Below are 51,116 nucleotides of genomic sequence, written 5' to 3' on the forward strand. Positions count from 1 at the left end.
ACTAGCATATGTATATGATCCGGACAGCATTCCGCCTCGATAATTTCTACATTTTTTCTCTTACTTAAATCTCTTAGAATTTTACCTACATCAACTTTTATCCGACCATAAATTATTTGCCTTCTATACTTTGGAGCAAAAACAATATGATATTTATATCTCCATTTACTATGTGATAAACTTTTTACATCATTCATTGACATTGAACCTCCTATGTTAAAATGTTGTGGTTACCAGACCAACTTCATTTTATCACTAGGAGGTCCTTTCCTTTTCTCTAAGAAATTTGACTGACCCCCAGTTTAACTGGGGGTTTAATCATGCCTATTCGGCGTACAATTATATAAGCCACACTGTAACATAGTGTGGCTTATTTACTATATACATATTATATACTATTTTTGAACAATTACCCCCCCCGATTATGAAATTTAGTTATGTAGTTATAAAAATTATTTATTACTAGGTAACTAATATTGCTTCATGTAAGCGTAAACTATATAAATACGTTTCTTTTACGGTATAGGCCGTCAATTGTGCTAGTGCTTTTTTATAGATAGACACTTGTATTCCATAGAGATCCATGAGATCTTGTGCGCTTTGCACCTTATCAGTTTTATAATCGATGAGCACCCAGCCATCATCTTCTAAGAAGGCTGTATCAATGACACCTTGTAAAAATATCTGTTCCCCCGATTCCAATTGAGGATAGATAGTAGTACCATCAACTAATAGGCTAAACGGCCATTCTTTTTCAATGCGCTTTGCTTGTACTAATCGTTGTCCTAACGGGGATGTAAAGAAACGACTAATCGCCTGATCAGAAATCAACTGCCGCTCTTTGTCTGTAAAGTACCCTTTATGCTGTAATTCATCGAGTGCATCATGTACACTATCTAGCGTATAGGGTGCCACCGGGAGCCATTGCATGGCTTCATGCATCAACGTTCCCCAACTAGCACCACTTGCTTTTGTAACCCGCGTATCTAAGAGCGCCGGTGTATGAGAAAATACATCATCCATCGCAATATGTTTATCTGTAGGGTACATATCCTTAGAAGTAGACTTGATATCCATAGGCGCTAAGGCACTCGTATCAGGAGAATTTTCATGTTGACCCTCTTTACTATGGCACGGAGGAACCGACTTTTCTTCACCAAACGAGTGATACTTTTCTTTCTGAGATGTGTCCATTCCTATGTTAGGAAGAAGCAATGTTTCTAGCTCCGCTTCCTGTTCTAAAAAGCGTCGTTTCATTTCGCTAACAGACAGTTTAGCCGCCGTTTTTGTGGCTACTTGCTGAGGATATACAAAATTAAATCGTTCTATTAATGATTCTGGTAATCTCGCACTAGATACACTATCCAATCGGCTTAATCCCTTAATAAGACCTTCTTGTTTATCCGATGATGTATCCAATTGACCATACTCGTTACCATCATGAATGGTCAAAGATATGTGACATTCCTTATCGGGTAAATCTAACCGTCCCACCTCTTGTGCTTGTGCTTCTACACGAATACGATTACCGCCCGCCCAATGGCGAGCCACACTCATGAGTATCCAATCTAGATAGGAGTTACTTTGCCGAATCACATCGTCTGGTAAAGCTGGCGTAGTCGTCATCAAGGCTGATTGCACCATATCCTTTTCACAATATTTTTTTACATTTTTCACAAAGCTTGTTAAATAAAGTTTATCTCTTGCCCTTGTCATGGCAACATATAACAATCTTTCTTCTTCCGCCTTGGCAGCGCGTAATAATTTTTCATGACAATACATCCATGGTATGGACTGATACATAATGCGGTACTCAGAATAGTAACCTTTCATACCTAATCCGGCCTCTTTATGCATAAGCATGGGCGATTGTAAATCTTTCACATTGAATCGTTTTTGTAAATTACTAACAAATACAACAGGAAATTCTAAGCCCTTACTTTTATGGATGGTCATAATGCGAACCACATCATCTGCTTCACTAACCGTTTTAGCCATTCCTAAGTCTTGATTAGCAGCTTGTAGGTTTTCAATGAATCGTAAAAATCTGAAAATACCTCTAAAGGAACCTGCTTCATATTCCTTAGCTCGTTGATACAAAGCGAGTACATTTGCACGACGAAGAAGCCCATTCGGCATGGCGCTTACATAGTTGACATAGTCTAGTGTTTCATAGATGTGCCATAATAAATCGCTGATACTATGATGCCGCGAATAGGTGCGCCACGTATGCATATAGTCCACAAATTGTAATAATCCTTCATGTTGCATTTCATTGGCAAAATCTGGTAATAAGGACCACAATGAACCAGTCCCACTCATACGTAATCGGCCAAGTTCATTTGCATCAAGGCCCACCACGCCCGAATGTAATACGGCGGCGATCGGTAAATCTTGCTCTGGATTATCAATAATTTGTAAGAGCGATACAATCAATTTTACTTCCAACGAATCAAAGTACCCACTTTTTTCATCAGCATAGGCGGGAATACTGGCAAGGCGAAACATTTCTACCATACGGGTTGCCACATAGGATGTGGATCGCAATAAGATTACTATGTCTTTCCACATAAGTGGTCGAAAATGTCCATCCCCCTCTTCCACTGTTGTCCCATTGGCTTTTAACTCTTTAATTTTTTCGATGATAAAAGATACTTCTTTTTCAAAATTGTCTAACTCTTGTGTGCTATTTTCATCATCTTCATCGGAAGAGGGAGATTCACTGTCACATTCAATGAGATGAATCTCTACATCCCCACCGCACCATGAATCTGGGGGATCATTGACAGTCCGCCCCGCATAGAGGGCTTCATCATCGCCATAGTCAAGTTCTGCCCCCGCCTCTGTCATAATCTGTCGAAAGATAAAGTTAGTCACCGCCAATATATTATCATGGGACCTAAAATTCTTGGATAAATCAATGCGACGCTCGATGGCATCTGTATGGCGAGAAAATGATGTATATTTTCCCATAAATAAACTGGGATCTGCCATACGGAACCGATATATGGATTGCTTTACATCCCCCACATAGAATCGATTATCTTTCTTGGATACGAGATTTACAATGGCTTCTTGCACGCTACTTGTATCTTGGTATTCGTCAACCATCACCTCTTTGAATTGCCCTTGTAGTTCTAACGCCACCTCTGATGGTTGTGGATTCTCTTCTGTACCAGGGAGCACTAAGAGTTGTAAAGCTTTATGTTCTAAATCTGTAAAATCTAGTAAGCCCTTGTTTTTCTTTGCTTCGCTAAAAGCTTTATAAAAAGCTAATGTAATGTCAACAATGCCTTCTACTATAGGCAATTGTAATGCCATTTGGTGGGACCACTCTTCATCACTAACCAGGATGCCCACTTGTCCAACTCGTTGCAAGTCATTTTTATTTTGATCCCTAAGCGCTTTTACTTTTGTTAGTATCTCCGCATCCACCAACGGTTTAAGACTACTCGTAGGGAACCTCTCAAATTTCATAGATTGCAAGCGACTAATCATATCCCGATAGTCCGACCACGTAGTGCATGTATGTGCCTGATGTACCATATCGATGATGGCCCCTTCTAGGGCATCAAATTTTTTCCAAGCTTCTACCTCAACTAACAGGGATCGTATTTCTTTATATCGCGCCTCTACGCGATCAACTATTTCTACCACATCCGACAAAATTTGCTGTCCCCAAATCGTCTCCTCTAAGGGTAATTTACTATTTCTCTGATACGTGTCTTTAATCGATGTGAGCCATCCTACGGGGTAGCTAAGCCCCATAGAAAATGTATATAATTGTAACACTAATTCTTGAATTGTTCGATCCGATTGCATGTCGCTAAACATATCGGCTAGTTCATACATATGGCATGACCCATCTTCATAGGTCTTTTGTAGTACCCGATCTAATACGTCGAGTTCTAATAACCTAAGTTCTCCTTCATTACCTACTCGAAAGGATGGATCCATGTCAATGCGATAAAAATAGCTGCGAATTAACCACGTACAAAAAGAATGTAATGTAGAAATATGTGCCGATGGCAGTAGGCGCAATTGTTCTTCCAAATGGTCGGCTAAGGCGCTATCCTTTCTATCATAGGCCTCTTGAATCGCTTCATTTAATTTACGAGCAATACGTGCACTCATTTCTGCGGCTGCCGCTTTCGTAAAGGTAACCACTAATAAATCTGTAACCGACAAGGGTTTGTCTAAATTTTTAAGCCGCGAAATAATTCGTTCTACTAATACGGCCGTCTTACCCGATCCAGCAGCTGCAGCGACTAATATAGTTTGTGAGTCAAGTCCTGATGCGATAGGTGGCGCATCAATGACTGACTGTTGTGCCTCAGTCCACTTCATATAATTCGTCCCCTTTCTTCATGGCCTCTAATGCTTCTTGTTCTTGCTTTTTATGAATATATCGATAAGAATTGCGAGTGCCATCAAAGCGGCAAAGCGACCGATACTCACAATAGGAACAAGGTATTTTCTTATCTAATTGGTAGGGGCTAATAGGAAATATACCTTTCGTAATATGTGTACCAATACTCGCCATCATACGGCTTGCATAGTTCGTTAAGGTGTGAAATTCTGATACAGTTTTTAATTTAGGTAAAGACGTACTATATACATTCCCCTTCGTAGTCAATTTAACTGGCACATACGATGATGGTGTAAGCCGATAGGTGTCATCAATCGTATCCAGTACATCTAAGTCATGGATAAAATACCCTGTATTATGTAACGATGTATCATCCTTTGCCACTTTTTTCGCCTCTTTTTCTGTTAAAAATGGCTTGGATAAGCGCGGATTTCTCACATACGTATACAAAACGGCAGCAGGTATCATGCTATGGCCTTTTTCTAATTGTTCTAAAGCTAATAAATACGTAACAAGCTGTAACTTCAAGCCGTAATAAATATCAGAAGCACTCACTGAAGCGCCACCCGTCTTATAGTCAATAATCATCCCATATGTAGTGTGTCCATCATTATATTCATCGATACGATCAATTTGACCTTCTAAACGAATCGACGTATGTTCTGATACGTCAATATAGAGAGGTTTCCAACTCTGATAGTTACTACCAAAGCTTTGTTCTAAGTATTTAGTATTAAATCGACTTTTTCGTGACCAATCACACAAACGTTGTACCGTTTTCTGTAACGTTTTCAATAATCGAATTTGTAAATTATTTTGATAGGCATCGCTTTCATCACGTTGAAATGCTGGGGTATTCGCAATATTTGTTACGATTTTTTCACAAATTTCTTCTTGTTCTTCATTACTCATATCACGCCACTGCTGCTGTCGCTCTAATAATTCCATCCCTAACATGCGCAAACATTCATGTAAAAATATACCAATTTCAGGGGCCCCGAATGATTTAATGGGGCGTTCCTGTAAACGTAAACCGTATTCTGCATAAAATTTAAATGGACACGTTTGATATTTCTCCAATCGAGTGACTGAACCGACCATATCTTGATGACCTACGTGCTCTTTCAAAAATAAAGCACGAACTACATCACCATGAATGAGTGGTACTGTGTTAGAGTCCATAAGGCCTCGCACAGCTTGTGCCAATAGAGGTCGCTGCGAACTAGTCCGCAACCACTCGTAGAGGCCCCACCAGATAGGTGCTATCTCACACCCTTTCAATACATTCCCAAATTGGGCAGATAACAAGGAGATGCTTTGTGGTATACGCCATATGTAATTTTCTATATGGTCATCATCAATTGCTAACGGTGCTGAAAGGATGGTTTGAACAAATCCTTTTTTCATCAATCGATCAATCGATAAGGATTTTTCTAATCCTACGCCTTCCTCATCTGTAGCTGCCAACGATAGGTATACATGTTCAGAAGCCCTCGTACAGGCTAAATAGAATAAGAAATTTTCATGATATGTTTTACCCAAGGCACCTGCTGCTAAAGTAATACCAATTTGTGCGAGCTCCTGTCGGTCCGCGTCACGCAATAATCCTTCATCGCCCATTCGTTGTGGGAATACCCCTTCATTTAATCCCATAACAAATACAATCGGTCTTGATAGATTATATCCACGTTCAACGGTAGTAATCACTACGTGATCCAACGTAGGTGGTACTATGGAGTAATTAACATCACGCAACCCTTCTTGCATCAATAATGCCATTTCATCAAGAGATAGTATATCATCGGTGGCTAACAACATAATCTCATCTATCATGTCCATAACTCGTTTATACATCTGTTCATGAGCCGCCACAGTTTTTGTATCGCCTTCCTCCTGTGCTAATTGACACCATTGACGTAACTGATCCGGTATATCCATATGTACCAATAACTGATAAAATTGTTCTCCCCACTCACGCCCCGTATGTGATGCATTAGCAAACTGATACCATGGTTCTAAGATTTCCATAATATATTGCCGGTGCATATTCACTCGCTTTAAACGGGCTTCTTCTTGTGCTAATATTTCCTCATTATGGCCATTACTTTGGCGCGTATACTGCCATCTGTCACACTGCCACATATGTTCGCGAATACCAAATTCTAAGCAATAATTCTCCAATTCATCTACCGCTTCCCGTGAAAGGGGAAATAAATCTGTTTTCAACATGCGAAACATAGCATCATGATTAAACGGATACTGCACAACTTCCAATACAGCAAGCAAGAGTTCCGACACAGGATGTGTATCCATGGGATGTTGGCGATCTATAAAATAAGGGATTTCATAGCGACGTAATGTTTTTTCCAATATATCGCCATATGTTTCTGATTCTCTTAGTATAATCATCATATCTCGCCAACGCCGTGATGATCTATTTCTATTCTTCGATGCATTCTCTACATCTTTTCTCGTTGACCTAGTTGCTTGTGTATCATTAGTAATTCCGTCATCACCGTAAATATAGGAAACTATCTTACGACATACTGCATCTACTTCACGTTCGCGATGGTATCCTTCTAGCACCTCAATCGTTTCATGACTTGTATTATTCTTGGCAGGGCTTTGAAAGAAATCCGCTTCTAACGACGCTAATACAGGGTTTTTATAGCGATACATCTTAGTAAAATTACGAATCGTAACATGTGTGCCATATCTCTGGCACAACGTATCAAACACTTCCCACGGTCTATTAAATAATGTTCCCCTTTGCCTATATTTTTCCCGTTCCTTTGGATTCGTAGGCAATGTAATCGTTATAATCGATTCCTTAGCTCGATCGAATAGATTATATAAGAGTTCATATTGCACCGGTGTAAACCAGTGGAATCCGTCTACCACTATATGTGCTTGTTTCAATAATGGTGTATCATCTAATAGGCCAATTAACTCCTCTATCGGATCTACATCCACTTGTCCCTGCACTGCTAACGCCGCCTCATAGGATTCCATGATTTTCGCCAATTCCTGTAATTTTCGACTCAATACAATATTAGTCGATTCTATCTGACGAGCTCCCGTCACCAACTCTTGCGATGATACTTTAAATGCCTGACATTCTGAAAATATACTCTGCAACACATCTGAAAAATGAGGTTGCTTAGCTGCCTGTTGTAATATATCAAGCGATGCCCCCTCTCGTTTCATAATAAGACGTAATAATAAGTTGCGTCCCACTTTTGAAATACTGCTATTACGCACTTTTCCAATAGATTGAAACACTTGATACGCCAAGCGCCTAAACCCCACTACGCGAACCGTAGTAAATCCCCCTTGTGGCATATGCTCTGCCAATTCTCGTTCAACTTGATACGTTGCTGGCTCGGGCACTAGCAAAATAATCTGTTCTCCTGGACAAGTATCTATGATGTCTTTAATCTTTTCATAACAAGCATAGGTCTTACCCGTTCCTGCTCGTCCCATATATATTGAAAGTCCCATACATCCTCCTCTTGTATATGTAGTCATTTCCATACATAATCTATTCAGCTAAGAGTACATTACTAATTCATAGCAGCTTACATAAGAAACTACTATACGGTTATCAACCGACTTCACTATCTGCAGCCACTGTAGAATAAGTAGTAAATACCTAATACATACCTATCATATACGCTTCTCTTTATATCAATCAAATAGTCAATACACTATTCCTTTTGCACTCCAGTGAGTATCCCCTAGTCATGCCAATTCCTATCCCGTTAAGAATATATACTCTTATTGTATGATGATATATGAGAACTAACAAGATAGGAATACATATTTTTATAGCATCTATTCATGGACTCCATGTGTCTACTCTTGTAAAGGTACGTGATACTAATTTTTATAAGCACCATAAAAACTATAGCAAATAAAAGATACCATTTTTAGTATATGAAATTATCCTATGCATAATAAAATCCTGCTCTACATGTTCCCCTATTCATAAAACAAAATAAGGAATTCTCCACATGGCTTACATGCAAAGAATCCCTTATGCTAATTAACAGTTGTAAAAATTTACAGTAAAATATTGTGTCTTTCTTCCACTACATTATAGACTACGTTTTAAAGAATTACGATGTTCCTGATACACACATCATACATCATTCTTTTATAATGCCAATGCGTCTAAAAAATGATGCATACGCCGCTGCTTTCTTAGAAAGGCTCATTGGATACGCTCGTGATGTAGATGGCAATCGTGTTAAGCATATATGACGTTTTTCATAATCAAACTCAACGGTTTCATTCGTTTTTGGTATCTTCATAGGTTGTGGTAATAGACCGAGTAATACCTCCGTCGCTTTACCACCAGTAGTGCCAATATATTGACACTTTGGTATTTGTGCTAATACATGTTGTAAGTTAACCGGTTCCACAACCCGCAAAAATTTATCGGATGCATTGCCTTTTTCACGGATTGCTTTCGCCACTGTGGGGCAAGAGGCAATGCCACGGTGCAATAAAAACTCACGTATTCTATCTGCATCAAAGGCCTTCTCTTCACCCTTTTTAAAATAATCGATATCATCAAAAAAAATTAATCCATATACGCGCCACATATCATTTTGAAAGTTTGGATAATGAAATTCCATGCATCGCTTATCTGCAGTAGGAGGAAAGGTTCCCATCATCATCACCGTTGCCTGTGCTGGTAGAACAGGAGGAAATGGCAATGTTTCAACTACTAGTTTTTCTGATTTTTCTCCCATCATATGTATCACCTTCTCTAGTTACGATACCCTATTTCTATCATAATTCAATGCGATGCACGCGTCCCATAAGCACCACGTACGCCAAAATTCCTGCCAATGCTACACAAGATACATAGGCTAAGGCTATATGAAAGCCACCACCAAATTCTAGAATACACCCAATCACCAATGGTGATGTGGCACTACCTAGATTAGCCACAAAGTTCAATAATCCACCAGCAATACCAATTGCTTCTTTAGGGGCTATATCAGATAATAGAGCACCACTAACAGCTGATGCCATGGCTTGGCCGAAAAAGGACACCGCCATACAAATAATCACGCCCGTTATAGACTCTATATAGTTGGCTCCCATGATTAGCATGGATAATAAAAAGCCTACGATGATGGGCAATTTACGAGCCACCGTTTTAGAGTGACCGCGGCGCAATAAATAATCTGACCAAACGCCACCCAATAGAGAACCTACGATGGCCATCATGAATGGCAACATAGAATAGACGCCAGTTTTTAAAATCGTCAATCCTCGTTCGGCAATTAAATAAGAGGGAAACCACGTTAAAAAGAAAAATAAAGTGGTCATAATGGAAAATTGACCAATGCACATCCCTAGTAGCAACCGCTTCTTACATAATGAAAGTGCTATCCTAACTGATTGTATCGATTCTGCATTAGTAGATCTTACAGCACCGCCCCAGCGGATATAACGCAATTCTTTTTCATTCGCCTGTGTATCTTCCCATGGTTCTCGGTAATAGCGATACCAAATAATGGCCACTACTAATCCCAATAATCCAGTGATGATAAAAATCATATGCCAACTAAAAGTTACTAATATCCAAGATAATACGGGTGCCAATAACCCCAATGCTAAATACTCTGTCGCCGTATACGCACCTACTGCTTTTGCTCGTTCTTTATCAGGAAACCACGATGCTACACATTTAATATTCGACGGTATAATGGGGGCTTCGAATATGCCCAATAAAATCCTAGCTCCCATCAATGTAGATAGTTTAGATAAAAAGCCCATCAATAATGTGGAAAAAGACCATCCAATAATCGCTATGGTCATCAAAATACGAGGGCCCACTTTGTCTAATATCATACCTGCCAGGGGCAAACAAAATGCATAGGACCAAGCAAATGCGGAAAACAATAGGCCCATCATAGCATGATTAATACCTAATGATGTTTGCATAACGGGAGCGGCTACTGCTAAATTTCCTCGATCTAAATAGTTAATGCCTATAACGAGACATAGTAGTAGCAACATGAACCATCGTCGTTTTGTTATTTTTCTCATTCTATTCATCTCATCATTCTATCCATACTAGTATTCTATAAGATTATACTTTCGCATATTTTAATCGTATTGCATTGCTCACTACGGTGACAGAACTAAATGCCATGGCAGTACCTGCTATCATAGGATTTAATATACCGAATGCCGCTAAAGGAATACCAATACAATTAAAAATCAGTGCCCAAAACAAGTTTTCTTTAATATTCTTCATTGTTTTACGACTAATCTGTATAGCTTGTTCTAGGGCATGTAAATCATTACGCACTAGTACAATATCAGCTGCTTCTAAAGCAATATCCGTACCACTACCAATAGCAAAGCCTATATTTGCAGTCGCTAAGGCCGGTGCATCATTAATACCATCGCCGACCATACCAACTCGTTTCCCCTCTGTTTGTAGTGCTAGCACTTTACTTGCCTTATCCTGTGGCAAGACTTCGGCCATAACATGAGAAATACCTGCTTGATCAGCAATATACTTGGCTGTACGTCGATTATCCCCCGTCAACATCCATACTTCAACACCTGATGCTTCCAATCGCTCTATAACCTCACGTGCCTCTGGTCGTAATACATCTTCTACTACCCACAAAGCAATCATCACACCATCTATCGCCATCAAAGAAACAGATGATCCTTGCTTTTCATAGTCATAGACTGTATTTTCTATGTTGTTTAATTGATAGCCTTGCTCCTTCATCCATCGCATATGACCGATTTGTACTCGTTGATTATCAATCACTCCTTCTACACCCTTACCTGGTACATCTATAAAATGATTGACCCTAATAGTAGTCCTATCAAGCCTATGCCCTCTTTCTTTTCCAAAACGCACCATAGCATTCGCAATAGGATGCGAGGTTTGACTTTCTAAGGCCATCATATATGCCATTGTATCTACTGATGTTGACGATAGGAGCTCATAGTCCGTAACTTGTAATGAACCTTGTGTTAATGTACCCGTTTTATCAAGTATCATCGCATCTAAGGTACCTGCTGTTTCAAGAAATTCGGCACTTTTAATTAAAATGCCATGGGTAGCGCCTAATCCAGTACCTACCATGATAGAAGTAGGAGTAGCTAATCCCAATGCACAAGGACAAGCTATAACGAGAACTGATACAGCCGCAATGAGAGCAGTATTCACCGAACTACCTACGCCATAATACCAAATCAATCCTACAACAACTGAAATGCTAATAACGGCGGGCACAAAATACGAGGCTACGATATCGGCGATTCGTTGCACCGAGGCCTTCGACGTTTGTGCTTCCTCCACAATCTTAATAATTTGCGATAACATCGTATCAAGCCCAATTTTATTGGCCTTCATCGTGAAAGCTCCGGTTACATTTATCGTACCACCAATAACAGTATGGTCCCTCTCTTTTTCTACAGGCATACTTTCACCAGTTAACATAGATTCATCCACTGTTGAACGCCCCTCTGTTATCATTCCATCAACTGGTATTTTTTCACCTGCTCGCACCTGCAAAGTATCGCCTACAACAACTTGATTTGTCGGAATATCTACCCATTGGTTGTCTCGCCACACATGTGCTATGGCAGGCTGTAGGGCTACTAATTTTTGCAAAGCTTCTGATGTACGGCCTTTGGCTATTTCTTCTAATAATTTACCCAACAAAATAAAAGTAATCAACCATGCTGTTGTTTCAAAATATAATTGAGGTATATGACATAACCAATTATAAATACTATAAAAATAAGCTACTGATGTACCTAATACGACAAGTACATCCATCGTTAAAGAACCACTTTTAATAGCACTCCAAGCACCTTTAAAAAAGACAGATCCTGATCCCCACAATGCAATACTTGCCAAAATCCATTCTACCCAAGCTGGTAACATAGACGTACGAAATAGCATGTGTAATACCATTGAGCCCATTAACAAACTAGCACAACATGCAGCCACAACCAATCGAATGATTTGTGATCGATAATTGGTGGGCGTAATGTTATAACTTGAACTATCCGATTCAGAGGCCTCAAATCCAATCGCAGTAATAGCATGAATAACATCCTCTGGTTGTGTCATCGTATCATCTGAAAAAGTAACCGTTCCTTTTTTTGTTAATAAATTAACTGTTACATCTTCTATTCCATCTAATCGGCTAACCACCGTTTCTACCCGTTTTACACAGGCAGCACAGTGCATACCTATAATATTGAATTCTCGTTTCATGATTATATCCTCTCTATATATCATATATCTACTAGCATTTCATATATCTATAATACACATGACGCTAACTATACTATTCAAATAAGATTTATTCACTATATAGTAATGAACACTTAGTTTTATATACCTAATCATGCCCACTATATTGTGAATGAAAATCAATTAATGTACTACTAGCATATACTCTCTAAAAATAGTTGTCAATTATCATACGATGTCTACAAATCTGCCCTAGTCTATATCATCAACAGTCACTATACATGGTATAATACATGTAGATAAACGAGGAGGATGATAGTGAAAGCCATGTCAGTACAACAAACTACACACACTAATCACAAAACACAAGCAACGGATTATATTTCCATTGCTCACGAATATCAATATGAATATACCATAGAAAAATCTAGATTTATTGCCACCTTGGTCCCTTGTCAAACAGAAAAAGATGCACAAGTGGCTATCAAAAGACTTGCTAAACACTATTGGGATGCTCGTCATAACTGTAGTGCCTATGCAATTGGACCCTGTCAAGAACAACAGCGGTCATCTGACGATGGAGAACCTTCTGGCACAGCAGGTAAACCTATGTTAGAGGTACTAAAAAAAACAGAAATCACCAATGTAGCCGTCGTAGTGACACGCTATTTTGGCGGTATTAAATTAGGTGCTGGCGGTTTAATTCGGGCCTATTCTCATACGGTAGCAGAAGCGATTCGCCAAGCGCCTAAAGAATTGCATACAAAACGAGAAAAAATAGAGGCTTCTATTACGTATACATACTTAGGAACTACAGAACGCTATTTACAAGATCATGATTATACATACCATAAAGATTTTACAGATACCGTACAACTAACCATATATATCGCTCCCCATGACTATGAGAAAGTCACTGATGATCTTATGAATATCACAAATGGCACCGTTACAATAACTCATCTAGGCAATACAGAGGCTATAGTACCTATTAAGGACTGATGCACCATTATGTATATCATAACCATCCTCGCATCACTATATCGTCATATGACTCTCATTCTACTCTAGCCATATGACAATATAACGAATTTCTCTTAGACCATACTTGCATCGATGTATATAATTTGCAGTAAATACAGCTAAAAAGCACAGTATGCTTTCATAGTTCATATAATGCACATAATTATATGAAGTGGAACATATAGTGTTCAAGAATCAACGGTTCCACCCCATCTTATAGTTCGACACTGTCCATTAATATAACTTATCCAATACATCATCACTTATAGCAAAGGTATGTTCCACACCAGGATATTGACCTGTTTCTACTTGTTTTTTATATTCGATAAACGCATCCACCATCCTATCGCCTATATGGTCAAAGTATTTTACAAATTTAGGCGTAAATTCCGTAAACATACCTAATAAATCTTGATATACCAAAACTTGCCCATCTGTATCCGCTCCGGCACCAATACCAATAGTCGGTATTGTCAGTACTTCTGTAATTCGTTTTGCTAATAGGGCTAGTACACATTCTAATACAATTGCAGCAGCTCCTGCTTGCTCAATTGCCTTTGCATCATCAATCATCTTTTGCGCTGCTTTTACTGTTTTTCCTTGTACTTTAAATCCGCCTAGCATATGAATCGATTGAGGTGTTAAACCAATATGACCTACTACTGGAATAGAGGCTTTTGTAATCGCTTCTATTTGAGGACACATATGAGATCCGCCCTCTAATTTCACTGCATCACAATGACCTTCTTTCATTAGACGGCCCGCATTAACTACTGCATCATATACAGAAGATTGATAGGACATAAATGGCATATCTGCTACAATAAAAGCACTAGTAACGCCTCTTGTAACCGCCCTCGTATGATGAATCATATCTTCCATAGTAACCGATAAGGTATCATCATAGCCTAGTATAACCATGCCCAGTGAGTCTCCTACCAATATGGTCTGAATACCCGCTTTATCAACTAATTGTGCCGTAGAATAGTCATAAGCTGTTAGCATAGTGATTTTTTTACCCTCTCTCTTTTGTTGTTGTAGTGTTTGTACTGTGTGTTTCATCAAGTATACTCCTTAATTGTGAATAATCTCGAGTGATATGTTTCTTCTCTGCTATGGCAATCAAAATCTTGGATAAGGATTGATACATAGACAAACTATCATAAGCATGTGCAGTTTTTAGTGTATTTCTGCTAACATCATTAGAATCTCGTTTCTCCATACAGTCCTTAGGAAGCAAATGCAACTGTTGATCATAATGTCGTAGTGCTTCTATATGAGAAAGAATCGTCTTACTGTCATTTCTTTCAATCGGCCCTGTCATGGCTTCTATAGATCCATATTCAGCTATCCGTTGTGCATTATCTATAAATAACTGATGTAATGCTTGTTGCGCTGTTTCGGAACTAAAATGACAGGCTTCTAACAACTGTGTAGATACATAATATAAACTATTGACTAAGTTACTTCCTATCGTAGCAGCTGCATGATATAAACTTTTATCTGCCCTATCTATCCATTGATACGGATTTCCTAGCGTTTGTAATAACTGATCAATTGCATATTTTTGACTTACATCTCCTTCTACTGTAAAAAATGCATTGTTCAATCCTTGCCACGATGTTGCTTTATCACTCATCGCATATAAAGGATGTATCGAATAGGTATAAGCACCATATAAATGAGCATTAAAAAAAGCGGTCGATGGCATCGAACCGCTACAGTGGCATATATATTTATTTTTTATCGGTACATGTTGCATCAAATCCCATACATCAATAATACTATCATCAGGTACAGTTAGTACAAGTAAATCACAAGCATTCACTATATCTGAAAGCGAAGAAAAATAGGCACTCTTTGTAAAAACAGCTGCCCATTGTGCAGAAATTATATGCTGACTATAATATCCTACTACTGTAAGACCTTTCTCAGTCATATATTTCCCCAAAGAACAACCAACTTTTCCAGCGCCAATAAATCCAATATTCATAGGCAAGCCCCCTTTGTAGGACTTGTATCATCTACCGATATCTTCTCATAGAAGTGTAAAATAAATCATATATGGTACAGTTTCATTTCGAATACTATCCACTTTCATTATACGTATTTAACAAAATATTACAACTAAAAATCTAGTCTAGCAATCATAGTCCTTTCATAACTGCTCATATCTAATCGTATATAATAAACCATCTTCATCACAAAGAACATAGTGACGCCGGAAACTTAGCGTGAGCATTCCCCAATACAAAAAGGATCCTACATCAAGTAAGATCCTTCGTTCTGGTGACCCAGGAGGGATTCGAACCCCCGGCCTTCTGATTCGTAGTCAGACGCTATATCCAGCTTAGCTACTGAGTCATATGTCATATTTGGTACTTTCCTATAATATCATATATTATACCCCTAATGCAAGTATTTTTTACTCTTATTTCATGAATTATAAAGTCACAGTCATAGAATCTACCATCTAAAACTATTCAGTATAAAAAGTTCTTAGTAGATTACACTACTAAGAACTTTTTATACTAATACAATTACAAAAGCATATAGTTATATTTTACTCTATCGAGATTGCATTTACTTCTCCAAATCAGTAATATTCGGATCCTATATACGAATATTACTCTTTATGAGATCTACGATATTCACTAGGTTTAACACCCATCACTTGTGCAAAAGCTACAGAAAATTTACTACCATTTTCATAGCCAACCTGTCGTGCTATTTCAACAATATTATCATTGCTTTTTATTAATAAACTAGCTGCTCGTTGCATACGGTTTTGCTTAATAAATTGATACATCGTAATACCGTATACACCTTTAAAGCATTTTTTTAACGATGTCGATGGTATATGATATCGTAAGGCTATATCATCAATGGTTTCTTTATTCGTAATATGTTGCATTAATTCTTCATGAACTTGTTTTACAATATCTACTTGTTGTTTATTATAACAGGAGCGAATAATATTAATTTCTGGTGCTGCACTATGTAATAAAACTAATAATTCTATTGCCTTAACACGATAATAGGAAGGAGCCAACTCTTTCGGTGCATCATAAAATGATGCAAAAGCTTGACTTAAATGCGATTCTAAGCGACTCACAACGCCATAATCACCTTCATGACAAAATCGATTACATAAGGCTCTTAAATCAAGCTTACCGGCTCCTAATATAGCATCAACAGCTGCTTGCGCCTTAGGCACATACACGGCTAACGAAACGCCTTGGTACTTAGATGATGGAAAATAGGAGCTATGTTGATACCCCTGTTGTCGTTTCCAACAGATAGTAATATCATTGGGATTTAAATATAAATATTTTCCATTCGTAAAGTCACATTCAATTCTACCATCATGACAATAATAAATTTCAAACAACCCTTCCATAGGTTGTGCATGATGGGTAATTTCTTCTAATGATACATCTTGAAAAGTTAATTCAATTCCCTCAAACAATTGATAACAAATTCGTTTAGCGTGACCTGTATCATTAACAAATTCATACATGCGACATGATTTATTAATGTCGTTAATAGTCACTTGACTATCTTGCATAATATCTTTAATACGTCTTGGTCCCATTGTTTTAGGATTTTCCAATTGATCGATAGTTTCTAGATGATTCATAACTAACTTCCTTTACAAGTATTATTAGTTATATACTACCAACAAATGATAACTAGTGTCAATTTTTACTTTTTACAATCGGTACCGTGTACGCACCATGAGGCATTAAAATAATAGGTGCATCACATCCCATCTTTTCATTTGCTCGATGTAAGGCTTCTTCCATAGAATGAACTGGAGAAAAAAAGGCTTCCTTAGCATACCTATCTGTCAGATTTGAAAGAAGTAAAAATTCAGCTTGTTTCATCAATCTAGTAACAGCATACGCTTTATGTCTTCCTATCTGAAAGTCTGCTCTCACAGAATCTTCAATGGCTTGAATAGAATGAAACCGCTGTATTGTTTCATCAAAAATAGCAGATCCAGACCCTTCTCGACACTCTGCCAATAAAATGATACACCCTCCAGGTTGTACAGCTTTTACAGCATTATCCATAGTCTTTTGTGTTTGATATATGTTAATATCCTTTGGATAGCCTCCTGTGCTAGCAATAACAATGGGGGCCCGTTCTTTAATAACCACACCATTTTGTGCATCTACAAATTCACACGCCCGCTTATGAGCCGTTATATAATGGCCTGCAAAAATGCCTGTGAACTCATTATGTTCATTTAACACCACATTTAACAAAAACGTCGGCGGATGGAATGCAACGCCTTCTAGCTGATCTTCATAGATAGGATTTCCCTCTAACTGTCCTATAACAGCATTTTCGTGCAACATCAAACTATGATTTTTTCGTATTGTTTCATAAGAAGATATGCCTGGTAGAATAGCTTTTCTACCACCACCAAAACCAGCAAAAAAGTGATGTACCACTGAACCAGTACAAATAATATGATCCGCTTCTACTGCACATCTATGTAAATGAACTGGTGTGCCAAAGGAAGTAGTCCCAACGTATACAAAATCACTAGTCTTAGTCGCATTAGAATTTACTAATCGAATTCGTTCACCTATCGTTTCACCAACTTCATGAATCATTTCTTCACGACTCATCTCTCGATGTGTGCCCAAGGCAAATAAAATTGTAATATGCTCATCAGAAATACCTATTTCATGTAAATATTGAATCAATAGGGGCATAAAAACATGTGTATTGGCCACGCGAGTTGCATCATTAGCAATAATTGTAACCGTCTCATCTGGTCGTATTAATTCTTGTAACGGTTTCGCATCAATAGGATGATTAAGAGCCTTCAAAATTTCTTCTTCTGGATTGGTAATCACTGGTTGTTTCGTCATTTCTAGTTCTGCTACTACACGACTTTCATCCAACGCAAAATCTACATATGTACTACCATACGGAAATGAATAAGTTTTCATACTAGTAAACTCCCTTAACAGGCTAATGCATCTACATATTTAATTCTATATAGTCCCACAGAAAATCTCATAGATACTACACACTATTCTACATAACTGGTTGATTAAAAATAGTTGTAATACCACTAAATCCAGTAGGCATAGGTGATACTAAGTATAAACATATAACGGCTAATACTGCTATGGCTATCGCCAAATAAGAAAATGTACCTCGTTTTGGAAATTCATAGAGTCCTATGATTCGAATTGTTAGCGCTGCACCAATAGCAGCAGCAAAAGCCGGTAAAGAGAATTGCCCTTCATCAGCATAGACATAGATAATGCCCACAAATGAAGCTACTACCGTAACCAATGGCATCATTGTATCCATTGCTTGTGGTATATAACGACGTAATGCCTTTGGATAACGCGATGCTTCTACGCCAAATACGCCAAATAGTATATGACCGATTGACCAAATATAGGTCCACCATGTCTGGCACATAGATCGATGTTTACTGCTATACCAAGCAAACCAAGTAATAAGTAGTATAGCCACGCCTACTAATCCAAAATATACTGTATCTGGAATATACCTCACTAAAACGACGCCAAGTAATGTAGTGATAGCAGCTAACACACTATGAATGATGACTTGACTCTTGTCTGGTTGTTCCTGTATAGGTAAACGTTTATATAGAGCACCACCTAATTCAACAATAAAATAAGCTACAAATAAAACGATAGACAAAGCAGGAGAGAAAAAGGCTATCCCAATCATAATAAGAATAGGAATAATAAGCGCCCACCCTTTAAAAAACAATAACTGTTTAAAATCAAGTCGTACGTCTTGTGTTTCTACGGTGAAATTATTATACAACACAAACAAAAACATAAATGACACGACTTCAATCGGTGTAGCACCCAAACATAATATAGTTGGCACCAATACCATCGACATGGCTACCCCCGATAGTTTTGACAATAGAGCTGCTCCAATGCCAGCCAAAAAAAATGGTAATAATAGAACAAGTAACTCCATACTACTAACTCCTAACTACATAGATTACTATTATCCATACATCTAGTCATGATCTTGTAAAATCATGATATTGTACTTATTATATCATATCGTCAGAAGTATAATAGGATCTCCTATAATGAAAGCATTAAGCATCATATACTGAAAGTATAATTATTCTATATGTAACATATCACTTCTATGGCTACCATGTAACAACATGTTTATATTCTATCTAACACCAGGCAATCTCCGACGTACACCTTCCCGTTGTAGTAAATTTTTAATAGTATTAGGGCAACATCCATACGATGTTGCCAATTCTTGCAACGTACTGCCTTCTTCTTTATATTGATATACAATATGTTTCTTATGCTCTTGCCATGCCCGTTTAGGTATAGTCGCGCCTAACGCTATCGCCCGTTGTTTAATAGCTGTATAAGAGCACCCAATCAATCGTGCTATTGTACACAAACTATTTCCTGCTGCTAATAAAGACAACAAGCGCGCCTCTTCTATTTGTATGTGATTACCACGAATTGGTACATGCGCTTCTTTCAATCGTGCTGTAATGGTACACGATTTAACTTGAAAAAATTTTGCTATTTCTAGGGTAGATAATTTATCTTGTTCATACATTTGTTTAATAACTGCTATATCTAATGGCACCTGTTTATGACTCTGCCGAATAGGTATTCCTTCTTGCCTTAATATTTCTAGTACTTTCCATCTAGAAATACCTAATGTACTAGCAATAAAAGTAGCACTATTTCCACTTTTATAGGCACGAAGAATATCTATGGTCTTTATCGATGTAGGTGTATTCCTTTTTACTGGTTTTAATAACCCCAAGTCCCGCAAGCGATTAGAAATTGTAGTGTGAGAACAGTTATATCGCTTTGCTAATGTATACACACTATAACACTTAGTTTTATATAGCGCTGCTAATTCGTGAAGCGGAATTACAACATTTCTCCCTCTCTTTATAATGCCATACATGGCTAATCGTCTATGAATAGTATCTGGACTGCACCCAAAATACTTTGCAATATAGGCAATTGTTTTTTGTTCATAACTATACAATTCTCTTAATCGGTTTTCATCAATACTAATTGTCATGTTTCCCATTGTACCACCCCTGCATCATATTCTCTTATACCTATCTCAACTTACTACTGCTATTACTTTTAGTATAATTCTTTCATGTCTAATCACAAGACCATGGGAAACCGCATAAGTAGTATCATAGAATTTCTTTTTTGGAAACTCTTCTACTAGAATGACTTGCATCCTTGACAAAAACGATTTTTATAACTGTAGTTTTACAATTTTCATATAGTTTAATCATAATTTTTTATATCTTTTTATAAAATAGCTCGTCTACCGCAACAGTTAAAAAACAATCATAAAAATACACACCTTACCAAGAATATGCTCTTACTAAGGTGTGTATATTTTGTAATGCCTATTTTTTATGATACTTACAAGAAAAACGAACTGTATTAGGTACTCTAATCCCATTCCATATTTGATAAATCACATGTGATTTTTATATTTCATTCTCTGAAAGTATAGTAAACCTTTTGGTCTTTCTAATACGGTAGACCACACAACGCCACGTTTAGCAGTTTTAAGAGAAATGTCATAAGGCGAATCATTGCTATGTACTGCGGTATGTTGTTTTGATCGTGATTGTACATGATGAACCGTTGTAACTGATTGCGTAACCTGTAACTTAGTAGTTGGTGTAACAGAAATCTTATAAGATGGTCGTACAGATGTATACGTATCTGACTGTGTAGAAGTTGCTACTTCCCGTTCCATTCTATGTATATCTACAGTAGAAGAGGATGTATTATTTTTCTCTTCAATAGGTTCCTCATGATAGCTAGCAGGTACCTCATCTATACGTGCCGGAGTGATTTCTGTAGCTTCACCTAATGATTCATCCTCTCGTTCAATATGAATGCCATACTTTGCTTCCATCTCTTCCCAAGTAAGCGGCTCATGATCAATTTGTTGTTGGTCACTAGGTGTGGATGATGTATTTCCTTTTTTAGTAAATACCAAGGTCCCTATTATCATAATGATAATGCCAATAATAATATCCATATATCACCTATTGTTTAGATTCTGGCGGTGTCGTCAAATCAATCTCTTCTGTTTGTCCAATCGCCTCTCTCATTTTAGTATCAGCTAATACATTATTCATAGTATAATAATCCATAACGCCTAACCGACCTTCACGTAAGGCTTGTGACAATGCTTGAGGTACTTCAGCTTGTGCTTCCACAACTTTTGCTTGCATTTCTTGTGTATATGCACGCATTTCTTGTTCTTTTGCTACCGCCATAGCACGACGTTCTTCTGCACGAGCTTGCGCAATGGTTTTATCTGCCTCCGCTTGATCCGTCATAAGTTGAGCTCCAATGTTACGCCCCACATCTACGTCAGCAATATCAATGGATAAAATTTCAAAAGCCGTACCTGAATCAAGGCCTTTACTCAACACTGTACGCGAAATATGATCTGGATTTTCCAACACATTACTATGTTCTTCCGAGGAACCTACAGTCGTAACAATCCCTTCTCCTACACGAGCAATAATAGTGGCTTCACCTGCACCACCTACTAAACGGTCAATATTCGCACGAACAGTCACTCTAGCACGTACTTTTAATTCAATACCATTTTTGGCCACTGCAGAAATACTAGGCGTTTCAATAACTTTTGGGTTAACACTCATTTGTACCGCTTCAAGTACATCACGACCAGCTAAATCAATTGCTGCGGATCGTTCAAAGGTTAATGGAATCGATGCTCGTTCTGCCGCAATTAAAGCATCTACTACACGGTCTACATCACCACCTGCTAAATAATGAGCCTCTAGTTGATTAACATTAACATTTAGTCCTGCTTTATTAGCTTTTACTAAAGGTAACACAATTTGCGATGGATTAACGCGACGTAACCGCATTCCTACAAGTGTAAAAATACCTACATTAACCCCTGCTGCCAATGCGGAAATCCATAAACCTAATGGCACGAAATGCAAAAATAATGATATTGCTATAATAGCAAGAAAAATAATAAATACAAATCCAAATTCTACAAACATACATACCCTCCTTAATAACAATTCTCTATGCACTAATCTTCTCAATACGATTTACTTCAGCAACTTATATACGCACCTATTATCTATGAACATTTGTATCCATTCTAACAATAATTCTACTTCCTGACACTTTATATACTACAATAGGCGTCCCGGCGGAAATAAAATCTCCTTCTGTTACTACGTCAACTAACATATCATCAATACGAGCTGTGCCAGAAGGGCGAAGCACTGTATGGGCTACTCCTTTTTTACCAACTAAATCAAACATTCTTTCATTGGATGTATACCCTGTATCCGAAGTAAATCGTAAATTAAGTGTAAAATGCCGACCAAACCATGTTTGAGGAAAGTAATTAACTACTATCAATAGTACTATACTTAACACTAAAGATATACCTAGTAATATAAGTACTGTTTCCATCGTATGACCAAGTAAATCATAGAGTCCCCACATAATACATAAATATCCAATGATACCTAAGATGCCACCTGGTACAAATAGTTCTAAGGTCAATAAACAAATTCCCACTATAAAATAATATAAAATATCCACTCATTCACCTCCCTAGATACTGCACTCATAGATAATAACTTTCATAATACTATTATAACATACTACAATTCTTATCGTCACATAGTGACGTGTAGACAAACTCTAACCTTTATTTTCCTATGTACATGTATACCTCATTATATCTAAGTACATTAATTATTATCGGATATTCTTACATACTAACATAGTGGATGCTCTTATAATTCAAATCACATCCTAATCAAGATTCGTAGAATTGCGTTCCATATGCCTATAGTGCGACGTATGTATCTTTCTATTAACTATTTTAACTAATTCTATCCACCCTACATAGTCCATGATGAATTATTTCGAATTGTCCCAAAATCTCAACGCCTCAAAGATATAAAAAAACTAGTAGGCATTGTCATCCTACTAGTTTTGTAATTACTATTTCACAACAGAGCGTCTACCTCTATCATAATTATTTATAAAAATCCTTACCTAAGTTCACTGTTGCCGATTCCAGTTTTTTTCAATATAACAAATACTAAACTAATCACCATAGCCACTACGGTAGCTAATCCCATTCCCCGTAGGGTAACAGGGCCTAGTGTAACACTGGCACCACTAACACCGACAATTAATGTAACTGCAGTTAGCATTAAATTTGTTGATTTTGTATAATCTACCTTTCTTTCTACCAACATGCGAAGTCCAGAAGAGGCAATAATACCAAATAATAAAATGCTAACACCACCCATAACTGGTACTGGAATCGCATGGATTAACGCAGAAATCTTACCTACGAAAGATACCAAAATGGCTAAAATGGCGGCCCCAGCAATTACATATACACTGTATACACGAGTAATTGCCATAACTCCAATATTTTCACCGTATGTTGTATTAGGCGTAGCCCCAAAGCAACCAGATAAAATATTAGCCAGCCCATCACCTAATAATGAGCGTTGCAAGCCGGGATCTTTCATTAAATCGCGACCCACAATATTACTAGTTACGACCAAATGTCCTACATGTTCAGCAAATACGACGAATAATGCAGGCATAATCATAGCAATGGCATTAATATTGAATACAGGCATTTCATAAAATGTAGGAAGAGCAATCCAAGGAGCCGTAGCAATACTGTTTACATCTACTACACCCATAAAGGCGGCTAGTATATAACCTGCTATAACCCCGATTAATACAGGAATCACAACCATAAATCCTCTGAATACAACTGTTCCTAATAAGGTTACAATCAAGCTAAACATAGATAAGGTCAACGCTTGTGCCTGTGTCATGCCAAGATTTTCCCAAGAATGCCCTGTAATAGCTGCCATATCCATCGCTACTGGTGCTAATTCTAATCCAATAACAGCGATAATGGCGCCCATAGCTGCTGGTGGAAATAGAACATCAATCCACTTTACACCTATATAGCGAACTAAAATTGATAAAATGACAAAAGATGCCCCAAATACAATGAATGCACCTTTCGCTGCTCCATACCCTAGTCCACTAGCCAATACGGCGCTAACTGGTGCAATAAAAGCGAAACTAGACCCTAAATAAGCGGGGATTTTTCCTTTACAAATTAACAAATAGAGTAAGGTACCAATGCCATTCATAAACAATGCTGTAGATGGATCTACTTTCAATAAAAATGGTACCAATACAGTTGATCCAAACATAGCAAATAAATGTTGTAAACTCAATGGCAACATACGACCTAGTGCTGGTCTTTCTGATACATCAATAAAATTATTCATGTGACTCTCCCTTACTAGAATGAATTTTAAAACGACTTTGTGTTTCTTCGCGCAATGACGGCATCGCAGCATGTGTCCCTATTGATTTTACACCTGCTTCATTACGTCTAGCAATATTCGCTAATATACCAACAGCCACTAGATTTAATAGCATAGACGATCCGCCATAGCTAATAAATGGTAATGGAACACCTGTAACAGGAAGACATCCACATACCATAAACATGTTGAACACTGCTTGAAATCCTATCAACAACGTAATGCCTGTCGCCAACAATGATCCAAAATAATCCCGTGATTGTTTGGCAATATGAAATCCAATCCGAAAGAACATATACACACAGAAAACAACCACCAATGACCCTATAAATCCAGTTTCTTGTGCCCATACAGCAAAAGCAAAATCCGTATGTGCTTCAGGCAAGTAAAAATATTGTGAAGTCCCATGAGTAAAGCCTTGCCCCCATAGTCCCCCTGAACCAATAGCCAATAAACCTTGAACCGTTTGATAACCACCTTCCTGTGCATACGACCAAGGATCAAATAGTGATCGCAGACGATCAAGACGATACGGTTGTATAATCGCTAGTAGAAAAGCACCTACTGCCCCCATACCAAATAAGGAAAGGGTAACGGTTCGATTAAGTCCTGCTATAACAATCAGCACGAAAGGGAAAAATAAAATTAATACTGCCGTACCCATATCTGGTTGCAATAATGTGGCTACAAAAAACACCATCGGCACCGACATTAAGGGAGCTAAGTAGGTGACTGTATGCCATATATATTGGAATAGTCGCTGAATACCATTCCCCATACTAGGGCTACGCCTACCTGTAACGGTTCTTTTCTTTCGTACTGGTAAATCCTTCCATTTATACTTTAATAATCCTGTGGCAGTCCAAATAATAGCACCAAGTTTTGCAAATTCTGATGGTTGTATAGACATATACATAGACCTAATCGAAATCCATCGCCTAGCTCCATTAACAACGTCACCTATAAGGAATACGGCTACCAGCAAAAACAATATAATCCCCATGACTATATAGTTAAACCGTTGACTTTGAAGCCGACGGTAATCTATATGATAGGCCCCAATACCTGCTAATCCACAAGCGATTAAGATTCCTAGATGCTTACCGAAAAATCCTCCCATGGAACTACCCGATAGAGTCGCTTCTACAAAAGTAGCACTATACACATTAATACTGCCAATAATAATTAATAGCACTATAAAAGTAAGCATTCCTTGTGCATCATTTTTAAAAATACTACGCCACCATACGTTATGTCGTCGTTTTTTGCGTTTCATACATTAAACCTCCTTTGGTTTAATGGCCTCTAATCTGAAAATAGGTTGTCCTTTTCCACTAAATTTTTCTTCATACTCAGTTCGTATATTAGGCATATCAGTAGCATGCAAATCATAAGTAACATTCTTCAGTGTCCAACCACAGGTCTTAAATTCTTCAAGAGAAAACATAAACAACCCTTCATTATCAGTTTTAAAATGAATTTCTCCATCATCCTTTAACAAACGAGCATATCGTTCTAAAAAAGTATGATACGTTAATCGTCGTTTAGCATGCTTTGCCTTTGGCCAAGGATCACAAAAGTTAATATAAAATCGATCCACTTCATTAGGTGCTACAACATCCTCAATACCGGCAATATCAAATAATGAAACTTTAGCATTGTCGATATGTTGTTCAAATAATTTTTGAGCCGCATAATACATAACACCTAATTGCACTTCAAAACCAATAAAGTTAGATTCCGAGTGTGCCTGTGCCATGCCCGCAATAAATCGTCCCTTGCCAGTACCCAACTCCATATACAAAGGTTTTGATGGATCCTTAAATAAATCACGCCAATGCCCCTTATGTATTTCATGGTTTTCCATAATGGTATACGGTGCATATTCCAAAATAGCCTCATCAATCCAAGGTTTTCTTCGTAATCTCATATACTCTCCTAATCTATATTATATAATAACTCATCTTATCTATTATAAGAAGATTATCTACGACCGTCAATCATAAGAGATTGAGTCACTGTAATTCTCTAACTAGTTACAGAATATACATAGCTATTACAGTCACTCATAACTATGATGTATCAATACGGATAAACCTATCCAAATAATGAGCATCGTCTTGTCCTATAACTCATAAACTGCCGATAGAGCTAAGTATTTCCTAGTTCCATCGGTATTCAAAATAACAGGTTTTGTCCTATACCTCCAAAAGAGGAAAATAATCGCATGTTTCTTTAACTCTATTAATGTAGCGAAAGAACCCAGTAACCATGGTAGTTACTGGGCTCTTGATTTGTAATTAATTATTCAGCTGTAAATGGCAATAAAGCGATTGCTCTTGCACGTTTGATAGCTAATGTTAATTTGCGTTGATGTTTTGCGCAAGTACCAGAAATACGACGTGGAAGAATTTTGCCGCGTTCAGTCGTAAACCGACGAAGTTTAGCTACATCTTTATAGTCGATTTGGTCCAAATGATCTGCGCAGAAATTGCAAACTTTTCTTCTTGGCTTTCTGCCTCTATCTCTTCTCATTGCGAAACCTCCTTTTAGAATTAGTAGGAGTCTTGACTCTCACTATTAGAATGGGATATTTTCATCCCCACTCGGTGTACTGAAACTATCGAAATTAGAGCTTCCTTCAAAGGAACCTGCATTCGCATCTAATGCTTGACCAACAAAGTTAGCCACTACTTCAGTTACATAGCGTTTTTGACCATCCTGAGTTTCATAAGAACGAGTTTGCAAGCGGCCTTCTACAAAGCAACGACTGCCTTTGCGAAGATTGCCTGCTGCTTCACCCAATTTACCCCAAGCAACGCAATTAATAAAAGCAGTTTGTTCTTTCACTTCATTTGTATTGGAGTCAACATATGTGTTAGTAGCTGCTACTGTAAATGTAGCAACGGCTCTACCATTTTTAGTAAAGCGAACTTCAGGATCACGAGCTAAATTACCTAGGATTTGTACAGAATTCATAATCTTTACCTCCTGGTTGAGTGATTAAGCTTCGCGCTTAACGATCAAATGTTTCAAGATCTCATCGTTGATTTTTATAACACGATCAATTTCTTTAATTTCAGCAGGATCTGCTTCAAAATTAATCAATACATAAAAACCATCAGTGAATTTTTTCACTGCATATGCAAGACGACGCTTGCCCCAACGATCAACCTTTTCTACTGTGCCGCCTACACGAGCGATTAAAGCCTCAACTTTTTCAACTGTTACATTGATAACTTCTTCTTCGGCTGGTTTCACAATAAACATGACTTCGTATTTATTCATACAAAATCACCTCCTCTTTCGGACTAATGCCCCTATCTTTCATAGGGGTAGGAAGTGCTTACCATCAATAAGCTTTTTAATTATACAGCATTTACCCCTTATCGTCAAGAAAAAGCCTATTAGTAGCTAGTTATCTATCTGTAGTCGTCAATCATTTCTAATAAGACCACGCTAAACAATACGTATAAAACAACTAGTCATTCCACAGTAATAAACAAGACATTTTCAAGCGTTCTCTCATGTTATAGCATTTCTTAGGAGAATGCTAAAATAGGCGATATAATTAGTAAAATACCCGTAGCAATAATTAAATATAAGGATACACCTTTTAATTCCTGTAAAATAGGTACGCGATATACTAAATACGCGGGAATCAAACATCCTACCAATCCAAAAATAGGACTACAAATTGAGGTAAAGCTTAATACTGGTGCATTCAAAATGATAGCGCCCCAGGACATTAATACAGAAAACACAAGAATACCAAAAGATACAATCCGTGTAGATATTTTATCTTCTGCAATCACTCGCTTTAATGCATTCATAGCCAATCCTTGGCATGCTTCACGGAACCCTAAAAATACGCCAAAGAATGCTGTAACTACTGCAAATATATTTAAAATTAAGCTCATAATCTTAACAGATTCGCCAGGAATCCCCTTTGCAGCTAATGCCAAAGCAGATATATTGTTTTCATACGCCATAACCGCTTGATCATGCCCCATCGCTAGGGTAAAAGATATAGCATAAAAGAATACGACAACAAACAAAATACCAAATGCAATATTCATAGCTCGCAACGCCTTATGACGGGCTACTTCGATTGACTTATTATGAGATCGATACGATATTACCATAGGGCTAAGACTTTGTAAAAACAAAATCGAAGTCAATGTGAATGGCAACATAATAATTGTTTCACGAATCAAATAGGAAATATCCGGTAAAGCGCTAATATTTGAAAAGTCCCAATGTTGAATCATTAAAAATCCCAATACAGCCACAACACCCAACTTGGTCAATACCATAAACGTTGATATCTTAAAAAGTGCTTTTTCACCGCTTGATGCTAAGGCTACCAATAGACAAATAATAACTAATCCATATAAAGGATTATGTGCTAGTGACTGTTGTGTAATACCAAAGGTTACTAAAAATGATGCACTATCATTATTAATCGCTGTGGAATACACAAAAATCCAAATGATTAACATTAAGAAATATAGTATACCTAAGAAAAATCCCCAATTTTTACCTAAGTAATTTCCAATCACACTTGGATAGTCCTCACATCGTGGCGACTTAGCCAAAGTGTTGATAAATAATCGTTGAAACAAATATATGGCTGGATATCCAATAATAGACGATAGCAAAAACACCCACATACCAGCTAACCCCACTTTCACTGGTAAAAATACAATGCCTGCACCAATTGCCATACCAATACTGAGAATAACCCATCCCCAGTCCATACCGTCAAAAGCAATCGCTTTCTTCCATTCAGCCTCTGACATACCTGCCTTTTCCCAAGGCAACTCCTTCTGTTTTGTTCTTAACCTACTTAGTGTTTCCATCTCTTTTTTCTCCTTCCAATTAATAAACATATATTTGATTGGTATGTCTATCATATCATTATTACTTTCATTTATAGAAGAAAAATATACAAAAGAACTATATATAATACGCATATATATCATACAAAAATTATATAGATTAAAAATTTTACTTTGATAAAAATTCTGATGCTTCTGTTTTTATCTTGTAGTCCCTCCAAGTCCATAGTATAATGTTATCGATTATACAGTAATTACTTATAATAATAGATACAAAGGAGTTTTATTATGGCATATGTAAATGAAAATTATCTAAATTTGCAAGGGTCTTATTTATTTGCAAATATTGCTCGCAAAGTAAGCGACTATAGCGAAAAACATCCTGATGCGGATATTATTCGACTTGGCATTGGAGATGTGACACTACCTCTAGTTCCTGCTGTGATTCAAGCCATGCATAAAGCTGTTGATGAAATGGCTAATGCCGATACATTCCGTGGTTATGGCCCAGAACAAGGTTATGAGTTTTTACGCCAAGCCATCGTAAATGGTGATTATGCACCATTAGGATTAGATATTTCCATAGATGAAATATTTGTGTCCGATGGGGCTAAAACAGATGTAGGAAATATTCAAGAACTATTTAGTGAAGACAATATTATCGCTATCACTGACCCCGTATATCCTGTCTACTTAGATTCTAATGTAATGGCTGGTCGTACTGGCAAAGCTGTAGATGGTATTTTTGAAAACGTTGTGTATTTACCAACACATGCAGAGAATAATTTTTCTCCTGACTTTCCTACCTCCCATGTAGATATCGTCTACTTATGTTCTCCTAATAATCCAACTGGCACAGTATTATCTCGCCAACGATTAGCTGAATGGATTGCTTACTGTAAAGAGAATGATACAATTTTAATGTTTGATTCTGCTTATGAAGCATTTATTAGCACCGAAGATACAGTGAAATCCATTTACGAAATTCCTGGTGCTAAGGATGTAGCTATTGAATTTCGTTCATTCTCTAAAACAGCTGGTTTTACAGGAACTCGTTGTGCCTATGCAGTAGTACCTAAAGAAGTAACAGCACGCACAAAAGATGGTAAACGCCAAGCATTACAACCTCTATGGAATCGTCGTCAATGTACTAAATTCAATGGCGTTCCTTATATTATTCAACGCGGCGCCGAAGCAGTGTATACACCAGAAGGTCAAAAACAAACACGTGCTAATATCGCCTACTACAAAGAAAATGCCCGTATTATCAAAGAAGGCTTGGAATCGATTGGCTTAACTGTATATGGTGGTGTTGATGCTCCATATATTTGGTTAAAAACACCAGGTACCATGACTAGTTGGGAATTATTTGATGTATTATTAGAAAAAGTGCATATCGTATCTACTCCAGGATCTGGTTTCGGTCCATGTGGTGAAGGATATTTACGATTAACAGCTTTCGGCAGCCGTGAAAATACTGTTCGTGCCGTCGAACGTATTAAAACATTGCGATTTTAATATTGATTACTCCCCCTATAACACCAAATAAAAAATAAGTTACAACTTTTAACAATGTAATCCCTTACCGACAAAGTACTTTCCTAATACAATGTATAGCATTACTAGGAAAGTACTTTGTCATATCTACCTTTCCTAACTATATCCTTCATATACTTCTTTCCAGTAATTTTGTATAATAAAAGTATTCACTAAGCATTGAAGACTAAAGGAGTGATATTATGAGTATTAAGATTGGTATTGTCGGATATGGCAATTTAGCACGCGGCGTTGAAACTTCACTACATTTACAGAAAGATATGGAGTTAGTCGCTATTTTCTCCCGTCGTAGTGGTATTACAAGTGTGAGTGGCGTACCTGTTTATGGTATGGATGAGCTACTTACTTTCAAAGGGAAAATTGATGTAATGATACTATGCGGTGGTTCAGCAACTGATTTAATGGAACAAACACCAATGGTTGCAAAACATTTTAACTGTATCGATAGTTTTGATACACATGCTAAGATTCCTGAACATTTTGCAAACGTTGACAAAGTAGCAAAAGCTAATGGCCATACAGCCATCATTTCCTGTGGATGGGATCCAGGTATGTTCTCTCTAAACCGCGTATATGCAGAAAGTATTTTACCGCAAGGAACGTCTTATACATTTTGGGGACGTGGTGTAAGTCAAGGCCACTCTGATGCGATTCGTCGTATAGATGGTGTGCTTGATGCCCGTCAATATACTTGTCCAAAAGAAAATTTATTAGATGAAATTCGTCATGGACAAACACCAACTGTTGACGCGTATACAGGGCACACTCGTGAATGTTATGTAGTTGCCGCAGATGGTGCTGATAAACAGAAAATTGAACAATCTATCAAAACAATGAAAAATTATTTTGTTGGCTATGAAACAACTGTGCACTTTATTTCACAAGAAGAGTTAGATACCCATCACAAAGGAATTCCTCATGGTGGCTTCGTCCTTCGTTCAGGGGAAACAAAAAAAGGTACTCGTCACGTAATTGAATACTCGTTAACATTAGACTCAAATCCAGAATTTACTGGTGCTGTACTCGTTGCTTATAGTCGTGGTTTATATCGTTTAGCTAACCATGGCGGAAAAGGAGCTTACACTGTATTTGATATTGCTCCTGCTTGGCTATCACCACATAGTGCTGAGGAATTGCGAGCTCACTCCTTATAAACAATGAATGATTCATCTAGTGAGGTACTGTCCTATGATAGTGCCTCACTATTATTGTATATACTAAGTCCCAATCGATTCATTTTTTCTTACAATGATTCATACCATGAATATCCATGTAGTCATTTCTTAAAATCGCTATGCTACAGTATATAAGCATTACCAATTGTAGTTTATTAAAACATCGATGTCTACCGCTTTCTAATGGTTTCATCTTGTTCATGTCCTGATAAAATTCTTTGACATACTAGCTAGCATACATACAATAATCATAGTAACGCCACAACACTACAAGCAATGTTTAGTATATCTATATATCATTAAAACACCATCTGTACATGCTTAAAAACACTAACTCACAGACTCTATCTAAATAATCACGATAAAGATATATATTTACACACAATATATGATATAATATATGTTCGTAAACAAATCTAATAAACAAATACTAATTTATTCTTTCATAATACTAGTCACTCTAGTCATTTACAATAACAAAGGTGGTAAAACATGAGTACAAATCTTGAAGTAGGTATTGTAGGTCTTCCTAATGTCGGTAAAAGTACATTATTCAATGCCATTACAAAAGCTGGTGCAGAAGCAGCTAATTATCCTTTCTGTACTATTGAGCCTAATGTAGGTGTAGTTGATGTGCCCGATGCACGATTACAAGTATTAGCCACTATGTACGCATCCAAAAAAATCATTCCTGCTGCCATGCGTTTTGTTGATATAGCAGGTCTTGTAGCTGGTGCTTCTAAAGGCGAAGGACTCGGTAATAAATTTTTAAGCCATATCCGTCAAGTTGATGCCATTGCCCAAGTCATTCGTTGTTTTGATGACCCTAACATTACCCATGTAGCTGGTTCTATTGATCCATTACGAGATATTGAAATCATTAACATTGAACTATGCTTAGCCGATTTAGATACTGTAGAAAAACGTAAACAACGCATTGAAAAAATTGCTAAATCTGGCGACAAAAATGCGCGCGCTGAAATGCCTGTCCTAGAACGTGTTATAGATAATTTAACAAACTCTACTCCAGTTCGTGCCATAGGCCTTACTGAAGAAGAACTAGATATGCTAAAAGAATTAAATCTATTAACAGCTAAGCCTTCTTTATTCGTGGCTAATGTAGCTGAAGACGAAGTAGCTGATTACTCGCAAAACGACTATGTAAAACGCGTACAAGACTATGCTGCTAAAGAAGGCTCTACTTGTGTTGTCGTGTCTGCTCGCATTGAAGCTGAAATTGCAGAATTGTCCGATGAAGAAGCGGCTATGTTCTTAGAAGAAATTGGCCTCACTGAAAGCGGACTCGATAAATTAATCAAAGCTAGCTATTCCCTACTTGGACTCATCAACTATTTCACTGCAGGGCCTCAGGAAACCCATGCTTGGACAATTGTAAAGGGCACTAAAGCACCACAAGCTGCTGGTAAAATTCATTCCGATATTGAAAAGGGATTTATTCGTGCTGAAATCGTTTCTTTCGACGAATTAGCCGCTTGTGGCAGTGAAAAAGTAGCTAAAGAAAAAGGTCTTGCTCGCCTAGAAGGCAAAGAGTATATCATGCAAGATGGTGATGTAACCTACTTTAGATTTAATGTGTAATAACTACATCTCCTCTTACGTAAACGAAACTGTAATAAAATAGCACAAAATAACCAGAGGCAAGTTGATGAAAAAATATCAACTTGCCTCTGGTTTTATAGTTTAATAGAAAAAATTCCGCAAGAATCTTTTCATTAATATGTGATTATAAACAAAGCTACTTCCCATATATTAATAGCGAATTGGCAGAATCTCGCCAACTAGTTTTACTATTGAAATATCATTTTGTGCAAAGAAACAATCTCTTCTCGTTCCATCCTTTATTAACTATCTTTTTCTAATATACCATATCCATAAGATACGCTAACTACGGTGACATAAGATAGCTTTCATTAAGCACTAATTTTGCTAGCAAACTATAGCAGCATCATCAAAACTATCTCTTGTCGTATCAACTGTTACGCCATATCTGTAACACCGTGTATAGACATCATGTCAATCCTACATGCCTCATGTTGTATTCACAAATAAGAACTGATATCTACACTCTTATTACATACTCCGCCTATATAATGCAAGTACATCACTAGTAATAAAAGATAGTGTCATCCTAAGGGAGCCCCTATAGGGAATCATTGTTAATGCACATGAAAAATCACTGGCATATAGATCTATGGAACTATACCTTATAAATTAGCTTACTTTCACCACCATAAAGGTAATAGCAATTTCTATGCGATGACACAACTAGAAAATGATAAGCCTTAAATTTTAATTTTAGTAGCCAACCAAGCAGCGATAATACATTTCACAATATCTGTAGGAATAAATGGCGCAGACACAAGAAGGAATGCTGCCCATAGCTGATGAAGTCCCATGCCAGTGAATAACATATATCCTGCAATACCACCAATATGTACTAAAGGAATCGTAATGACAATCGAACGCCATGTGTATTGCCAGAAACTAGAAGTATGTCCCTTTAACAAGCTCAATACAGTATAGGCAATAGGCCAACTCAAAATATAGCCACCAGTAGGTCCAAAAATATTAGCAATACGACCACCCACATAGACAGGCACAAACGAGGCTAATATAACATACCCGGCTAATACAATAAATGCTTGTTTAGGTTGTAACATAAAACCTACTAAGCACATAATCAACGTTAACAATGTTGTCATCATGCCTGGTGTCAACGGATTCGGAAATGATAAAAATGCAGAAATACACATTAATGCTAATAATAATGCCATTTTCGTTAATGTTCGTACATCGATCATAGTTACCTCTTTCTATTAGGCATGTCATTCACATACCCTTCATCACAGTAATAAAAGTAATTAATTTGTCTCTCTTACCTATAGGATTATAACGATTATGATGTATAATCTATCGCTACAATTTTTCTAGGCCCCACACTGCCAATCATAGACGATGCGCGCCCTCTAATCAGAAACGGTTCTCCTGCACATAACGCATGATAAAAGCGCAACTTCCAGCGTCTAACCGTCGGTAATGCTTTATGTAAACGCTCTAATATAAGACAGCCTGGCACAATATACGGCACTTGTCGATGAATGGGATTAGTATCACCTACATCATGAACGAAATCAATAATTTCATCTTTGGTGATTACCATTTGCTTCTCTATGAAAGTCTCCATTCTATGAGTATCATCAGTCACCTTACGAACGTATTCTTTCCTATTCAGTTGACTTGTTTGACTTTGATGCTTCATCATTTGCACGATTAGCGTACCTTCATGATTAACAAGTTGAACTGAAATGAGTCTAGATGACTGTTGTAATATATCCCTTTGCAATTCATTGGAATCATGAAGAGATGTCCACTCTAATCTCGTAATTACAATAGGATTATAAAAAGGTACCTCACATGTGGTTAATGCTTTAAACAAGGCACGCATGATATCACCTCTCTGTATGATTATAAATGACATGAATTATATAGTCAACTAATTTCCCATTCATTTCGTTAACAATAGGCTCCACGCATTCTCTATGTCTGCACTATAGGGTATATCAAAAAAGAGAGCTATGTGAGCACCCCTATGAACTCGATGAATCATTAGCAATAGTCTAGTATACCTACAATGAAAGTTTACCAAGAGTCCTCTTCATTTACGCCTATGATGTAACAGATATAACTAGTGCCTGACTGCTGTATAGCAGTCAGGCACTAGTAATGAAAGTATTCTAAATAACAATTCTATGGTTTCTATACACTTTCATTCATACATTGAAACCTATTTCTATCTACTATCAATCATGCTAACATGACAGAATTAAAAAGCACTTTATCCTTGAAAAATTAGTGCTTATAATCGCCAACTTACATTGGTAGCATTCATCGCCTTATCACGAAGTGTTTCTAAACGATTTAATGCACTATATAAGGTAGCATCTTCCTTAGCGAAATGGAACCGTACTAAGTGATGTACATCTTCATGAAAGAAACTAGAACCAGGTACAGTAGCAACGCCAACTTCTTGTGTCATCCACTCGGCAAAAGCCACATCGTCTGTAACGCCATATTCAGATACGTCCATCATGACATAATATGCACCTTGTGGCTCTGTATATTTCATACCAAGATTGTGTAGACCTCCTACGAATACATCTTTCATATGAGTATAATGATTTTGTAATTCTTCATAATAATCATCTTTAAAGTTAAGGCCTACTACAGCTGCCTCCATCAATGGTGCTGCAGCACCTACCGTTAAGAAATCATGTACTTTTTTAACGCGATCTATAATTTCTGGAGAAGCGATTACGTACCCTAGGCGCCAACCAGTAATCGAATATGTTTTTGACAAGGAGTTACAAATAATAGTACGTTCCCGCATACCTGGCAATGTGGACATATATACATGTGTATTAGGTTTATATAAAATATGTTCATACACTTCATCAGTAATTACATAGGCATCATATTTAATGGATAATTCAGCAATTACTTGTAATTCTTCAGCGGTAAATACTTTACCACACGGATTTGAAGGATTGCATAACACAAGCGCCTTAGCACCATCTTTAAATGCTTGTTCTAATAAATCCGCATCAAAATGAAAGCTCGGTGGTACTAAAGGAATATAAATTGGTTCTGCCCCAGATAAAATAGTATCAGCCCCATAATTTTCATAAAATGGAGAAAAAACAACTACTTTATCCCCTGGATTAGCAATCGTCATCATCGCTGCCATCATCGCTTCCGTACTACCACAAGTGACTACTATTTCACGATTAGGGTCAACCGTCATCCCCGAAAAATGAGCATGTTTTTTCGCTAATGCTTCTCTAAAATTTTGAGCGCCCCAGGTAATTGCATATTGGTGCGGACCTTCTAGGGCGACTTCTGCCAATCGATTGGTAATTTCTTTAGGTGGATCAAAATCTGGAAACCCTTGGGATAAATTAACAGCTCCATATTGATTAGCAATTCTTGTCATGCGACGAATAACTGAATCGGTAAAAGTGGCTGTACGTCTACTTAATTCTTTCATAATATCTCTTCTTTCTCTTTATTTATAACATGATATGATAAGAATACAATAATAATCACTATGCTATTCATAGATAAACAATATAGTATTATACACCATCACATACTAAAAGTGAATCCTATCGACATTAACTATACTCGAAATAACCACTCTTTTTATATATGTAACACTTCATGCCAAATATGTAGATATCTGAAGCTGGTAAAGCAATATCATCAATGTATCCATAGCCCATTACAATCTAACCTACCCATTAAAAATAGAGATTAGCTAATTATGTATAATCAACTAATCTCTATATTGTATTATGAAAAGAACTGTAGTTTCCTCGCCGTATATAATTTGCCTATAGAATTATATACGATAAGGCCTACTAGAAAGGTACCAAACATAACAATTCATATTACCATGACATGTAGCATCATAATGAAATATAGTTATCACTGTAAGAGCTTTACACATCCACATCAATGTCATTCATAAAAACTAACATTTTCTCATAAATTCTTAGAAATCATTATCATCTATGACTATTTTAATTAGATTCATTCAATGACTAACCATATAGCGCTGTATACATTATTCAATATTACAAATTTCTCTATCACAATCTTCGCATTGAATGGCCTCTTTTAAATAGGATAAATTTTTAATAAAAATTAAATGGCCTCGATACTCAATCACATCTTGTTTTCTAAGTTCCGTAAGCATGCGATTCGTGCTTTCACGAGCGGTAGCCGAATAGTTTGCCAACTCTTGATTCGTTAACGGTACAGAAATCAAAATCCCCCCTGCTTCTTGCTTTCCATAGCTATTCGCCAATCGAATTAAGGTTGAATATAAAGCTCCCTTTTTACCATATAATAATAAATCCCTAAATTTAGAATGTTGTTTTCTCATATGCTTACTAAAAATTTTTAATAACGCAATCGCTAACTTAGGATGTTTTTCCAAATGACGTTCTAAACAAGCAATTTCAATGGCATATACTTCTGATGGGCTTTGCGCTACACCATTAAACAAATATCCACCTGTACCGTCATATAATTTTAATTCTCCAACAATACTGCCAGCTTGTGCTAACCGTAGTGACAATGTTCTACCGGTACCTGAGTTTTTAGTAATAAAAATCTGCCCAGACCGAACGATATAAAAATAGCGTGCTTCTTCACCTTCTGTAAACAAATATTCATTTGTATGTAATTTGATAATTCTCCCAGGCAATTCATATAATTGTCGAACTAATGAATCCATACCTACCTCCTTACCTTATAGTATTATCATATCATAAAAGCTAATGTTCTGTATGTACCATTCTTGTTATTTATATAGAATTAATAGTAATGTGATATTTATTACATTGAATTGGACTAGAGTACTATATAATATTCCTAGAGCCATTCATAGATATAACATATAAAATCACGGTAATATGTATATAGTAAATAAGTAGGAGGAGTTGCTATGAGTGATACAAATGTAATGAATATATTAGGGAGTCACCCTACACGAAAGGAAATATTAGCGCATTGGGAACCGGAAAACCCTGAGTTTTGGGAAAAATTTGGCAAAAAAATTGCTACACAAAATCTATGGACATCCACTTGGTCCTTATTAATTGCCTTCGTTGCATGGACGTTATGGGCCACCATTGCCGCCAATCTCAATAAGGTAGGTTTTCATTTTACCGATGCAGAAATTTTTTCATTAGCTGCCTTACCTGGTTTAGTAGGTGCTACATTTCGTTTTGTCTATACCTATATGCCTGGATTATTAGGCGGTAAAACATGGACATTTATCTCAACAGCTATCCTATTAATTCCTGTCATCTGGCTTGGTCAAGCTTTGGGCGATACTAGCACATCCTATGACACATTCTTTTACATTGTATCTCTATTAGGTTTAGCTGGTGCCAACTTTGCTTCTTCTATGGCCAATATTGGATTCTTCTTTCCGAAAGCAAAAAAAGGCACTGCCGCTGGTATTAATGGTGGTCTTGGTAATTTAGGTGTCTCAGTCATCTTCTTAGCCAGTCCTATCGTAACTGGTTTAAGCTTTGGTGGATTATTAGGTAATGGTCTCGTAACTACCAATGGCAATATTTTATATTTGCAAAATCTTTCCTATTTTGGTGTAGCATCTATTATCATCACATTATTATTAATTGCTCTATTTATGGATGATCTTCCTACACCAAAACCAAATCCAAAAGCGATTCTTTCTATTATAAGCAACAAGCACACTTGGCTATTAACCTGGTTATATACTTGTGGTTTTGGTTCTTTCATCGGTTACTCTGCCGCATTAGCTATCTTAGTAGCCAAAGAATTTCCAGAAGTATCCTTTAGCTTTGCCGCCTTCTTGGGACCATTTATCGGCGCTAGTCTTCGATCTGTTGGCGGTTGGCTTGCTGATAAAGTGAATAGTGGCGCCTCTGTTACATTCTGGAGTCTATTACTATTATTAGTAACAGCCATTGGTGTATTAACAGGTATTCAAGTTCATAACTTTATCTTGTTCTTTATATCGTTTATGATACTATTTTTATCCACTGGATTTGCCAATGGTGCTATTTTCCGCATGATTCCCTTTGTATTCCCTGATAATCTACAAGCATCGTTAGTTACTGGATTCACTGCTTCTGTAGCAGCCTATGGAGCATTCTTTATTCCTAAATTATTCGGCATTGCTTATAGTAATTTTGGAGAAGTAGCACCTGCATTCTATGTATTAATCGCCTTTACGCTTATTTCAACTATCATCACTTGGATATATTATGCTCGTAAAGGTGCTAGCATCAAAGCCTAATACCCATAACTTTATAGTAATAGTTACTACCTATTTGATATAGAAAAGCATACAAGGCTATGACATAATTGTCATAGCCTTGTATGCTTTTCTTAGATTTTCTATTGCTATAATCTATCAAATTCTTATGTAAGATATGTTTTATAGGTCCATATTAAATTTTCTAGTAGGATATACCCTACACTATCATGTTATCTCTACAATACCGTCCCGTCGTCGTTACTATTTATTTTTCCTGTATACGATAGGACTACGACGTAAATAGGTAAAAGGAAAACTCAAACAATGGACTAAACGAGTAAAAGGAAACACAATCGCTAACAATTGCCACGATACCATGTGAATCTTAAATATCATAGGAATATGTTCCATCAGTTCTATATCTGGTGATAACATCCACAACGATCTAAACCATGGAGAAATAAATTGACGATAATCAAAATGATTAACCGTATTGTACAAGGTAGAACTACAACCGGTAAGTAATGTAATTCCTAATAGAATATATAATACTATATCCATGCGACTCGTATTTGCTCGAAGATAGGGATTGGTAAATCTCCGTTTCATGAGTAATATATAGCCAATAATAATCAATATTGCCGCTGGTAATCCTCCTGCTAACGATACGAAATGATACACCTCATTAGTCATACCTATCGATAACGTCCAACTTTCAGGAATACATAATCCGATTACATGACCACCAAAAGCCATAATAAGCCCGGCATGAAAAATATTATTTGAATAGCGAATATCTGATTTAGATAAGAATTCACTGGACTTGGTCGTCCAATTTCTTTCAAAGTATACATAGCGAAGAATAGTACCTGCCAAAAATACTGTTAGAGCAATATATGGTAATATGCCATAGATAAATAGTTTCATCTTACTGTTCCTCCAATCGCGTCATAACAGTTAATACGACATCTAGCAAAAATACATGCGGTAATTTAGCTTTGATTAATCGATTGCGCAATAACTCAATTTTCTGCTTTGCAAATGCTAATACAGTAAAAGCTTCACGTCTATCTAATGTACTGGCTAATTCTAGAATAGCAGGTAAATAATCTGGTAGTTCATTGGTAATATCAAATCCATGATCCAAAAACATTTGTTTAAATACAACCATTTCATTCGCTTGCTTTCCAAAATCAGTACGATCATGCATAGTTAAATATAAGTTAGTATTTTGTGAAAAATCAAAACTCCGTACATATTCTTCTTCATATGCAGCAAATCCTTGTTCTTCTACATAATCAAAAAACTCTGCCAATGCATCGCGATTTTGAGGGACACTAACCTCACCAAGCATCTGACGATAAAGAGAAAACTCCTCACGCCACTCTGCATCTGGATATTCTAATAAATACGAAATTATCTGTAACGTTTTGCTATGGTCTATCATACTTAGCACCCCCCTGGGCAATGATAGCCACAACTACCTTGCAATTCTTTCAATTTTTCCTGTGATTGTTCATGCATACCAGCTGGAATATGAAAACGATCCTTATATTTAGCAATTGCCATTAATCGATACATAGCTTCATAAGTAGCCTCATCATATTCTAACTGAGCTGGTAATGCTTCATGCACCTCTTTAGCACGCATAACGGCACGCATATCCAATAACCGTTGTAATGTATTCGCCACTACTTCTACATTGCCAGCACTAAATAGCTCTGCTAAATAGGCTAATGGAATCCGCATCTCTTTTGAGTCTGGCAAGTATACATTTGACTCTACAGCACGCGTAATAGGACTCAATGGTGGCACATACCATACCATTGGTAATGTACGATATTCGGGATGCAATGGTAATGATACTTTCCATTCCTTAATCAGTTTATACACTGGCGAATTTTGTGCTGCTTCTATCCACGCTACTGGAATACCTTCTTGCCGAGCCGCTTCAATAATTATTGGATCATGAGGATCTAAAATAACGTCTAATAAATGATCGTAAATATCTTGTGGATTAGTGACGGATGCTGCCGCTTCTACTTTGTCCATATCGTAGAGTAGTACCCCTTGATAACGAATACGCCCTACGCAGGTATCTGCACAAATAGACGACAATCCATTTTCCAAGCGAGGAAAACAGAATGTGCATTTCTCCGCTTTATTAGTTTTCCAATTATAATATACTTTTTTATACGGGCATGCCGGCACACAATGGCGCCACCCACGACATACATCTTGCGATACAAGAACAACCCCATCTTCATCGCGCTTATAAATAGCCCCTGATGGACACGCCGCTACGCAAGCTGGATTCAAGCAATGATTACAATTACGCGGTAAATATTTCATGAATAGATCTTTGAATTCCATCGTAATAGACTCGGCAAGGTTCTTTAAATTCACATCTTGTCGTGCTGTTTCTCCATTAGCCAAATCGTCTTCCCAGTTAGGACCCCAGTTAATTTCCATACGTTCCTGTGTAATAAGCGAGCGAGGACGCGCAATGGGTTGATGATTTTTTCGTTTAGAATGAATCAATGTTTCATAGTCATAGGTCCACGGTTCATAATAATCATGTAATTCTGGTTGTTCTGGATGAAAGAAAAGTTTAGCTAATCGCAATCCTTTAGAGCCAGATTTTAATGCTAATTTTCCATCCTTTAATTCCCAGCCACCTTTCCATTGCTCTTGGTCTTCCCAATTTTTAGGATATCCAATACCTGGTTTTGTTTCTACATTATTAAAATACATGTATTCCGCACCTTCGCGGTTAGTCCATACATTCTTACAAGTAATGGAGCAAGTATGACAACCGATACACTTGTCAAGATTCATTACCATGGACACTTGTGCCTTAATCTTCAAGCCAATCAACCTCCTCCATTTTACGAGCAATTACATACATATCACGCTGATTTCCTGTAGGTCCATAATAGTTAAATCCATAGCTTAATTGACCATAACCACCAATCATATGTGTCGGTTTCATATGAATACGAGTTGGTGAATTATGCGTACCACCACGAGTACCGGATAGTTGAGAGCCAGGCACATTAATATGGCGATCCTGTGCATGGTGCATAAATACAACGCCTTCTGGAATACGAGGAGACACCGCCACTCGTGATGTGACAACACCATTATGATTGTACAATTCTACCCAATCGTTATCTTTAATATCAATTTTAGCGGCATCGATTTCACTCATCCATACAGTTTGACCACCACGGAATAATGTCAATAATTGTTGACTATCAAAGTACATACTATGCGTACTCCACTTATTATGCGGTGTTAAATATTTCAATGTAATTTCTTTAGTGCCACCAATAGCATGTTTCATAGGTGCATAATCTAAAATTGGTCGGAAAACTGCTTGTGCTTCTCCATATTCACGCATCATTTCATGATCTAAATAGAAACACTGACGACCAGTAATTGTGCGGAACGGAATCAATTCTTCGACATTATTTGTAAACGGTGTATAGCGACGATTCTGATTACTTCCAGTAAAAATAGCAGACGTAATTGTTTCTCTCGGTTGTACGGCCACCATTTCAAAGGTAAACCGCTCACTTTCACGGTCAGCAGAAAGTCGTGTTAAATTAGAAAGGCCTGTATGTTTTTCCATTTCACGCCATTGTTTAACGGCTACCTTACCATTCGTCGTACTGGATACTCCCATCACAGCATCCGCCGCCTGTTTCGCAGTGAAAATAGATGGACATCCATACGATACATAGTCCTTATTATCAATATATCCATTACGTCGTCCTACTTCTTCGTAGAATTCTTGAGAATCCCACGTCATCGTTTCAAAACTCATCTGCTTAGAAATATTGGGTCCCAAACCAATCCATTTTTCGTAAATCTGTTTAAAATCACGTTCTACTGTTACTAGTTTAGGCATTGTTTTTCCTGGAATCGGTTCACAATCACCTTTACTCCAATCTTTAACTTGACCATTCGGTTGTGCAATTTCTCCTTCACTATCATGACCTAATGGCACTGCTACTACATCTTTGTAAACTGGTAAATCCGATTCTTTTGCCACCTTAGAAACAGCTTGTGCTAAGGTTTTGAAAATTTCCCAATCTGTTTTCGACTCCCATAAAGGATCCACTGCGGCCTGGAAAGGATGTACAAACGGATGCATATCGGTGGAAGACAAATCATCTTTTTCATACCAAGTTGCCGTTGGCAAAACTACATCAGAATATAACGCTGTACTAGCCATACGAAAATCTAAATCAATTAATAAATCAAGTTTACCTTCACCAGCGCCACCAGGTACATTAATTTCTTCTTCACTACGCCACTTAATTTCTTTCGGTTTCACTCGGCTTTCTTCTTCTGCAAAAGCACCATGTTTAGTACCTAACAAATATTTCATAAAGAATTCATTCCCCTTAGAGGACGAACCTACTAAATTAGATCGCCAAACAAATAAATTGCGTGGGAAGTTTTCTGGCGCATCAGGATCTTCTACTGAAAATTGCAACGTTTTATCCTGTAAACTCTTGACAATATAGTCAGCTACACTCATATTCTGAGACATGGCTTCATCAGTTAATTGTTGACCGCCCTTATTGAAAGTCGGATACGATGGCAACCAACCTAATCGTGCGGCCAACACATTATAGTCACCAGGGTTTCTATAGCGTAAGGAGTTGCTTTCTACAGGAGATACTAAATCTTGCATATCCATTTCATCATTACGCCATTGTCCTGTAGCAAAGTAATAGAATGATGTGGAGTTTTGTAACCGCGGTGGTTTTTGCCAATCTCCAGCTTTCATAATGGCGCCCCAACCTTCTTGAGGGCGAAGTTTTTCTTGCCCTACATAGTGAGCCCATCCACCACCGTTACGGCCTTCGCAACCGCAAAATAGTAATAAGTTTAAGATGGTTCTATAAATAACATCTGCATGGAACCAATGATTGATACCTGCGCCCATAATAACCATGGTACGTCCATTAGTCTTAATCGCATTATCAGCAAATTCACGAGCTGTATGAATCACAGTTTCTGCTGGCACACCAGTATATTTTTCCTGCCAAGATGGTGTATATGGTATATCATCTTCATAGCTGCGAGCTACATCACCGCCAATGCCACGGTCCACTGCATAATTAGCCATAGTTAAGTCAAACACAGTGGTAACTAACCGTTCTCCATTAACTGTTTGAATTCGTTTTACTGGTACAGGCCGTTGCAATACGCGGCTTTCACGTTCATTACCAAAGTAGGGTAAATTAATCGTCACTACTGCATCCCGATGGTCTAAGATAGATAACAATGGTTTAATCGCTTCGCCTGTATCGGAATTTTCTTCACGAAGATTCCATTTTTCTTTACGGTCCCAACGATCGCCCATGGTGCCATTAGGAATTACTAATTCTTCAGTCAACTCATCTATTACATAATACTTAAATTCTGCATTTTTATCGTCACGGCCTAAATCATTAGCATTTAAGAAACGACCTGGTTTAAAATAATCTCCATCTACATCGAGTTGTACTAAAAATGGAAAATCTGTAAAGTTGCGAGTATAGGTAGTGAAAAATTCACTTGGTTGTCCCCAATAATATTCATTTAATATAACATGACCCATAGCCATGGCCATGGCACCGTCACTGCCCACATTGAGTGGTATCCATGTATCCGCAACAGTAGTAGATTCTGCATAATCCGGCGCAATGGATACTATTTTAGTCCCTTTATAACGAGCTTCTACTAAAAAATGTGCATCCGGTGTCCGTGTAAGTGGTACATTTGATCCCCAAGTAATAATATATCCTGCATTAAACCAATCTGATGATTCTGGTACATCTGTTTGATCGCCCCATACCTGTGGGCTTGCTGGTGGCAAATCCGCATACCAATCGTAGAATGATAAACCAACACCGCCCATTAATTGTAGGAATCGAAGTCCTCCAGCATAACTTAACATAGATTTAGCAGGAATAACGGAAAATCCAAAATTACGATCTGGCCCATAGGTGATTGCTGTATGCAATAACGAGCAGGCTACTAACTCAGACACTTCATCCCATGTAGAACGAACAAATCCCCCCATACCACGAGCTTGCTTATACTTTTTCTTTTTACCTGGATCGTTAGCAATACTTTGCCAAGCCGCAAGTGCCGTACTATGATTTTTTTTAGCCTCACGCCACAACTCAGCCAGTTCTCCTCTTAAATAAGGGTATTTAATACGATGCGGACTATATAAATACCAGGAAAACGACGCCCCTCTTGGGCATCCACGAGGTTCAAAATCAGGCATAGATTCATCTGTTTCTGGATAATCATGAATTTGATTTTCCCAAGCCACTAATCCATTTTTAACATAAATATTCCACGCACACGATCCTGTACAATTAACACCATGCGTAGAATGAACAACTTTATCAAATGACCAACGATCACGATACATTTGTTCCCAATCACGACCACCTTCATGTAATTGTTGATGCCCATCTTTGGATGTATGAATTGGTACTAAATACTTAAACTTTTGAAAAAGATTACTCATATATATACCCTCCTACTTACTTTTAGTGTACTGAAAATCTCTGATTATGAATGTAACAAATCTCACAAGTATAATATATATCACATTCCATTTAGTAATATCTGCTACTAGTATCGTTACTAATATGCATACATCCTATAGGTCTTGTATTGATTCTCTCGTACAATCTATAACGGGGAAAAATTAGTGATATATGTCACTATCTAACTATACGTAATGTGTATGATGATTCTACTATTGATAGCAACGGTTATTATCTCTATTCTCCCCATATGTATATGACCTACACAAAATAGTAGTAATAAAGCTAAAGAAATCACTAAATTTACATGTATCTATCCCCATCATAGTCTATCCTATTTACTGTGTAATATCATCATGGAGCCACACTACATAACCTAGCTGCACTCCCTAAAAATATCTAAGAAACAAAAATGTAGCCTATATATTCTATACGGATACACATAAGATGCGTATCTAGCTAAGAAATATATAAGCTACATACTGTAGTAACTGTTTTCTATTTAAGTAATACTAATTATTGTACAGGACCTCGATCAGCCTATATACGGTAAAATAAACCGAATCCAAGGAATCCCTACAATGATAAAAATTGCTAAGTAAATAAATCCAAAAATAAATCCAAGTTTCCAAAATTCAGGACCCTTGATAAAGCCACTGGCAAACCAAACTGGACTATGACCAGTACCATAAGGAGTTAATACACCCATTATCCCCATTGGTAATAATAATATGGTCATTACTTCTGTAGCATTAACACCAGGAATTTCTAGTACTAATGCAACAAATAAACCTACCATAGCCGTTACATAGGCGGTTGCTGATGCAAAGAAATACCGCAATACACAAAAGGCAATTAACAAACCTAACATAGCTATTGTCGGATCTAATGATACAAGTGTCCCTCCAGCCATATGGGCTAACCAATTTAAAAATCCCACATTTTTTAAACCACTTGCCATCGGTACCAATGTAGCAAACCAAGTCAAAACATTCCAAGCTGGTTTGTTAGCTAAAAAATCTTGCCATGTAATAATTTTTGTAAGAACCATCAAAATGATAACAATTAATGCAGTAGTGGTTGAATTAATACCAAAATAACTAGAACCAATCCACAATACCAACGCTAATACAGAAATACATGCCATGGCTATTTCGCCAAAACTCATAGCTCCTAATGTACGAAACTCCGTACGAGCCCATTTCGCAATTTCTGAAGAACCTTTGACTTCAGGCTTACATAAAATATAGGCTAATAATGGTGTAATAACAAATAAAATAATACTTACTGGCAATAGAGCCAAGAACCAAGACGTCCAACTCATAGTGACAACACCCGATTTAGCTGCTAATTCGACAGCTAATGGATTAGGTGCTTGCCCTGTTAAAAATATAGAACTAGATACACACGTAGTAGCCAAACTAACCCAGGTCAAATAAGACCCTATTTTTCTAGGATTTTTATCTGGATAACTATCAAACATAGGACAGATACTACTAACAACAGGGTAAATTGTGCCACCACTACGAGCCGCATTACTCGGTATAAATGGGGCTAATATCAAATCCGTTAAAGCGATGGCATATCCTAATCCCAATGAAGATGTTCCTAATTTTTGTACTAAAAACAATGCAATACGACGGCCTAATCCACTATTTTGATAGCCGATGCCAATCATAAATGCTGCAAAAATTAACCACACAATAGTGTTGGAAAAGCCGCTAAGTCCCCAACTAATAGCCGCCGCACTAGTAATAGGAAATGCATTTCCTGTTAATGCATCAATTTTTACCGCTGGCCCTACTCTAAATAATATAGATACGGTGATAGCAATAAGACCTACAAATGCTGGTGGCATTGGTTCTAAAATAAGACCTACTACTAACCCTGCAAAAATGCTAACATACAGCCACGCACCTGCGCCAAGACCTGTAGGAGCACCAATTAGCCAAACAATAACAGCTACCACAACTGGTGCTAACAATTTCCAAAGTGGTACAACTTTCTTTTCACTCATATTTCATATCTCCTTAGAAAAACAGTACTTTCCTAGTATATCAAACTATGAATTGAAAACAAGTTAATTATAATGATAGACTTAACAAAATAATTGCTATCAGTTAGTAATCACATGAATACTTATCGATATTTATTAAATAAAAATAAAGAAATGATAATTAATGCACCACCAATAAAAAATCCCCTATTAGGGAATTCGCCTAACAATGCCCAGCTCATACCAGTAACAATAACAGGTGATAAAAACATAAAACATGTTACATCTGCTGTTTTTTCTGCTAATTCCAATGCATATGCCCATGTAATAAATGCTACAGCACTAGATAAAGCTCCTAAAAAGAAAATCATACCGCCCTCAATCATCGTCACATGCGCTAACTCTTCTATCATAGATGGTATCCATGGTATCCCCATAAAAGAAGCTACAACCATACCCCAAGTAGCAATTGTCAATGGTGTGTATCCTTTCATTGATAATTCACGGCTTAGTATAGTGTAGCCAGCAAAGAGTAACATGCCTAATAAGGTCCATATAGCACCCATTTGTATATATAACATGCCGTCCCATAACAATACAATCCCCACTCCTATGAAAGCTGTTATAATACATAGCCAGCCCATAATATGTAATCGTTCTTTGTAAATACCATAGGCCATACTGGCTACAGTAAGTGGTGTTAAAGCCATAATAATACTAGAAGTAGCTGCTGGAATGGATAGTATGCCGAGACTAAAGACAATTTGATAACCAATATTACCAGCTATCGCTATTCCAATAAATAGTATCCAGTCCTTTCGCCTAGGAAACGACAGGCCTTGTTTACTAGTAACTAGCAATAATACAAGAGCGCCAATAATCATGCGCGCTTCTGCAAGCGAAGTAGCACTTACACTATATATAACATATTTTGTAAAAGGAAATGCTGATGCCCAGAATAAAATTGTTATAAATGCCCATAGTACTACTTGTACTCGTTTTCCCATAATTTTCTCCTTTTTCTATCACACATGTTCATTGCACATCATATCTTATTTAGTTTCTGACGAAGTATGACCATGATTTTTATCTAGTATAATAGCTTCTACACCATTTTTAGAAACAGCACTACCATGTGTATATCCAACTACATTAAAATCTTCTGCTAATCGATGAGCAATGGCCTCGTAATTTTCATTTTTACCACGTGTACATGTCGATAAATGAACAACGTCTACCCCTTTTTTGAGCAATGTGGCAATTTTCTTTTCTAAATCACCACCACTATGCGTCATCGACACCAATTGAATTGGTTCATCCCCATATCGTGCAAAAGCATCTTTTTTATCAAATAATGCGCCTAAACATCCACCACATGAACAACGTTGCATAGTTTCTTCATTGACTAAAATTGCTACTTTTTTCATATAACCTCCTTAATATAACCTGCACGTCTAACAACAGTCTTCCTAGTAACTAGTAATTCCTCTATTCATCACTAGCATCTATATAACAATATAAAAGTACCACATAGTCCTATAGTGTATAGATCAGTACTGTCCTTTTCATTTGTATATTCCAATGTAAATCACATCTAGTAACAAAGGCTCACCATAAACACTCATCTTTCTAACATATAATACAATATAAATACCTCTAATATATATACATTAGGTGATATATTATCAAATCCTTATCTTTTTCGCATAGAAAGTAGTGTATAGTCTTCTATCAATAAAATGTCTCACTCTAACAGTATATAACAATCATAACCACCCGTAGAACGGGTGGTTTGCTCTGACCCTATAAGGGTCTTTCTCTAGTGGTAGCCCTCTAAAGAGGGCATTGAATGATCTGACAACCACTCTATTACCACTGGCTGCCCCCTACTCGGGGGCTTTTCTTTTGCCTATTTTACTGGCTCACCCGTAAACGGGTCGGTATACTCTTTAAAGTTTAATGTATCTTGTGCTATATCTTCTTGTAGTTGATTGCGAATATACTCTTTTATTGCTCCTTCATATCGTCCTACCGTATCCACATAATATCCTCTACACCAGAAATGTCTATTTCCATACTTATATTTTAAAT

The 51,116-nt window shown here is 37.2% G+C and carries 39 protein-coding genes and 1 tRNA gene; 5 read left to right on the forward strand and 35 right to left on the reverse strand.

Going from position 1 to position 51,116, the window contains the following annotated elements:
• The 6 genes from tnpA to K357_RS0104970 all read right to left on the reverse strand — a co-directional run.
• The coding region (gene tnpA / locus K357_RS0104945; RefSeq protein ID WP_028257726.1) for an IS200/IS605 family transposase at window positions 1-197 on the reverse strand (197 nt) is incomplete at its 3' end.
• Window positions 198-462: 265 nt separating this feature from the next.
• Window positions 463-4,347, reverse strand: a complete 3,885-nt coding sequence (gene addA, locus K357_RS0104950; RefSeq protein ID WP_028257727.1) for a helicase-exonuclease AddAB subunit AddA — start codon at window positions 4,345-4,347, stop codon at window positions 463-465.
• Complete coding sequence (locus K357_RS0104955; RefSeq protein ID WP_028257728.1) at window positions 4,334-7,870, reverse strand: PD-(D/E)XK nuclease family protein; 3,537 nt, start codon at window positions 7,868-7,870, stop codon at window positions 4,334-4,336. The genes addA and K357_RS0104955 overlap by 14 nt, the downstream gene beginning before the upstream one ends.
• A 647-nt stretch (window positions 7,871-8,517) precedes the next feature.
• Window positions 8,518-9,129 carry a DNA glycosylase gene (locus K357_RS0104960; RefSeq protein WP_244869379.1) on the reverse strand — a complete coding sequence of 204 codons (612 nt, stop codon included), beginning with the start codon at window positions 9,127-9,129 and terminating at the stop codon, window positions 8,518-8,520.
• A 37-nt stretch (window positions 9,130-9,166) separates the two neighbouring features.
• Window positions 9,167-10,435 carry an MFS transporter gene (locus K357_RS0104965; protein ID WP_051212118.1) on the reverse strand — a complete coding sequence of 423 codons (1,269 nt, stop codon included), beginning with the start codon at window positions 10,433-10,435 and terminating at the stop codon, window positions 9,167-9,169.
• A gap of 43 nt (window positions 10,436-10,478) precedes the next feature.
• Entirely contained in the window at window positions 10,479-12,641 is a 2,163-nt protein-coding gene (locus K357_RS0104970; RefSeq protein WP_028257731.1) for a heavy metal translocating P-type ATPase, read from the reverse strand.
• 306 nt (window positions 12,642-12,947) lie between these two features.
• On the opposite strand from K357_RS0104970, the gene K357_RS0104975 reads away from it, so the two are divergent.
• Window positions 12,948-13,622, forward strand: coding sequence for a YigZ family protein (locus K357_RS0104975; RefSeq protein ID WP_051212127.1), 675 nt, complete (start codon window positions 12,948-12,950; stop codon window positions 13,620-13,622).
• A gap of 255 nt (window positions 13,623-13,877) precedes the next feature.
• On the opposite strand, the gene panB is transcribed toward K357_RS0104975, so the two are convergent.
• The 17 genes from panB to K357_RS0105060 all read right to left on the reverse strand — a co-directional run bounded on the left by panB (window position 13,878) and on the right by K357_RS0105060 (window position 29,861).
• On the reverse strand, window positions 13,878-14,705 hold the full coding sequence (panB, locus tag K357_RS0104980; protein ID WP_028257733.1) for a 3-methyl-2-oxobutanoate hydroxymethyltransferase: 828 nt from the start codon (window positions 14,703-14,705) through the stop codon (window positions 13,878-13,880).
• Window positions 14,659-15,636 carry a Rossmann-like and DUF2520 domain-containing protein gene (locus tag K357_RS0104985; protein WP_028257734.1) on the reverse strand — a complete coding sequence of 326 codons (978 nt, stop codon included), beginning with the start codon at window positions 15,634-15,636 and terminating at the stop codon, window positions 14,659-14,661. Before K357_RS0104985 ends, panB begins: the two co-directional genes overlap by 47 nt.
• 294 nt (window positions 15,637-15,930) lie before the next feature.
• Window positions 15,931-16,007, reverse strand: a tRNA-Arg gene (locus tag K357_RS0104990).
• Between the two features lie 262 nt (window positions 16,008-16,269).
• Window positions 16,270-17,283 (reverse strand): helix-turn-helix domain-containing protein, encoded by a 1,014-nt coding sequence (locus K357_RS08860; RefSeq protein ID WP_051212123.1) that lies wholly within the window; start codon window positions 17,281-17,283, stop codon window positions 16,270-16,272.
• 58 nt (window positions 17,284-17,341) lie between these two features.
• Entirely contained in the window at window positions 17,342-18,610 is a 1,269-nt protein-coding gene (locus K357_RS0105000; protein ID WP_028257735.1) for a nickel-dependent lactate racemase family protein, read from the reverse strand.
• Window positions 18,611-18,698: 88 nt separating this feature from the next.
• Complete coding sequence (locus K357_RS0105005) at window positions 18,699-19,631, reverse strand: hypothetical protein (RefSeq protein WP_028257736.1); 933 nt, start codon at window positions 19,629-19,631, stop codon at window positions 18,699-18,701.
• A 210-nt stretch (window positions 19,632-19,841) separates the two neighbouring features.
• The gene (locus K357_RS0105010) at window positions 19,842-20,738 is read right to left on the reverse strand and encodes a hypothetical protein (RefSeq protein ID WP_028257737.1); all 897 of its coding nucleotides are present in this window, start codon (window positions 20,736-20,738) and stop codon (window positions 19,842-19,844) included.
• Between the two features lie 408 nt (window positions 20,739-21,146).
• Window positions 21,147-21,722 carry a hypothetical protein gene (locus tag K357_RS0105015; protein WP_028257738.1) on the reverse strand — a complete coding sequence of 192 codons (576 nt, stop codon included), beginning with the start codon at window positions 21,720-21,722 and terminating at the stop codon, window positions 21,147-21,149.
• Window positions 21,723-21,729: 7 nt separating this feature from the next.
• Window positions 21,730-22,728 (reverse strand): flotillin-like protein FloA, encoded by a 999-nt coding sequence (gene floA / locus K357_RS0105020; RefSeq protein WP_038113635.1) that lies wholly within the window; start codon window positions 22,726-22,728, stop codon window positions 21,730-21,732.
• A gap of 79 nt (window positions 22,729-22,807) precedes the next feature.
• Window positions 22,808-23,284, reverse strand: a complete 477-nt coding sequence (locus tag K357_RS0105025; RefSeq protein ID WP_028257740.1) for an NfeD family protein — start codon at window positions 23,282-23,284, stop codon at window positions 22,808-22,810.
• A gap of 458 nt (window positions 23,285-23,742) precedes the next feature.
• Window positions 23,743-25,020, reverse strand: coding sequence for a uracil permease (uraA, locus tag K357_RS0105030; RefSeq protein ID WP_028257741.1), 1,278 nt, complete (start codon window positions 25,018-25,020; stop codon window positions 23,743-23,745).
• Entirely contained in the window at window positions 25,013-26,335 is a 1,323-nt protein-coding gene (locus tag K357_RS0105035; protein WP_028257742.1) for an FtsW/RodA/SpoVE family cell cycle protein, read from the reverse strand. Before K357_RS0105035 ends, uraA begins: the two co-directional genes overlap by 8 nt.
• Before the next feature lie 3 nt (window positions 26,336-26,338).
• Window positions 26,339-26,989 (reverse strand): tRNA (guanosine(46)-N7)-methyltransferase TrmB, encoded by a 651-nt coding sequence (trmB, locus tag K357_RS0105040; RefSeq protein WP_028257743.1) that lies wholly within the window; start codon window positions 26,987-26,989, stop codon window positions 26,339-26,341.
• Between the two features lie 374 nt (window positions 26,990-27,363).
• Window positions 27,364-27,594 (reverse strand): 30S ribosomal protein S18, encoded by a 231-nt coding sequence (rpsR, locus tag K357_RS0105045; RefSeq protein WP_028257744.1) that lies wholly within the window; start codon window positions 27,592-27,594, stop codon window positions 27,364-27,366.
• 45 nt (window positions 27,595-27,639) lie between these two features.
• Window positions 27,640-28,038, reverse strand: a complete 399-nt coding sequence (locus tag K357_RS0105050) for a single-stranded DNA-binding protein (RefSeq protein ID WP_028257745.1) — start codon at window positions 28,036-28,038, stop codon at window positions 27,640-27,642.
• A gap of 24 nt (window positions 28,039-28,062) precedes the next feature.
• Complete coding sequence (gene rpsF / locus K357_RS0105055) at window positions 28,063-28,347, reverse strand: 30S ribosomal protein S6 (protein WP_028257746.1); 285 nt, start codon at window positions 28,345-28,347, stop codon at window positions 28,063-28,065.
• A 254-nt stretch (window positions 28,348-28,601) separates the two neighbouring features.
• Window positions 28,602-29,861 (reverse strand): aromatic amino acid transport family protein, encoded by a 1,260-nt coding sequence (locus tag K357_RS0105060; RefSeq protein WP_028257747.1) that lies wholly within the window; start codon window positions 29,859-29,861, stop codon window positions 28,602-28,604.
• Between the two features lie 327 nt (window positions 29,862-30,188).
• Between K357_RS0105060 and K357_RS0105065 the strand changes: the two genes are divergently transcribed.
• The 3 genes from K357_RS0105065 (at window position 30,189) to ychF (ending at window position 34,231) form a co-directional block, all read left to right on the forward strand.
• Entirely contained in the window at window positions 30,189-31,418 is a 1,230-nt protein-coding gene (locus K357_RS0105065; RefSeq protein WP_028257748.1) for an LL-diaminopimelate aminotransferase, read from the forward strand.
• Window positions 31,419-31,639: 221 nt separating this feature from the next.
• The gene (locus tag K357_RS0105070; protein WP_028257749.1) at window positions 31,640-32,611 is read left to right on the forward strand and encodes a diaminopimelate dehydrogenase; all 972 of its coding nucleotides are present in this window, start codon (window positions 31,640-31,642) and stop codon (window positions 32,609-32,611) included.
• A gap of 513 nt (window positions 32,612-33,124) precedes the next feature.
• Window positions 33,125-34,231 (forward strand): redox-regulated ATPase YchF, encoded by a 1,107-nt coding sequence (gene ychF, locus K357_RS0105075; protein WP_028257750.1) that lies wholly within the window; start codon window positions 33,125-33,127, stop codon window positions 34,229-34,231.
• Between the two features lie 704 nt (window positions 34,232-34,935).
• On the opposite strand, the gene K357_RS0105080 is transcribed toward ychF, so the two are convergent.
• The 4 genes from K357_RS0105080 to K357_RS0105095 all read right to left on the reverse strand — a co-directional run bounded on the left by K357_RS0105080 (window position 34,936) and on the right by K357_RS0105095 (window position 38,951).
• The gene (locus tag K357_RS0105080; protein WP_231562217.1) at window positions 34,936-35,454 is read right to left on the reverse strand and encodes a biotin transporter BioY; all 519 of its coding nucleotides are present in this window, start codon (window positions 35,452-35,454) and stop codon (window positions 34,936-34,938) included.
• Window positions 35,455-35,549: 95 nt separating this feature from the next.
• Window positions 35,550-36,098 carry a hypothetical protein gene (locus K357_RS09355; RefSeq protein WP_051212125.1) on the reverse strand — a complete coding sequence of 183 codons (549 nt, stop codon included), beginning with the start codon at window positions 36,096-36,098 and terminating at the stop codon, window positions 35,550-35,552.
• A gap of 411 nt (window positions 36,099-36,509) precedes the next feature.
• A complete protein-coding gene (locus K357_RS0105090) occupies window positions 36,510-37,697 on the reverse strand; it encodes a pyridoxal phosphate-dependent aminotransferase (RefSeq protein WP_028257752.1) in 1,188 nt (395 codons plus the stop codon).
• 579 nt (window positions 37,698-38,276) lie between these two features.
• Window positions 38,277-38,951, reverse strand: a complete 675-nt coding sequence (locus K357_RS0105095; protein ID WP_028257753.1) for a Crp/Fnr family transcriptional regulator — start codon at window positions 38,949-38,951, stop codon at window positions 38,277-38,279.
• A 210-nt stretch (window positions 38,952-39,161) separates the two neighbouring features.
• Between K357_RS0105095 and K357_RS0105100 the strand changes: the two genes are divergently transcribed.
• On the forward strand, window positions 39,162-40,505 hold the full coding sequence (locus K357_RS0105100) for an MFS transporter (protein ID WP_028257754.1): 1,344 nt from the start codon (window positions 39,162-39,164) through the stop codon (window positions 40,503-40,505).
• A gap of 222 nt (window positions 40,506-40,727) precedes the next feature.
• On the opposite strand, the gene narI is transcribed toward K357_RS0105100, so the two are convergent.
• The 8 genes from narI to K357_RS0105140 form a co-directional block, all read right to left on the reverse strand.
• Complete coding sequence (narI, locus tag K357_RS0105105; protein ID WP_028257755.1) at window positions 40,728-41,393, reverse strand: respiratory nitrate reductase subunit gamma; 666 nt, start codon at window positions 41,391-41,393, stop codon at window positions 40,728-40,730.
• Between the two features lies 1 nt (window position 41,394).
• Window positions 41,395-41,913 (reverse strand): nitrate reductase molybdenum cofactor assembly chaperone, encoded by a 519-nt coding sequence (narJ, locus tag K357_RS0105110; protein ID WP_028257756.1) that lies wholly within the window; start codon window positions 41,911-41,913, stop codon window positions 41,395-41,397.
• A gap of 2 nt (window positions 41,914-41,915) precedes the next feature.
• Window positions 41,916-43,334 (reverse strand): nitrate reductase subunit beta, encoded by a 1,419-nt coding sequence (narH, locus tag K357_RS0105115; protein WP_028257757.1) that lies wholly within the window; start codon window positions 43,332-43,334, stop codon window positions 41,916-41,918.
• Complete coding sequence (locus K357_RS0105120; protein ID WP_028257758.1) at window positions 43,324-47,007, reverse strand: nitrate reductase subunit alpha; 3,684 nt, start codon at window positions 47,005-47,007, stop codon at window positions 43,324-43,326. Before K357_RS0105120 ends, narH begins: the two co-directional genes overlap by 11 nt.
• Window positions 47,008-47,564: 557 nt before the next feature.
• Window positions 47,565-49,046, reverse strand: coding sequence for a DASS family sodium-coupled anion symporter (locus tag K357_RS0105125; RefSeq protein WP_028257759.1), 1,482 nt, complete (start codon window positions 49,044-49,046; stop codon window positions 47,565-47,567).
• Between the two features lie 122 nt (window positions 49,047-49,168).
• Entirely contained in the window at window positions 49,169-50,032 is an 864-nt protein-coding gene (locus K357_RS0105130; RefSeq protein WP_028257760.1) for a DMT family transporter, read from the reverse strand.
• Window positions 50,033-50,077: 45 nt separating this feature from the next.
• The gene (locus K357_RS0105135) at window positions 50,078-50,452 is read right to left on the reverse strand and encodes a CGGC domain-containing protein (protein WP_028257761.1); all 375 of its coding nucleotides are present in this window, start codon (window positions 50,450-50,452) and stop codon (window positions 50,078-50,080) included.
• A gap of 482 nt (window positions 50,453-50,934) precedes the next feature.
• The coding region (locus K357_RS0105140) for an IS200/IS605 family transposase (protein ID WP_028257762.1) at window positions 50,935-51,116 on the reverse strand (182 nt) is incomplete at its 5' end.

It is taken from the genome of Veillonella montpellierensis DSM 17217 (genome assembly GCF_000426745.1).
GTDB lineage: Bacteria > Bacillota > Negativicutes > Veillonellales > Veillonellaceae > Veillonella > Veillonella montpellierensis.

Excerpts from the sequence above, each read along its gene's own strand:
- addA (WP_028257727.1), bottom strand. The coding sequence starts at position 4,347 with ATGAAGTGGACTGAGGCACAACAGTCAGTCATTGATGCGCCACCTATC.
- K357_RS0104955 (WP_028257728.1), bottom strand. The coding sequence starts at position 7,870 with ATGGGACTTTCAATATATATGGGACGAGCAGGAACGGGTAAGACCTAT.
- K357_RS0104960 (WP_244869379.1), bottom strand. The coding sequence starts at position 9,129 with ATGATGGGAGAAAAATCAGAAAAACTAGTAGTTGAAACATTGCCATTT.
- K357_RS0104965 (WP_051212118.1), bottom strand. The coding sequence starts at position 10,435 with ATGAGAAAAATAACAAAACGACGATGGTTCATGTTGCTACTACTATGT.
- K357_RS0104970 (WP_028257731.1), bottom strand. The coding sequence starts at position 12,641 with ATGAAACGAGAATTCAATATTATAGGTATGCACTGTGCTGCCTGTGTA.
- K357_RS0104975 (WP_051212127.1), top strand. The coding sequence starts at position 12,948 with ATGTCAGTACAACAAACTACACACACTAATCACAAAACACAAGCAACG.
- panB (WP_028257733.1), bottom strand. The coding sequence starts at position 14,705 with ATGAAACACACAGTACAAACACTACAACAACAAAAGAGAGAGGGTAAA.
- K357_RS0104985 (WP_028257734.1), bottom strand. The coding sequence starts at position 15,636 with ATGAATATTGGATTTATTGGCGCTGGAAAAGTTGGTTGTTCTTTGGGG.
- K357_RS08860 (WP_051212123.1), bottom strand. The coding sequence starts at position 17,283 with ATGAATCATCTAGAAACTATCGATCAATTGGAAAATCCTAAAACAATG.
- K357_RS0105000 (WP_028257735.1), bottom strand. The coding sequence starts at position 18,610 with ATGAAAACTTATTCATTTCCGTATGGTAGTACATATGTAGATTTTGCG.
- K357_RS0105005 (WP_028257736.1), bottom strand. The coding sequence starts at position 19,631 with ATGGAGTTACTTGTTCTATTATTACCATTTTTTTTGGCTGGCATTGGA.
- K357_RS0105010 (WP_028257737.1), bottom strand. The coding sequence starts at position 20,738 with ATGGGAAACATGACAATTAGTATTGATGAAAACCGATTAAGAGAATTG.
- K357_RS0105015 (WP_028257738.1), bottom strand. The coding sequence starts at position 21,722 with ATGGATATTATTATTGGCATTATCATTATGATAATAGGGACCTTGGTA.
- floA (WP_038113635.1), bottom strand. The coding sequence starts at position 22,728 with ATGTTTGTAGAATTTGGATTTGTATTTATTATTTTTCTTGCTATTATA.
- uraA (WP_028257741.1), bottom strand. The coding sequence starts at position 25,020 with ATGAATAATTTTATTGATGTATCAGAAAGACCAGCACTAGGTCGTATG.
- K357_RS0105035 (WP_028257742.1), bottom strand. The coding sequence starts at position 26,335 with ATGAAACGCAAAAAACGACGACATAACGTATGGTGGCGTAGTATTTTT.
- trmB (WP_028257743.1), bottom strand. The coding sequence starts at position 26,989 with ATGAGATTACGAAGAAAACCTTGGATTGATGAGGCTATTTTGGAATAT.
- rpsR (WP_028257744.1), bottom strand. The coding sequence starts at position 27,594 with ATGAGAAGAGATAGAGGCAGAAAGCCAAGAAGAAAAGTTTGCAATTTC.
- K357_RS0105050 (WP_028257745.1), bottom strand. The coding sequence starts at position 28,038 with ATGAATTCTGTACAAATCCTAGGTAATTTAGCTCGTGATCCTGAAGTT.
- rpsF (WP_028257746.1), bottom strand. The coding sequence starts at position 28,347 with ATGAATAAATACGAAGTCATGTTTATTGTGAAACCAGCCGAAGAAGAA.
- K357_RS0105060 (WP_028257747.1), bottom strand. The coding sequence starts at position 29,861 with ATGTCAGAGGCTGAATGGAAGAAAGCGATTGCTTTTGACGGTATGGAC.
- K357_RS0105065 (WP_028257748.1), top strand. The coding sequence starts at position 30,189 with ATGGCATATGTAAATGAAAATTATCTAAATTTGCAAGGGTCTTATTTA.
- K357_RS0105070 (WP_028257749.1), top strand. The coding sequence starts at position 31,640 with ATGAGTATTAAGATTGGTATTGTCGGATATGGCAATTTAGCACGCGGC.
- ychF (WP_028257750.1), top strand. The coding sequence starts at position 33,125 with ATGAGTACAAATCTTGAAGTAGGTATTGTAGGTCTTCCTAATGTCGGT.
- K357_RS0105080 (WP_231562217.1), bottom strand. The coding sequence starts at position 35,454 with ATGATCGATGTACGAACATTAACGAAAATGGCATTATTATTAGCATTA.
- K357_RS09355 (WP_051212125.1), bottom strand. The coding sequence starts at position 36,098 with ATGCGTGCCTTGTTTAAAGCATTAACCACATGTGAGGTACCTTTTTAT.
- K357_RS0105090 (WP_028257752.1), bottom strand. The coding sequence starts at position 37,697 with ATGAAAGAATTAAGTAGACGTACAGCCACTTTTACCGATTCAGTTATT.
- K357_RS0105095 (WP_028257753.1), bottom strand. The coding sequence starts at position 38,951 with ATGGATTCATTAGTTCGACAATTATATGAATTGCCTGGGAGAATTATC.
- K357_RS0105100 (WP_028257754.1), top strand. The coding sequence starts at position 39,162 with ATGAGTGATACAAATGTAATGAATATATTAGGGAGTCACCCTACACGA.
- narI (WP_028257755.1), bottom strand. The coding sequence starts at position 41,393 with ATGAAACTATTTATCTATGGCATATTACCATATATTGCTCTAACAGTA.
- narJ (WP_028257756.1), bottom strand. The coding sequence starts at position 41,913 with ATGATAGACCATAGCAAAACGTTACAGATAATTTCGTATTTATTAGAA.
- K357_RS0105120 (WP_028257758.1), bottom strand. The coding sequence starts at position 47,007 with ATGAGTAATCTTTTTCAAAAGTTTAAGTATTTAGTACCAATTCATACA.
- K357_RS0105125 (WP_028257759.1), bottom strand. The coding sequence starts at position 49,046 with ATGAGTGAAAAGAAAGTTGTACCACTTTGGAAATTGTTAGCACCAGTT.
- K357_RS0105130 (WP_028257760.1), bottom strand. The coding sequence starts at position 50,032 with ATGGGAAAACGAGTACAAGTAGTACTATGGGCATTTATAACAATTTTA.
- K357_RS0105135 (WP_028257761.1), bottom strand. The coding sequence starts at position 50,452 with ATGAAAAAAGTAGCAATTTTAGTCAATGAAGAAACTATGCAACGTTGT.